The following is a 57,671-nucleotide window of genomic DNA, read 5'->3' on the forward strand; positions in this document are numbered from 1 at the left end:
ACCGCTAAATGCATCCCAGACTTTCACAGATTTGTCAAAGCTCCCAGTGACAATGCGTCTCCCATCTGAGCTGAAAGCTACGCTGCAAGCAGAACGGTGATGTCCACGGAGTATGATCAATTCCTCACCACTGACGGCGTTCCAGACTTTTATCGTGTCGTCTGGACTTGCGGAGACAATCCTTTGACCGTTTGGGCTGAACGCGACACTACTAACACGTTCGGTATGCCCAGCAAGCTTGAGTAACTCCTCACCGTGAGCAGAGTCCCAGACTTTCACGTTGTTGCTTCCGGATAGGATTCTTCTTCCGTCCGGGCTATAGTCCACGCTGCCAACACTTTCGGTGTGCCCACGAAGCACGCGTAATTCCTCTCCACTCGCAACGTCCCACACTCTCAAAGTCTCGTCGTGACTTCCCGTGACGACTTGTCTTCCGTTCGGGTGGAAAGCAACATCAATAATAGCGTGGGAGTGACCGTGGATTGTCTTTAACTCTTCGCCATTGAAGGCGTTCCAGATTTTCAAACTTCGATCTCCACTTCCCGAAACGATACGATTTCCATCTGGGCTGAACGCGACGCCGAAGATTTTATCGGAATGGCCGGACATCGTTAGCAATTCGTCACCACTAGCTACATCCCAGACTTTCACATTCGCATTCCGACTTCCGACGCCGGCAACCACTCGCTGGCCGTCCGGGCTAAAGGCAACGCTGGACACTTGATTGAAGTCCCCACGAAGTATGTGCAAGTTTTCTCCGGTCACGGCGTCCCAGATCCTTAGCGTCTGGTCGCTGCCACCATTTCCTGAAGCAATTCGCCGTCCATCTGGGCAAATAGCGACGCAAGAGACAACAAAGGTATGACCGCGGAGTGTGAGAAGCTCGTCCCCACTGCTTGAATCCCAGACTTTCACCGTCTGGTCATTACTTCCAGAAACGATCCTTCGACCATCGTTGCTAAAAGCAACACATGTCACGCCATCGTCATGCCCTTTAAGGTCGAGCAGTTTCTTCCCGCTACTTGCGTCCCAGACATTCACCTGCCCGTCTCCACTCCCGGAAATGAATCGCTGGCCAGCAGGGCCAAAGGCTACAGGGCCCTGATGCCCAATTAATGTTAGCGGTGTACCTTCGGCGCGGCTCATCAAGTATCGCGTCTCCCAATGTCTTTGTTCCGGCGGAATGACACTTAAGACTTCTTGCGCAATGTCGTAGCGATTGGCCTCAATTTCGCCACTAGCTCGGGCAAGGTTAGCTCGGTAGAGCTGAAACGTTGCTCGGTCCCGAGCCGCAACCGCCTGTTTCCGCTGAATCTCGCCTTGCAACGCGTCGAAGTAGGCGAGGATCTCAGCTCCGGACGCGCGTCGACGTTGAGCTGCTTCGTTTTCTCGAGCTTTGGACTCGTCTTGTTTCAGCTTGGCCTGGTAGGCCGCGGTGATCGGGCCACCAATGGCTAGAGCGAGCAGAACGAGCGTCAGGACCGAAGTAAGGGTAGCTATTCCCGGGTTCCGACGGCACCACCGCCGAGCGCGTTCGAACTTGCTGACCGGTCGAGCCTGAATCGGTCGCCCCCCCAGAAAACGTTGCAAGTCGTCCGCTAATGCTGCTGCCGATGGATATCTCTGATTCGGCTCCTTCTGTAAGCACTTCAGACAGATCGTGTCCAGGTCTTTCGAATACTCGGTATCGCGACCGGAATGCATCTGCGATGGCGGTGACGGTGCTTCCTCCTTGACCTTCCGTAAGACTTCAAACAGCTCGCCGGTAAACGGTGGCTGACCGGCCAGTAGGTGATACAGCGTCGCGCCCAAGGAATAGACATCACTGGCAACGGTGACCCCGGCGGCGTCCTCCGCCTGTTCGGGAGACATATACTGCGGAGTTCCGATTCCCACACCCGTCAGCGTCATGCCCCGTTCCTCGGCGAGTTTGGCCAAACCAAAATCCGCGACCAACGCCCGGCCGGTGTCGTCTTCGATCAGCACGTTGTCCGGCTTGAGATCACGATGCAAAACGCCGTGCTGATGAGCGGCATGCACACCGGTGGCCACGTCCCGAATAATGGCAGCCGCCCGTTGGCTCTCCTCCGGCCCCGATTGAACGAGTGACTTCAGGCTTCGGCCCTCGACATGCCGCATCGCATAATACGGTTGGCCCTCGACCTCACCCACATCGTACACGGTCACCAGATTGTCGTGATGCAGTCGGGCTGCCGCGTTCGCCTCGACCCGAAACCGCTCGACCGCTTCCTTTCGACCTGGGTCATCTTGAGCTCCAAAGCGGTCGGCCCGAATGACCTTCAGGGCCACGAGACGACCACCCGCGTTGAGTTGCTTGGCTTTGTAGACGACGCCCATTCCGCCGCGGCCTAACTCCTCCAGAACTTCGTAGTCGCCAAAACACTCCGACTGCAGCAGTTCACCGGCGCCCGGTTCGATCCCGGAATCCGGTGTGACAGTCGGTGCAAAAGCTGCGTTTGGGGAGACGAACGTGGAGTCCGCTTCAGACCGAGAGACATCGGGAGTTTCCAACGGTGTCGAGCGATTGACCGTCGACACCCGCTTCGCGGCAAACGTTTCTCGAACAACGTCCACGTACTCCGGATAGCGTTGTTCGTAGTCATCCACCGACACGGCTTCACCCACACGCTGTCGATGCTCGATCTCCACCGACAGCAGCAGAGCCAGCATTTCTCCTCGGAAAGGTGGTTCAACGCTGGCGAGTATTTCGTCGAGCGAACCGGCCGTCCCATTGGCCAACTTTTCGCCGAACTGAATACAGGCTTCCTCGAACAGCATCCGTCGATCCAGGGAACCATCACCGAAATCGGCATTTTCACGATTCGCAGGCAGCTCGGTCATGGGACTCCCAGAGATTGATCGCTGTCGGGTGGGTTGCAACTGGGAACGACCAACAACAACACGTCATGCAGTTTGCAAAAAGAACCCGAGGCAGAAATGGCCAATGAATGCCCTATTAAGGTCACCAGTACACACCAATTACAACCGATTAGCTCAAATTGCATTGCTAAATGCTTATTGGGGCTCGCGGTGATACATCTCAAATCGCTTGACCATCCTCTTCGAATAACGGCCGAATGATATCCTTCAGGATGCGTCCACCGAACTCGGACGCTTTTTCACCAATACCGAGTTCGTCGGCAATCTGTCGATACGTTTGTCCGCAAAGACGCAGGGCCAGGATCGCCTTGAGTCGGTCGGCTTGTTCCTCGCTCCGACTCCGTTCTTCGATTCTTGCGCAGATTTGTTGGCAGGTGTCTTGAAAAACGAAATGATCATGGGACTGGTTTGCGGTGTCGTCGCTGATGTCCGTCGGCAGGACTGCTGCAGATCGCTTCTTCAATCGATTCTTCGTCAGATTCTCCATGGTTCGCCAGAGGTAACCGGCAAAGTCGTCCCGGTTCATGTCTTCGAACCGCTGCGGCTGTCGACGCGCAAAGTCCTGAATCCGCAAGAACGCGGAATCATACACGCTTTCAGCCGACGCGACTGACTGGGGGACATCGCGTCGCTGAAGATGGGATTCAAACGCGCGAACCATCTGCCGTTGGAAATGTTCCCAGATGCGACCGACTGCGTCTGGATCGTCGGGAATCCGCTTCAAAATGGTTGTGAGACCGGCATCCAGCGGAGGCTCGTTCGACTGCATGGGCTGATCAGGGGCCATTCAAGTCTCCGTTTTCTACAAGTCTTCGGTCAATCCACAAATTCTTGGAGGGAAAACCTGCGGAACGTTGTGGAACCTTTCGAAGCCACATCGTTCGCACGAGTCATCCCATTTTCCAGCGTCTGTCACGTTTTCGCAATGAGTCCATCATCCAGTTCCGGGAGAGGGGCGAAGGCTCAGCATGAAATCGGACTCGAAAATTTTGTCGCGAATCCAGCAATTCCGTGATCTTCAACGTGAAGCCATCGAGGCTTTCCAGAACAAAAAGGACCAAATCATGCAAATCACCGACTGGTTAGCCGACCTCAGAGCAACGATACTCCGGCCAGGTTTTCGATGGCAAAGAAGCAGACCTTTGAAGCGACGTCGCCGAGCGCGTCACGTTTTCGTCGAGTCTGCTGAGGTACTCGAATGTCGGACGCTGTTATCCGGGGTGACGGCGTCAGCAGTAGAGAGCTTGAATCAACTCGAAATTGGCGAAGAAGTCGATGGGCGGATTTCTTCGTATGGCGAAGTTGACCGATACCGCGTCAACCTGACTGCGGGACAAACCTACGTGTTCCAGACTGAAGCCGGCGTGAATGTGGACTTGAAACTCCGTCTGTTCGAACCGGATGGATCACTGATCATCGAAGACCGCAACGGTGGACCGAATCTATCATCGCGAATCGAGTGGACGCCTGAAGAGTCCGGTGACTTCGAACTTGCTGTCACGGGAGCAGGTTACTTTAACACCGGAAGTTATGAGTTACTTGCCTCCGAAGTTGATCCGTCAACCTTGACTGGCATGGATCGTTTTCCCGATGCTCGATCATTAGCGATCGGAGCTATCGACTATGCGACGCTTGGCTTTGGTTCGGCGCAGCGTGTGTATCAGCTGGAAACGACTTCCGGCGACTCCTATTCAATTTCTGTGAAGCCACAGCCTTCCTACTTTGGTACTTCATTCTTGGGGGTTTCGCTAACTCTGTACGCGGCCAACGGAAAGTCTGTCTTGGCGATCGACGAAGGAAATGCTGTCGGAGAACTCGCGGAAATTGATTTTGTAGCGACAGCCTCGGAGCCAGTCTATCTGGTCGTGAGACCGACCCAGGGCTTCGGAGCGGCGACCGTGACGGTCAATGAACTCGAAATCGGCCGAGAGATCCAAGGACGAATTTCAGCTGGTGAAGTTGACCGATACCGTGTCAATCTGACATCCGGGAGAACCTATGTTTTCCAGACGGAAGCAAATGCAAATGTTGATTTGTCACTTCAGCTGTTCGATTCAGAAGGGTCGCTGGTTGTTGAGGACCACGACGGTGGACGAGGTCTTTCCCCGCGTATTGAATGGACCGCTCAAGAGTCAGGCGAATACGAGCTTGCTGTTAAAGGTGCAAGCTATTTTCACATTGGAGACTACGCGTTGCTTGCCTCCGATGTCGATCCGTTAACTCTTACGGGTAGAGATCGATTTCCCGATGCTCGATTACTGTCCGTCGATTCGACCGAACTTGCTTCGCTCAGTTTTGGTTCGGAGCTACTTGTGTATCAGCTGGATACAGCTTCTGGTGACTCCTACGCAATTTCTGTGAAGCCACAACCTTCCTTATTCGGGCCTTCGTCCTTGGGAGTTTCGCTGACTTTGTACACTGCCGATGGAAAGTCCGTCTTGGTAACTAACGAAGGAAATGCTATCGGGGAGACCGCGAGGATCGACTTCAAGGCGACGACATCTGAGCCCGTCTATTTAGCCGTAGCCCCGGCACAGGGTTACGGAAAAGTGACCATTAACGCTGAGTTACTGGATGTGGTTGTTGAAGACCAGAATTTGGCCGGAGCAGCAGCTGAACAACTTGTGGGTGGTCTCACGGCCATACGCGACGTCCTGACAAAATACATTGAGAATAAGCAAGACAGCTATTCCTCGGAAGCAGAATCCCTTCGAGTCTCCGCGTTGACGGCACTTAGTCGAGAAGCAGAAACGCTGATCGAGTCGATCAAACTTGAAAATGTTAATACTAGCGCCGACTTGCGAGCTGCTCTCGAAACTGCCGGTCTTTCAGTTGACTCGTTGGCGAATGACCAGCAACTCGCCAAAATCTTCCTTTCAGGCGAAGGAGTTTTGGTCGAGGTCGGCTACTCGAATGTCGTCGACATTGCGGAAGATGAAATGGGTTTTCGCAAAAACATTCTCCCAAGTATCGATAACCTGCCTGCGATCAACTTTCCGCAAGACATGTTGGGCACAGGCGAGTTCCGTGTCGATTTGCGTTTTGGACTTGATGCAGATGGTTGGTACATGCTTCCCGGAACCGTCCTGGACGGAATCATAGCTGCGTCATCCGCAACAAAAACTAGCCGGGACGATTCAGCCAGTAGTGCAGATTTCCAAATGCAGACCGAATCCAGACTCTCACTGACAACCGTCAGAGGCGACGGACGAGTCCGCCTAGAAGATCTCGGAACAACGATAGACGCTCTTACAATCGAGATTGAAGGTCATTCAGAAATTGATCTCACAACCGAGCTTAGATTGCCCGGTCTAGATCCCATCAATGCTCGTGGCAATTGGGTTTGGACGCTCGATGCCCACAACGGCTATGAACTAAAATCAGAGCATTCAGGGTTTGACGACGCTGGACTGCTCGACTCCCTTACTGTCGCGATTATGGACGGTATTCATCAGTTCGGCTCATCCGCTCAAGTGCTCGCGGATCGATTGAATGCACTTGACTTTATTGATGCAGACTCATCAAGCACGATAACCAATGGGCTCACAAGGCAATTCTCACTCGGCGATGCAGAGACTTCAATTGAGGTACTGCAGTCTATTGGATTTACCGTGCAGTCGGCAATTAGTTCGTTCGATCTCTTCGCTTACAGCTTCAACGGTGGTGTGCTTCCACAAGACTTGTTGGTCCTTCAACATCAAGGCAACCGGACTCAGCAGCTAACCTTTGAGGCAGACGACACGACATCCTTTGGTGTGAACAACTCATCAATCGAAGCTAGCATATCAGGAAATATCGAGGGAGATGCAGACACCACGACCGATCTCCGATTCGGGCTCGAAAGTTCTGGTCAGTTCTTCGTGCAGGAAGGTGGACGAGTGGGTGTCAATGTCGCTGCCAGCGGGAATCTGGATGGTCAAGCGAAATCCGGAAAATCGATTTCTGGATCTTTGGCCGCTGAAGGTGAACTGGCTGCTGATGTCGTCTGGATCTTGGACGACGGTGATGCCATTGAATCGGAGCGGCTTTATCTCGCATCAACTGAATTGATCGAGGCCTTGGCAAACGCAGACAGTGTGACAGTATCCGGTCAACTCAATCTGAACGAATTGCGACTGACGTTGAACGTCCCCGGCCTTCCGCAGAACGCAACTGCTGTTGAATTGGAAGGGACCGGCACTTGGAATCTGGCGGACGAATCAGGCGAATTCCAGCTGGATTCGAATGCCCTCATCAACTCGCTCGCCAGCGACGTTGTGCGTCGACTCGACGAGTTCGCCAATCGTGCGGATTCGTTCGCGGACAAGGCTTCCGGGTTACCGCTCGTCGGCCCTCAGATCACCACCTCGATACAGTCCCTGATTGACTCAACCCTTCGGTTCAATTTGCCGGAAGAAGGCATACTGCCGTTTCTCGAGTCTCGCGGGTTGACTGTTGCTACTGTCGTGTCGCCGGAAGAATTGTTGAGCGGGAATGTCACTGATCTTATCACGTTAGAATACTCTCATTCGGAGACACCGGAAGCTTGGATGCTTGGGAATTCGACGGCTCTTGATGCGGCCAATGGAATTGGGTTCGACCTACAGGGAGAACTCACGGCCCAGCCCAGTCTCGATCTTCAACTCGTGTTCGGCTTGGACACCGTTGGTGGTATCTACGTTCAAGAGGGTTCCTCAGCTGAACTATCTCTGACTGTTGACACCTCTGACACAGGACTTACGGCCGAAGTCGAAATTCCGGGACTGACCTCGGTGCATGGTACAGTCGTAGGCCTGTCAAACCAGCATGTCGCCGATGCTGGATTCAGCTTGGTCGTGAACGACTTTGACTCGACAGACGAAGAGCGACTTTACCTATATGACGAAACGGAAGGCGGCCTGATTTTAGCCCTCGAAAACGAACAGGCACTTAGCCTTCAGGCCCGTGCGGATCTTCTCGCCACACTCTCAATCGAGAATCCACTCAGCAACTTGCCACGGTTTGTCACCGATACTTTGCCGCTTGACACGATTACGGGCATCCCGCAAACGCTCGAGTGGATGGCCAGTCTTCACTACGACGCAGCAACCGACGAGTTTTCTTACACGCTTGATGGTAACGACTGGTCAGAAATCATTGGAGCTCTTCAAAATTCTGAGAGCCTTCAAGATGCGCTGTTTCAAGTGATGATCGATCAGTTCGCCGAGAATAACCCAATCCCCAAATCCGTGCAGGAATTCTTCGGCAAAAAACTCGGGTTCTTCCAACAAAACATTCTCGATCTGCTCGACGTGCCCGAGGCCGCACAATTCGTCTTGGCACCAGAAGCATTTCGTGGCCAAACACTCGCGCAGATTCAGTCCGAGAGTGGCAATAACGATCAATTGAGTCTGCAGTTCGAGCTTTTTTCGCCAAGCAACATTGAAAAGTTCCTGACAGGTCAGCCTTATGACATCTTCAGCCTGGACGTCGACCAAACGTTCGAATCGTCAATCGGTGAAATCACGGCACTTCCCGAAACGACGCTCTTTAGCTACTTCGGAATTGTTAACATCGAGCTGGGCGTCACACTCGAACCTTCGATCGAGTTCGGATTCGACTTTACGGTTGGATTGGACACGGAAGGGTTCTATCTTGAGGAAAACGACATTGATGGCGTTTCAAACCCACATATTACGTTTGGCGGTGGAATCACAGGAAACGTCGCAGCTACCGGCAATTTATTTGTCGTACTTGACCTTGTCGAAGTGACCGCGGACGTCGGTCTCGATGCATTTGGCGGATTCACGTTTAATGCTCCGGAGAGTTCCAACGATTCCAAAGTTCGTCCAAGCGACATTATCGAACCAGACAACATTGATGTCTCAGTCGGTCTCGATCTCGACCTCGGTCTGCAAGGCGAAGTTGGGATTGTTGACGCGAATATCGTCCTTCAAACCGAACGACTGTCTCGTGTTATTCCCCTTTACCGTAACGAAGCCGGTACGCTCTCGGACATCCAAGACCGTCTCCAAGAATTCAAGGATGAATTTGAATCAACTGGAAAGGAAGCAATCTTTCTAGCCGCGAAAACCGGAAAGCCCCAGATCGTTGCTGCGGCCGCCTACCTACTCTATCAAGAGACACAAAGTTATGTTGGGACGGCAGTACAGTTAGTTCGAGAATACGAAGTTGACTTGGTCGATGTCGCAAAGGCACTTTCGAGTGGACTCAATGCTAATCTGAAAGACGTTGCCGCCGCAGTTTACGCGGTCAATCAGGACCTGGCAGAAACAGCTAGCATCCTCTACCAACATGTGACGAGTGACCTTAGCGAAATCGCAAAGGCACTCTTTGAAGGCACTCAAGCGAATAACGTGCAGATTCTCGATGCGATCAAGGATGGAATCCTGCGAGAACTTGCCGAATCGATTGGTGAGAGCATCGGAAATTGGACTGGGACCGGGGGCCAGAGACTTTCACATCTGGATGAAGACTTGCGACAGCAAGTCCGCACCGCGGCGAATGACATCAAGGCGATTATCAAATCGATCGATGTTGAACTTGATGTGAATCTCAGTCAGTTAGACGATCAGGCAATTGACTTGCTCTTTGAGCTCCGCGCAAATCTCTTTGGAGAGGTCGATCAAGTTGTTAGTTCCGCGAATCAAACGATCAAGGATATCCACCAGAAGTATTCGCAACTAAAAGTTGAATCCTTTAGGTCGTTAGTCGACGCAGTAGGGCAAGCGATTGCTGGTGCACAGAAGCTTCGAGATGACTCGATCGAGACTGTGAAGCAAACAATTGCGTCCCTGAATGAAAAAATTGATGACCATTTGCAGGATATTAAAGATGCTATTGGCGACTTTGAAGACGAGAAAGCACGGATTGATGCAGAGATTGCTAAAAGAATCAATAGCCTGCCTTGGCCGCTGAATCGCATTGCTAGTGAATTGGATCGAATCCGGCGGGAGGGTGAGTCACTTATCAAGTCCGCCCGCGAAGCTCGGGACAAACTTGTAAAGGATGCAAGACAACAGATTGAGTGGGCTCAGGATCAGATCGATGATCGACGGGCCGAGATTACTGCCTTTGTTGATCAGTTCATCAATGATCGGCAAATGCAGATTGAACAAATTGCAAACTTCGACTGGGAAGTCGACGCGTCGGATTATAGTCTCGGTGATTGGATCACAAACGAAATCAACATTTGGGCACGCGACTTCTTTGAAATGCAGGTCCGTGACGCGATTCAGGAAAATCCAGCTCGTGACTGGCGGGCGTGGATCCAGGAAAAACTCGGAGAACTCTACGAGCAACAAGGAATCGCGCCGAGTCCATCTCAAATCCAATCTGATATCGAAATCTTGGACAATCTCGGTTGGATTTCCCCTCTCGAAAGTCATGTTTCCGTGTACGAAAGCATTTCGGACGGTTTAGATTATCTCACGGACGGACTGAATGCGATACGGGGCGATGAATCCTTTCACGATGCACTCGATACTGTCGAAGTGTTCCTGACTGATTTGGAGTCGGGAACAGTAAATGTGATTCCAGATCATGTGATCGAAGCTCTAGAGAAGATCAAATCGGCTGCAAACTTTTTGACTGACGCGCCGTTTGGCTCCGGGATCGGCGGTGGTGGTGGCATCGGATGGACGCCTGGCATCTCGCAATTGCCGAAAGCCATCGACGCAATCCAGTCGGCAATTGAAGACGTAATCAATATTCCGAAACTGTTATCGAATCCAGCCCCTTCGACAGAAATCATCCTTGAACAACTCGCTGACACACTCGTGTTTGAAGGGCCGGGCCAATTAGACGCAGCGGCTTTGTCAGTTTGGGGTCCTGGTCAAGCAATCATAGATGGGACGATCGGGCGAATCACTTCAATGTCGGAGCGATTCGCAAGGATTCACAATGAACTTCGACCCGAGAATCCGTTTTTCCCCGGCCAACGTTTGTCTCTAGGAACATTCACTGACCAGGTTGCATCAACGACACGCAGGCTGTCCGAGAGAATCTTGGAGATCGGCACTTCATGGGGTGAGCAGGTGCGTACACATCATGAAGATGGCTTGCGACCCCTCATCGAAGTGTTCCAGGCAGCTGCGCGGAATCGATTCGAATCGCTTGAGGAAACTCGAGACAGCATCCGGCGACGATTGAATTCATTTGAGGAGGCTTTCCACGAATTGAGTGACGACGAGCAAAACATGCTTCGGCAAGAGCTGTTCGGGCACGCGAGGCTCAACGAGTTCAACGAAAACGAAACGATCTCCGCCGGATTTCGTCAAAACGTAGAAGGCATTCTCGACAACTTTGTCAACTATATTCGGAAGACGCCCGAGACCTTGGGACGTGAATTACAGGATATCTTCTACCACCACTTCGGAACCGAACCAGACTTTTCTGATTCAGTCATCAAGAAGCTGCGAGCTGGAGATTCGGCCGGAGCAGCACGCGCGTTGATTGGTGGCGTGCTTTACGAAGTCCCCCGCGATCGTCTTCTCTACGGAATGGGATATGTCGTGGACTCAGTGATCGATACGGGCTCCGAATTTGTCGGGTTGTTCTATGGCCGCAAATTGACTGCTGCGGAGCAAGAAGCGGCAAAATCGATCTTTCATGATCAACTCCCACCACTTGACGAAATACGCGTGGTAGAAACCCCGTTTGAGGGGGCCGGAATGGTTGGCGGATTAGTCATCTTTATTGGGAGCGAAGACCCGCTCCAGGATCTGCCGTTGTTCGCCCACGAGTTGACCCACATCTACCAAGATCATCACCCCCAACTTTCGGGCACGTTGGGCGCCACCAAGGAACAGATTCATTCCCTCGCCGGTGGACCTGATCCTTACGAATATCAGCTCACACCAGACACTGACTGGTACGAACTTGGCATGGAACAGCAAGCAGAGATCGTCGAAACCTGGCAAAGTCATCTCGAAGCTGGTGGCACGAATTCGACAACGTCTATCGGAAGCATTCCGGACATCAACGATGTACATACTTATTGGTCGCTGCTGACGCAGGCAGGCCTTTTCTAAACGACAGCATGAATCGCAACCACCAGTATCTGTGACGTTTATGCGTACAATCGATTCACAGTATGTCGAGTGTATTCTCAAACGATTTCTGTCCCTCGAATACCAATTATGTTAATCCAGGTAAACCAACCGACTAGAACGGGAACAAAACAATGGTTATTGAATGGCTAAAATTACTGTTTCGAAACATGCAAACACAGACTTTGGGACGCGCAGCCGTAAGGCGTCGACGACATTATCGAAGTACTGCTCCGTGTGCGGCAGAAGTTCTCGAACCACGTGTACTACTGAGTGCCGCAAGCGTCAGTGGAACGGTGGTTTCGGAGTCGGCAGTTAACGATGGAAGCTACGAGAGTTTGGTGACCGGCGACTACAACGCCGACGGCATCGACGATTTCTTTTTCTGGAATCCGGAGACTGGTTTCAATCGCTTGGTCGACGGACAGAGTGGTGAGGTGATGACAAACATCGTCGCACCAGGTGCGATCGATGAGTATTCCGAAGCTGCTGCTGGTCAGTTTACGGACCGCGAAGGGCTCAATCCCGGCGAAGAGTTGTTCATTTGGGATCCAGCAACTGGACAGAACTGGGTCTTTACTCTCAGTGTCTCTCCAGAAACTGATGGCGAGGCGATCTACTACGCGTCTGCGCTGGGTTTCGAAAACTCGGTTGTGATGCAGGCGGTCAATGGAAATGATTTTTCCGACGTCGTTGCTGGTCGATTCCGCGGTGTTCAAGGTGAGGCAGAAGACGACCTCTTCTTCTGGAATCCACAAACCGGCCAGAACCGGATCGTCGGCTTCACACGATCGTTCAACAACGACCCAGACTTTGGTGGACCGGCCGGCATACTGATTTCTGATGATCCGCTTCCACGAGCTGCGATTAATGGAACGGACTACACCGAGTTGGCCGTCGGTGATGTGGATGGGAACACGCGGGAGATGGACGAACTGTTCTTCTGGAACCCAGGGACCGGGCGAAATCGGTTGGCTTCATTCATTGAAGGTGAAGTGAGTTCGATTGCCGACAACCCCATTGCGCCCGAGGTGGGCAACGGGAACGCCTATAACAGAGTCGTTATTGGTGATTTTGACGGCGACGGAGACGGAGATCTGTATTTCCAAGACTCAGTGACTGGCAACAATCGCTTTTTGACAAACGAGAGTGTCGATCCAGATTTGATGTTCTCGTTTGAAACAAATGTGGCTGCCCCGGGAGCGGTCAACGGTTTTCCTTTGATTCGTAGTGTGAACCGAGACACCATCGCCGACGATGTCTATCTCTGGGATCCAATTTCCGGCACCAATCGGCTACTGGACCTTATGCCTGTCGATCCACTCTGATGGGAGACCTCCAAATTCGTCGACTGAATCTTTTGCGATGAGATGGATGACCTCCACTCGGTCAAAAGGAAACATCCACAGAAAGGCCATTCCATCGGAACATGTGGGCAGGCTTATCATGCTCTTCAGCAATAGCCGGCGATTGCTTCAGGGACTTGTCGAAGACAGTGACCTTCACTCGGCGGAATTTTCGTAACGACTGGACCAGTTTTTGGGGACAAGCCACGATCATCACTCAGCAATGTGATGCAGCTGATCGATTCGTACGTATTCTCTCGTTCAAGGCGTGATTACTTCAGTTGTGGGTCCGAGTTCCACGAGGCTAATGTCATCGTACCAGACTTTGCCACGCGCCGTGCTACCGTGATGTCCTAGTCGAGGGCCAACCGCGATCTTCCAACGTTCGCGGGTGTCAATTTCTAGAGAAACATAGGTCCAATCGGTCGTTCCCTCGATCGACCGAGTTCTCTCTCTTGTACGCCAGACGGCAAGTCCGGCAGCCCAGTCCTTTCGTTCTCCAGGTTGGACATTTTCGGTTTTGACCCACCCAGCTAGCAAGTAACGCGTAAACGGTTTGACGTCAACTTCCTGGAACACTTGAATATCGTCTAAGATGGTTGAACGTACTTCAAGACTTCTCTGATCAGAGTGCCTGTGTGTTGATGTCGTCTTGCACGCGTGTTTCTGTCTTCGGTACGAGTGCACCCGCCAATGATTTCCGATACCGTCTTCGAAGGACCCTTTGCTAAGTCTATTCACAGGAGTCGCAAGCATCTCAGCTTTAAGTCTGTCTTCCGCGACCGCTGGTCGTGCCGGAACGGTCATCGGTCGCGACTTCGCTTGATCCAACAAATTTTGAAACGCCAAGCGGTGTCCGCGTTCAATCGAGTTGCGCCACTCGGCGTCACATTTCGTGAGCATAGTCCACCAGTGAAACTCGGCAGCAAACCAATCCTTCTCATCAGCAGCAATTTCGGCTTGATTGCGGTGATAATCCAAGGCCGTTTTTCTGCGAAGGTCTGCATCCGTCACCCAAGGATCGTAGTCGGGATTTCTGCGGACGAGCAAGACGCCTTCGACCGTATGGATAATTCTTAACAATCCACGGTTGATTATCGTTTGGGGATCAGGAAGTTCCGGAATGGGTTCACCAACTATTTGGTCGCCGGTTTGGACATTCCACATCAATCTCTTGAATTTATCCTCTGAAATAATCCGGCGCCCGTCCGGGCTGAACCCAACGCTGTGGACAGGGTGGGTATGCCCGCGGAGCGCAATGGTCTCGGTTCCTGTGGCCGCGTCCCAGATTCTGACGGTGTTGTCTAAACTACCGGAGACAATCTGGCGGCCGTCCGGGCTAAACCCGACGCTAGTGAGAGAATCAGTATGGCCGCGGAGTGTGTGGGTCTCGATCCCCGTCGTCGCGTCCCAGACTTTGACGGTGCGGTCCCAACTACCGGAGACAATCCGGCGGTGGCCTGGGTTGAACCCAACACAGGTAACAAAGCTTGTATGTCCGCGGAGCATGAGAAACTCCGTCCCTATGGCCCCGTCCCAGACTTTGACAGCTTTGTCTGCACTACCGGAGACAATCCGGCGGCCGTCTGGGCTGAAACCAACGCTTAAAACACGACTGGTATGTCCACGGAGCGTGAGGGTCTCGGTTCCCGTGGCCGCGTCCCAGACTTTGACGGTGTTGTCTGCACTCCCGGAGACAATCCGGCGGCCGTCCGGGCTGAAACCAACGCTTAAAACACGACTGGTATGTCCACGGAGCGTGAGGGTCTCGGTTCCCGTGGCCGCGTCCCAGGTCCTGACGGTGTCGTCTCCACTCCCGGAGACAATCCGGCGGCCGTCCGGGCTGAACCCAACGCTTTCAACGAAACTGGTATGCCCGCGGAGCGTAAGGGTCTCGGTCCCCGTGTCCACGTCCCAGATTCTGACGGTTCTGTCTGCACTCCCGGAGACAATCCGGCGTCCGTCCGGGCTGAATCCAACGCTATGGACCTCTCCGATATGCCCGCGGAGCGTGAGGGTCTCGTTCCCCGTGGCCGCGTCCCAGACTTTGACGGTATGGTCGTAACTCCCGGAGAGAATCCGGCGCCCGTTCGGGCTGAACGCAACGCTATTAACGAAATGTGTATGCCCGCGGAGCGTGAGCATCTCGGTCCCCGTGGCCGCGTCCCAGACTTTGACGGTGTTGTCGTCACCCCCGGAGACAATCCGGCGCCCGTCCGGGCTGAACCCGACGCTGGTGACATGATCATTATGTCCGCGGAGGGTGTGGTCCTCGTTCCCCGTGTCCGCGTCCCAGACTTTGACGGTGTTATCTTCACTCCCGGAGACAATCCGGCGCCCGTCCGGGCTGAACCCGACGCTGGTGACTGGCTTGGCATGCCCGTGGAGCGTAAGGGTCTCGGTCCCAGTGTCCGCGTCCCAGATTTTGACGATGTTGTCTTCACTCCCGGAGACAATCCAACGCCCGTCCGGGCTGAATACGACGCTGGTGACTGGCTTGGCATGCCCGTGGAGCGTAAGGGTCTCGGTCCCAGTGTCCGCGTCCCAGATTTTGACGGTGTTGTCTTCACTCCCAGAGACAATCCGCCGGCCATTCGGGCTGAACCCAACGCTATTGACAAAATGTACATGCCCGTGGAGCGTAAAGGTCTCGGTCCCCGTAGCCGCGTCCCAGACTTTGACGGTGCTGTCTTCACTCCCGGAGACAATTCGGCGCCCGTCCGGGCTGAACCTGACGCTGGTGACTGGCTTGGAATGCCCGCCGAGCGCGAGGATCTCGGTCCCCGTGGCCGCGTCCCAAACTTTGATCTCCCCCACGTGGTCGACCCTGTATATATCCCTACTACTTGAGACAATCCGGCGGCCGTCCGGGCTGAACTCAACGCTGGTGATTTGCTGGGTATGCCCGCGGAGCGTGAGGATCTCGGTCCCCGTATCCACGTCCCAGACCTTGACTGCGTTGTACTGACAGGAGACAACTCGGTGACCGCCCGGGCTGAATCCGACGCTAACAGCACTGGTATGCCCAGAAAGCGTGAGTGGAGTGCCTTCGGCTTGCCGGGACAGATAATGAGCCTCAAAATCACGCTGATCAAACGGAATGGAATTTAGCGCGACTGCAGCCTGACCGTGGCGATTGGATTCGAGGTGTGCGGTTGCCAAATAGATTTTGCTGTAGTAGAGATTCCGTTCGGCACGCTCACGTTCCTGCCGCTCCGCTTCAGCCAGTCGAACCGCCTGTTTCCGCTGAATCTCGCCTTGCAACGCGTCGAAGTAGGCGAGGATCTCAGCTCCAGACGCGCGTCGACGTTGAGCTGCTTCGTTTTCTCGAGCTTTGGACTCGTCTTGTTTCAGCTTGGCCTGGTAGGCCGCGGTGATCGGGCCACCAATGGCTAGAGCGAGCAGAACAAGGGTCAGGACCGACGTTAGGGTAGCGATTCCCGGATTCCGACGGCACCACCGTCTGGCACGTTCGAACTTGCTGACTGGTCGAGCCTGAATCGGTCGACCTTCCAGAAAACGCTGCAAGTCGTCTGCTAATGCCGCAGTCGATGGGTACCGCTGGTTCGGCTCTTTCTGCAGACATTTCAGACAGATCGTATCCAGGTCTTTCGATTGCTCGGTGTCGCCATTGGAATGCACCTGTGATGGCGGTGACGGTGTTTCTTCCTTGACCTTCCTCAGGACTTCAAACAGCTCGCCGGTAAACGGTGGCTGACCGGCCAGTAGGTGATACAGCGTCGCGCCCAAGGAATAGACATCACTGGCAACGGTGACCCCGGCGGCGTCCTCCGCCTGTTCGGGAGACATATACTGCGGAGTTCCGATACCCACACCGGTCAGCGTTACCCCCCGTTCCTCTGCGAGCTTGGCCAAACCAAAATCCGCGACCAACGCCCGACCAGTTTCGTCTTCGATCAGCACGTTGTCCGGCTTGAGATCACGATGCAAAACGCCGTGCTGATGAGCGGCATGCACACCGGTGGCCACGTCCCGAATAATGGCAGCCGCCCGTTGGCTCTCCTCCGGCCCCGATTGAACGAGTGACTTCAGGCTTCGGCCCTCGACATGCCGCATCGCATAATACGGTTGGCCCTCGACCTCACCCACATCGTACACGGTCACCAGATTGTCGTGATGCAGTCGGGCTGCCGCGTTCGCCTCGACCCGAAACCGCTCGACCGCTTCCTTTCGACCTGGGTCATCTTGAGCTCCAAAGCGGTCGGCCCGAATGACCTTCAGGGCCACGAGACGACCACCCGCGTTGAGTTGCTTGGCTTTGTAGACGACGCCCATTCCGCCGCGGCCTAACTCCTCCAGAACTTCGTAGTCGCCAAAACACTCCGACTGCAGCAGTTCACCGGCGCCCGGTTCGATCCCGGAATCCGGTGTGACAGTCGGTGCAAAAGCTGCGTTTGGGGAGACGAACGTGGAGTCCGCTTCAGACCGAGAGACATCGGGAGTTTCCAACGGTGTCGAGCGATTGACCGTCGACACCCGCTTCGCGGCAAACGTTTCTCGAACAACGTCCACGTACTCCGGATAGCGTTGTTCGTAGTCATCCACCGACACGGCTTCACCCACACGCTGTCGATGCTCGATCTCCACCGACAGCAGCAGAGCCAGCATTTCTCCTCGGAAAGGTGGTTCAACGCTGGCGAGTATTTCGTCGAGCGAACCGGCCGTCCCATTGGCCAACTTTTCGCCGAACTGAATACAGGCTTCCTCGAACAGCATCCGTCGATCCAGGGAACCATCACCGAAATCGGCGTCTTCACGATTCGCAGGCAGCTCGGTCATGGGACTCCCAGAGATTGATCGCTGTCGGGTGGGTTGCAACTGGGAACGACCAACAACAACACGTCATGCAGTTCGCAGAAAGAACCCGAGGCAGAAATGTGCCAGTGAATGCCCTATTAAGGTCACCATCACACACCAATTACAACCGTCTGCAGATAGAGAGAAGAGAAATGGCTAACAAGCCGCTCACCAAAGCTCGGGTAATGCTGGCAAGAAGTTCCCAACTGATGGAGGTTTCGCGAAGACTGCTCATGCAACCAAAATGGCTCGATTCGGCATGTTGGTAAGATAAATTTGAACCCAGTTCAAGACAGCTAATTGTCCTGCGTTTCGTCCACTCCACTGTGCCCGGTAGACTACCGGTAAGCGAGAATCCAGTTTCTCACGTGATTGCCTAAATCCCTGTCAGCTACTGCGTTGCAACACGACCAAAAAATAGGGAACGAAAGCGTTTGCAAACGCTTTTGAGTCGATGTAACGTGTTGTGACTGTTACGGTTTTCAGCTGCGAATTCAGTCGGACGACGATGCCTCTTAATCAGTAGGTTCAAGGTTCAAGTCCTTGCGAGGGCATTTTTAAGTGCTTTCTAGACAACGACTTATGGAGAACTGAGGGGAAGATTAGCGTATCCGATTTATTCTGTTCGGGAACTGTATCCGATTTGGTTACAAACTCCTCCCTCTCGTGATACCACTTCTCTACCTTCCGTCGTTTTCATGTGCTGACGACTGCGCAGCTCCCAGATCAGGGAGTCAATTTCTTCTACCAGCACCCTTGCGCCTTCTTGCGGCACGCTGACTTTCTTTCTGCGGCGTCGCCATCAAACTGATCTACGAATCTCTTCTGCGGAGTCTCCGCACCTGAGCCGGTAGGTTCTGCCGCAGCCTTGACCGAGAAGCTCTCTTATCTTCGTCGTGTTGTCGCAAGCCATGTGACAACTGAGGGATGCGTGTTCCATCGGAAGCTGGGCCCCCCTAAGAGGATCAGCAGCAATTCCGCTCGCCGAATACTTGGATTCGATGGCTGAACCTCTGCTGCAACACGAAATGAGGCAACTTCTGGGCACCCCCTAGTGCGGCGAATCGCACCCGAAACAAGAAAGGAGGTGGACTCAGCAAATTCACGCAGAACAAGTCGAAGTCGAACAGACTGGGCCGCAAGGTCACATGATCCGCACTTCGCAATCCAATTTTTGTAACCCTGACGAGCCTTGGTTCGCCGGGGTTTTTCTTTGACCTCACCTTGCCGAAGAGATCAGCCCGCTCGCACATGTGCTTGTCGAGCTTACTCAAAGGCCAAACAAAAAGGAGACCAGCATGAACGACCAAACTGAGCCATCCACACTCCACGAAGCACTCGATGCCTATGCACAGAGATTGATGTCCGAGCATAAAGCGGAACATTCCTCGTTGGCAACCTTCCAGACTCGCCAACTCATTGTTCGGCAATTGAAAGAGAACCACGATGATCTGCCACTCCACGAAATCACTTTGGATGTTTGCGTGGACATGATCGGTCATTGGCGAGATCGCCCCACCAGTGCCAAGACCGGAAAACCGATTGCTTCTTCGACTGCTCAACGAACGCTCTCCGAACTCATCCGGTTCTTCGGATGGTTGGAAACAACAGATCGATTTGAGTGGTCAGCGCCTTCACATTTCGGGCAGATTCCACGACGGGTGCGGAGGTTGGAGAGTGACCGCAGCGTAAGCCAGCGTGAGATGTTCACTCCCGAGCATCTCGCCATCTTGTATCGGCACGCTACCTCGACGCAGCGACTCATGCTATGCCTTGCCATGAATTGTGGGGTGGGTGCAGCGGAAATGGGCCGTCTAAAAACCAGTGACATCATCTTGGATGACGATGGCCACTTCGTCATCGACCTTCTACCGGGCGAGGGCCTGCTGCGTTTCATGCGACCACAAACTGACACCTACTGCGAGTGGCTGCTCTGGCCCGAGACTGTGGAATTGACACAGTGGGAGACTACTCGTGGGGAAGACTTCGATAGCGATTTGCTGTTCGTGTCCGACAGTGGAAATCCCATGTGGAGAGACTCGTCGAGTCAGCCGGGGGCGGGATTCCGTCATCAGTGGCAACGGCTGCTCAAGGCTGTCGAGGATCAAGGTGTTCCACGGTTGCCGCTGACTGCAATTCGCAAGGGCACGGCGGAAAGGATTCGACGAAAGCACGGAGACGTGATCGCAAGGATGTATCTTGGGCACTCCGCAACATGTCCATCGTTTTGTGATTATGTGAGAAAGCCCTTCTCTCTACTGCACGTTGCGTTGCGAGACCTTCGGGCTGAGTTGGCTTCAGTCTTTCGAGACGACAATGCCAGTTGACCAAATCAGACAACTTCTAAGCGAATCGAACCCGACACGACAGAAAGGAGGAGATAGAGAGACCAGCACTTGATGAGGCGATCCCCGACTAGGGGGTGCCTGAGCCAGTCTGCACGGTCGAGCGGGCCGACCATGTGCCTGTCGCCGCCCGCATTCCAATTCTTGTAACCCGACGTGCGTTGGCACGCCGGGTTTTGTTTTGCCGCAACCAAACTGCTGGAATAGACGCCAAGTCGTCAAAAGCTGGTGCCTTAGCCCTGTTCTCGGTATGTTTTCAATGAAGGAGACCAGACATGAACAGCACGACGAACATTTCCATCAGCGACATCCAGATCGGCGACCGCTTCCGAAAAGACCTCGGCGACATCGACGGACTCGCCCAGTCCATCACCGAAGATGGACTTCTTCAACCAATCGGTGTCACTCCTGATAACCGACTGGTGTTTGGCTACCGGCGTTTGCTGGCTTTCCGAGATGTGTTGAAAAGGGACGAGATTCCTGCTGTCGTCATCGACATCGACAATCTTGCTCGTGGCGAGTACGTCGAGAACACGTTCCGCAAGGATTTGACGGCTTCGGAGATGGTAGCGATCACCGACGCCCTGCGATCCTTTACCCGAGGGGGCGACCGCTGCTCTGAGCAATACCGCAATAACGTTGTAGCCGTCACCAAGAAGCGAGCTTGCGAGATCGTTGGTTGGAAGCTCGACAAGTACGACGACGCCAAGAAAGTTGTTCAGCTTGCGATACCTGAATTGGTGCAATTGATGGACGAAGAGAAGGTCTCACTTCACGCTGCCGCTCGACTGGCCGACGAACCCGAAGACATTCAAAAAGAAGCAGTAAAGAGAGTGGAAGCGGCGACGACCGCAGCCGAACGCCGAGGCATTCTCCGCACCGTGAATAGGATCAAACGAGCAAGACAACGAGCCGAACAACGTCGAGCCGAGTGCGAAGCGCCTGACACCTCCGAGTCGATCCGTTTGTACCACTGCTCATTTCAGAAGTTGACGGAAGTTGCCGGGCTAAAGCCTGCTTCCGTCCATTGCGTGTTGACCGACATTCCCTTCGGCAACGAGTTTCTGTCCCAGATCAATGATCTCGCCCAGTTCGTCGGAGAAGTGTTGGCCGAGGGTGGCGTATTCGTATGCTATGTGGGCCAGCACAAGCTGAACGAGAAGATACGAGCCTTCGACCAGCACCTCAACTACCAATGGATGGGCACGTCCCGCTGGGTCGGTAGATGCAACCAGATGCACTCGCTCAACGTAGTAAGTAACTCGATTCCGTTCGTCGTCTACACCAAAGGCGAACGTGCCCCGAGCAAATGGTCGAAGTGGATCGACACCCTTGAATGTGACAGTCGGGAAAAGGAGTTCCACGAATGGCAGAGACCACTCGCCGAGATGGAAACGCTGCTCCGCAGTTTCACCATGCCGGGAGACCTCGTGGTCGATCCGTGTGGAGGTGGATTCACAACCGCCGCTGCGTGCCAGAACCTCGGACGAAAGTGCATCTCGTGTGACAGCGACAAGGCGAACGTGGTGGTTGGACGACAGCGACTTCGCTCTGAGGCGAAGGAAGAAGTAGTTGAAGTAGAAGGTGAAAAGATCGGCCCGGCGTCCGTGGCACACCTCAGTCACGAAATGGTCTGATCCGAGGAGCATCAAACGCTTGGCATCCCCCAGCAACGAGATACTCCAAAACGCTCGAAGCCGCCGCAGCGATTTGCGTCCCGAACACATCCATCGCCGGGCTTTCTTTTTACTGACGGCCTCTTCAAACGGCGACCTGCCACATGGTCGAACCCGAAAACGGAGATTCGGGGCAGAGACATTTGGGGCACCCCTTAGTACACCGGGTCAAGAGCAACTCATGAGAATAGACGATCACAGCCTCGCTCTCACCGTTGGGGGCACCCTCAAGTACGTCAGGCCGACAGCAACTTTTTGAACGAAGGAGGAATGAACCCGAACACTCGGACTCCACAACACACCGTACCCCGACGACCTTCATCGCCGGGGTTTCTTTATGTCTGCTCAAAGCAGATGCCCTCATTTTAGGAGACCCAAAGACATGACCTCGAAACAATTCCCCCAAGACCTGACATTCGCAGGCGAGCAAATCTATTCGGCTTTTTGGTCTTGGCATGAAAACGGATACATCAACACGCTTGGCGATCTGCTGCGAAAGCTGCGATTGGTCGAATACGACATGGGCCGTTTCGACGGAGACGCACTCATCATCGATCACTGGCAATACCTTCGGGTTGGCATCGATTACGTCGAGTTGTTCGGCAACCCCAATGACCACGACGACGAGCTTCCGCTCACTTTCGAGTACCGTCTTGAAAATGTTGATGAGGACATCATGTACGTCGAGGAACTGATTGAAGGTCTCAGCGAGTCCTTCCTGTTTGACGACCTACCGAAGCCAAAGTGCATGACAGCACAGCAGACAGTCGCCTGACGATCAGGCTCGCATTTCAACTCTTGTGAACCCGGCGATTCCATGCCGGGTTTTTTAATGCCCATACCCAACCGTTGAGAGAAGCCCAATTCGCAATTGCGCATCGGGCGACGCTCCCGATATGTCCCAATCAAGGAGACCATGACATGAAAAGCCGAAAACCCGAGATCGCCCCCGCCGAATACTACGAGTTCATCATCGACCTGCTGTCGTGCAACGACGGCGTGCTGCCCATGACCGAGGTGTTCGACGCCATCAAGCGCCAGTACGGACGGAACTTCTCGACCGCTGATAAGCGGCTCATGAACCTGCCTAACGGCAGCCAGCAACCGAAGTGGAAGAACAACGTTGATTGGGCCAAAGCGACTGGTGCGAGACAGGGAGTGTTGGCCACAGTCACGCACAAAAAGCAAAAGTGGCTCGTCCTGCTTGAAGACGCTGACGACTTCTGGGTGGAGAAAGCTGCAAAAAAGAAGTCCGAGCGATCATTCAAGAAGAAGTGTCGCATGTGCGGACATTGGAATCCATTGAAGAACAAAGTGTGCCCCGAATGCGGTTACGAGTTTCCTCCAACGCCTGAGAAGCGGCGACTGATCTGATGGTTCACTCCGACTCTTGAATTCCCACCTTCCGCAAAGGAGATCACACATGAGTAAGAACACGAAAATCCAATGGTGCGACAGCACCATCAATCCGACGATGGGCTGTGACGGCTGCGAACTTTGGGACACAAACTGTAAGTCCTGTTACGCCGGTATTCTGCACAAGCGATTCGGTGGTGCGACCAAGGGATACGCTCCGAGCTTCGAGGACGTAACGCTCTTCCCCGGTCGCATGGCTGAGGCCGCTCGCTGGTCTGACCTACGGAGGAAGAACCGTCCAGACAAACCGTGGCTGAACGGTCTGCCTCGGCTGATCTTCGTCAGTGACATGTCGGATGCGCTCTCGAAGGTCGTGACGTTCGATTACCTGATGGACGAAGTGATCGCCAACGTCAGCAGTGAGCCGGGGCGACGACACCACTGGCTCTGGCTGACCAAACGCCCGAAGCGCATGGCCGAGTTCTCGGCGTGGCTCAGGGAGCGTGACATCGAGTGGCCGTCCAACGTGTGGGCAGACACAAGTATCACCAACCAGAAAACGACCAGCCGCATCAAGCACCTGCTCGGCGTTGGCGATGAGGGCACGATCCGTTTTCTTTCCGTCGAACCGCAGGTCGAGGAGATCGACCTCAAACAGTGGTTGCGGCAGGTGGACTGGCTCATCCACGGCGGCGAGTCTGGTCACGGCGCACGGCCATTCAACCTGCGATGGGCAACCGACCTGATCGAGCAATGTCGTCGCCACGATGTTGCCTACTTCCTAAAGCAGTTGGGCAGTCACGTCGTCGATGGGGCAAAGCGGCTCGGCTTCGAGGACAACCACGCAGGCGATTGGAAGCAATGGCCCAAGAGCGTGCGAGTGAGGGAGATGCCGAAGCTCTGACTATATCGTGCAACGACGCTCAGAACCGCCGAATTTCGCCATTACAAAATTAACAGTGTTTGTAATGGCAGTGCTTTTCGAAATCTTCAATCGCTTTTTCTTAATTCGCATCTTCTTAGATCACAGTCAGTTACGGCGACTCGTGTTTTGGTTTGCTTTACAAGCCCAAAAATGCCGCCGTACTAATACTCGTAATCAACGACACCTTCCCGAGTCCGATTTCCACATTCCAGTTTCCAGAAAAGTTGGAAATCGGAATTCAGTAAAAGGAATACAGCATGACAACTCACGTCCGCAGCGACCCTACTCCAATCGAATCGCTGAATGGCCGCATTCAACTCATTAGAGACCGAGTGAAGAGTGTCGCCCTTCGCTATCACACGGCCTGCTACCTCGTTGGTAGACCCGGCACTTCCAAAACGTTCACGGTCATGGAAGAACTCAAACATCTGGGCGAGCCATTCGCCTACCGCAACGCACGAATGACTCCCATGGGGTTGTTCGACTTCATCGCCGAGCGCCCTGAGCATGTACTCGTTCTCGACGACATTGGCTCGCTGTTCAAGAGCGACCAAGCGATGCAGATTTTGATGGCCGCAACCAGTGGCGATCCGAGCAAGCCACGGCGTGTCACCTACAAATCCAAGGACAAGCAGCACGACGTAGAGTTCTCAGGAGGCATCATCGCCATCAGCAACGTGGCCCTCCGTCACGATCCGCTGGCTCGTGCATTCGGTAGCCGAGTCGTCGTCTTGGAGCATGAACCGACCGACGAGGAGATCGGTGCGTTCATGCAGCATCTTGCCGCCGAAGGACATGGCGACCTGTCACCCGAAGAATGCCTCGAAGTCGCAGAGTTTGTGATCGAGGAGACAAGGGAGCATGACCGACGCCTCGATCTAAGGCATCTCACGAAGGCGTGGCAAGACTTTCGCCAACATCGGGACGGTTTCACGGGATGTTCGTGGCGAGAACTCGTGCGGACGAGCCTTCAGAAAACCGTGTGCTTGGAACAGGAGTGTCTTTCCAAGGCCGAGCGAATTGAATTGGATCGCCAGCGAGTTCAAGAAGCACTCAGCATGTTTCCAGATGACACTAAGCGTCAACTTGAATACTCCGGTCTTGGGAAGTCTACCTTTTACAAGCGTCGGACCGAAGTTCAGACCATCTGATTCTCAGTAGCCCTCTGCTGCTGATTTCAACTCTTGTACCCCGACTGCGCTAAAGGTGCGCACTCAGCGTAGTCGGCAACTCAAACTGTGCGCATTTTGGAGGAGAAACTCTTTATGACTACTTGGAAACTTCGTAACTACCAGCAGGCTGCCTACGACACCGCTAACGGCGAGCCACGAGTCATCGTGAACATGCCAACTGGTTGGGGCAAGAGCTTCCTACTCTGCGCACTTGCTGCATCGGACCTTCGTGATCCTTTGAGGAAAGTGGTGATCTGTGTTCCCCAGAGGATCATCGCCAAAGGCTTTGTGCGGAAAATGAAAATTGAGCTTCCTGACGGTGACATTGTTGATTGGTCTGTCCCAAGAAATCTCTGCGGGACTTCAACGGCAAAGGTGGATGAATTGACGGACTTTCTCCTCGCCGGTCCTGCGAAGTCTTCGGCAAGGCGAGTTGTTCTCACAACCCATTTGACGCTCTCCTATGCCCTCAACCGATTGAAAGACGAGGAAATGAGCGAGGTTGCAGATGACACCACCTATGTCATCGACGAATCACATCACGTCTCCGCTTCAGAACAGAACAGGAACGTCTTGGGGAATCAGATCATCCGGTTGCTCGATGCTAAAACAGGGGGTCTTAAGATGTGGTTGGCCACGGCCTTTTTCTTTCGTGGCGATCACCTCCCGATCATCAGCGAAGCTCACCTCGCCGAGTTCATTCGGGTTCACGTTCCCTTTGACGAATACTGGAGAATCCTCAAGTACATCAAGAGCTATTCCTACGACTTCGTGACATACAAGGGCACAGTCTTCAAGGAGCTACAGCACCTTCTTCAACAGTCGAATACGCCGACAATCATCTACTGTCCCCCCGAGGGACACAAAATGCTGCTTGGTAAAAGTAAGGCGACCTTCGTCGCTCGGCTGCAACAGATGGCGTGCGAGTGTCTCAAGGCAACGCCGTGGACTTCATTCGATGAAGCATTACTGGAGAAGGCGGTCGTCGTTGATTTGGTCGATCCCGAACAACGCTCAGAGAAAATCCGGTTCGTGGCTGAACACGGCGAACGAGTAGCTGCGATCCTCACGGTCGGTATGTTTCGTGAGGGAGCAGACTGGGTTGAGGCCGCTCGAATCATCGATCTTGTGCCTACCAACTCCGATCAAGACCGGCTTCAACGGTTTGGACGGCTCGTTCGAGACTGCCGTGGGAAACGGCACATCAGCTACTTCAATTTGTTCCCGTTAGTGGTCGACCAGAATGAAGAAGAACGTCGGCGTCAACTGACGAAACTTTACGCTCACTTCCACGCCTCTCTCGTGCTTGAGAACGCTATTGAACCAATTCGAGTTAGGCTTCGGCCTCGTCCCAAACACGGCCCGAAGGAGGCCGTTGGCGATCCCAAGACTTACTTCAATCTGCTCGGCGAGTTCTCAGAGGCTGAGCAAGAGCAGATTATTCGAGACACCTACGAACAGCTTCTCAAATTGCAGACGAAGAAGGATGATGCTGGCCAGACAGCAACCCCCGATGAAGTGCGTACAACCGTCATCAAAGCCCTGAAAGAGAATGGTGTACGGAAGAACCTTGAACCGCTCGCCAAGCAGGTTTTGCTCCTCATGCGGCGAAAAGCGAATGTCTCTGTTCGGACGGACGATCTCGTCGATGGCGGATTTGACAAGGTGTGGTCTACCGACATTTTCAATCCCATCACTGCCTATTCTGCGGGTCTGGGAGGACCGAAGACACTCGCCGAGATTCGAGATGTCGTCGAAGGTGTGTTCGAGCGTAAGTGGCAGGACAACTACAGTCGTATTTGCCATTTACCCGGTCCACCGGATTCGCAGAGTAGTGCCTACTGGTGGTGTACGCATAATCGGACATTGCATTCTCAAGGAAACCTGCCCGAAGCCAAAGTGAAACTGCTGGAGCAGATTTCTTGGTGGACGTGGACGATTAGCGTGTCGGATCGCTGGGAGACCAACTTCGAGATGATTCGTGCGATGGCCCAATGCCCAAAGGCCGGAACGCCAGAATACTCTTGGGTGCGTCAGCAACGGCGATTCCACGATCAGAAAAAGCTCGACGCTGAGAAGATACGCCTTCTCGACTCGATTCCGTGGTGGACGTGGGCAAGTTCGTCGAACAATTGGGATAAGAAGTTCTCTGATGTTGCGGACTTACCCGAGCGACCTGCTCGTGGCACGACATTGTATGACTGGGTCAGGACGCAGCGGAAGGAGTACAAGGCCGGAAGGCTTGCCCCGGAGCGGGCCAAAAAGCTTGAGTCGATCCTGTGGTGGGTTTGGGAAGAACGGCGATCCAGCAAAGACGACGGCCTTGCGAATCTCCGTATCTGCGTCCGAGAGGGCATCGAACTCGGCCACACGAAGCGACAGGTAGCCGAAAAGTGGGCAGAAATTATGGGAGTGGGACGAGATCAGGTCCACAAGTACCTGAGAAAGTCCGAGCCTGCGGTACGGGAGCAGTGGAAGTGTCTCGGGGACGAACGAGGACGACGTAAATCCAACCGTTCCAAGAAGGGAGCAAAATCATGACTACTTCCGATTACCAATTCCTTCCGCCCCTGCTTCCCGAAGAGTTCGAGGCTCTGAAGACATCCATCGCTGAGCGAGGCGTCGATGTGCCGATCATCGTCGATCAGGACGGCAATGTCATCGATGGCTACCATCGTGAGCGGGCCTGCGACGAATTGGGCATCTATTGTCCGAGGGAGATTCGCCACTTCGACAATGAAACAGACAAGCTGGAGTTAATCCTGAGCTTGAACTGCCGTCGTCGGCAACTGAATCGCAAGCAGAAACGCTCTGTGATCGAAGCATATCTGCTCCGTGATCCGCAAATCGCAGACAATTTTCTGGCCGAAATCATCGGCGGCATCTCGAAGAACACCGTCGCCGCCGTCCGAGGAGAGTTGGAAGGAACTTGTCAAATTGACAAGTTCGATGTGCTGCGTGGCCGGGACGGTAAGCAGCGTCCTGTCCAATACAAAAAGATCGTCGCTAACACACAGAAAGAAGTGGATGCCGCCAAGAAGGTCATCGGCGACTTGCCTGACTCATCTGCCGGTAAACTTTTGAATGTCGTCACGGCAAGGAGAGAAGTCGAAACGGAGAAGCGTCGGCAAGACCCATACGACTTCTACCCAACGCCAAGAGGAGCAACCGAAGCTCTTCTGAGAGTTGAACAGTTCTCGAAGGAAGTCTGGGAGCCGGCATGTGGCGAGGGTGCGATCTCTGACGTGTTGAAACAGGCCGGTTACGCCGTCGATTCCTCCGACATTGTGAACCGAGGCTACGGACAAGTTGAGAACTTCCTGACGACCGAGCGCAGAGCGACAGACATCATTACGAACCCACCGTACCGCCAAGGTGATGAGTTTGTCCGAAAAGCCCTTAACATTACGACTCGCAGAGTTGCGATGCTCTTTCAGCTATCGTTCCTGACAAGTGAGAAGAGGCGGGCGATCCTTTCGGAGTCATGCTTGAAGAAGATTTACGTCTTTGAGGACCGAGTGTCGTTGTACAAGGGCGGCAGCGAGTATCGTGGGAATGGTCAGTTAGGCTACGCATGGTTCATCTGGGAACACGGGTATTCCGGTGAGCCGACGATTTCGTGGATCAACTCTCGGTTGGCGGGGGCCATGCTTCGCCCAATTGAAGACACGCTCACCACGAACTCGTCAGCCGATAGAGGCCCCTCGCAAGATGAGTCAGTTGATAGCCACAGCAATGATCTTATTAGGGAACTGTGCATTCACATCTGGGACGCTGACGACATGGACGCATTGATGGACTCCAACAGAATTGTTTCTGAGTGGGCACAGTTGGAAGGTATCTCACTGTCGCTCGCTGAGCGGCTTGTGAAGGAATTGCCCGATGAAGTGCGTAGGCTTCTTGATAATGGTCTGCCGCCAGCAGCCTGAATGCTTTGAGTCCAAAAGGTGTGCAGCCTGCTGAATGTGAGAAGTACCTGAGAAGTCGGGGACTTCTCACTTCAGCGCAGGCACTTTGAGGTCAAAAAAACTGCGGGCCAACAAAGTTCATGCGCATGTGTGACATCTCACTTGAATGGCGATTTTTGCGCACAAATCAATCTTTCTGTTCCAAAACCAATACTTAGTCTCCCAAGCTGGTCGGCTCGCTGCTACTTCAAGACCATTGCCTATTTACCGCTTTGACGACGCTCTTGACGCATTTCGCCTCAATCCTACCATTCGATTGACAACTGAATTGATTCCCCTCGGCAACCGCCGACTAATAGCCATTCGAGTCGCACTCAACTGGCTGGGGAGCGAGTCGGATCAGACCACAGTGAGGGCAACCCGAGTTGCTTCGGCAACAAGCGGATAACCAAGTCGCTCTTGGGAAGCGTGCCCGGCCCGACTCGGCCTGACCCTGAATGCGCTGTAAGGGCAGGCTCATCGCATCACGACGCTACAAATGCGTCCGTGCGATGAGCCTGCCCTTTTTTCATTGGCGGTCTCGCATTTCGCAGGCAGCCTCAACACGTTTTGACTCGAAAGACAAGGAGAAGGAAATGATCTGGCCAAAATACTGGGACGAGAACGAGGCAGACCTACTTCTGGTTCACGCAAACAGAGGAACTGAGGCATGGCACGATGCCACGGATGAGTTCCCGATGAAGCCACCTTCGAGTGGTAAACGGTTGTGGCTGATTCACAGCAATGTTCCTGAGAACTCACCATCGCTCATGTGTTCCATGGAGTGGTACACGGTGGATGAAGTGAGAGAGTTCATTCGACCGCATATCGAACAGGACTACTGGGAAATAGAGAGAGATGAGCTTTCGAGATGTGTCCCACAGCAGGAGGAGGTCGAGTGATGGAGAATCACGATTCGACGCCCCCCAAGCAGTTCACGTTTCTGGACGAAAACCAACGACAGGTGATCTTCACCCCGAAGAAATACGACCCGAAGACCGGTCAACTGATCGGCGTCAACCAGCAAGGGAAGACGATTGCCGTGGCCGTCAAGGATTTCATCATGCCGTATAAGCCAGTTGAATTGGAATGGGACTAGCCCCAACAAACAAGGCTGTTCATGGTGAGCGGCCATTTGCACTGAAAGGATTCCAGAGATGACAAGTGATCAGTCACCCAAGAACGAACCAACACGCATGGACAAGATTAGAGAGTTGTTGGCAGGCTGTAATGCTGACGACGCCATAGAAATCTTGTTGGCGTTGGCGGCAGATTTCGCCAATCGACACTATAGGAACGGCGAAGCACGATGGGCCGACGAAATGCGTGCCATCGAAGAATGTATGGAAGTCATGCAGGAAGTCTTCATGGGCGACGACATTTGAAGGCACTTTTCCCATCGGCATCCTCGGTGCGACATTGCACTGGGGGTGCCGTCACACTTCTTTTAATCACCGTTTGTGACGACCGACATTATATACCTACAACTTTGTCATTGAACAAAAGGAATCAAGAAATGCCAACGCAAGACTCCTGCCCCGATTGTGGTGTGGCCGTGAGCCAATCGCATATCAACCAATGCGACATAGAACGCTGCTCGGTCTGCGGAGGCCAGCGGATCACCTGCGACTGCGAGGGCCACGATCCGATGGCGTCGGCATGGACTGGAGAGTGGCCCATCAACGCCAGCATCAAGAGCGCTGCACTGAGTGGAAGAAAGCGTTTAACGACAAATCTGAGTAACGAGGCACCCCCGAGTGTCGAAGACGCAACATTCACGTCAGCGAGGAAAACTGCCATGAGCAATGAACATCTCAAAGTCCAAATCCAACACGCCAGCGAGGTCGTTCGAGAGGCGCTTCATCAGCCGAAGCCGACGCTCGGCATCGACCTCGATGGCTGCGTGGATGAAGCTCCCGGCTTCTTCCATGTCCTCTCAACGGTCTGGCCGGGCGACGTTCTAGTCATCACATTCCGAAGCGACCGTGCGAAGGCCATCGCCGATCTTGAGAAGCATCGGATTCGCTTCACGGATGTCGTTCTCGTGAACACCTTCGACCAGAAAGCCGAGGTGATCGCCGAGCGGCAGGTGAGCTTCTACATCGACGACCAACCTGAGATGTTAAAGAACGTCTCTGCGAAGACCGCTGTGATGCTGTTTCGGAACGAAGGAAACTTCGACTTCGAGGACAAGAAGTGGATGTTTAGCGACAAGACTGGGAAGCTGATTTAGGATCAAAGGAAAGGATGCGAGTCAGTCGGTCGGCTTGCCGGGCACGGTGATCTCGGTCGGAGGTTCTTCGTGATTAGTTCTTCATGGCTTACCTGTAAACCACATCCGCAGGAAAGTGCTTGCCTTTATCGAATTGGGAATACTGTGGCAGGAAAAACACAACATCTCCGAGTTGAGGGAAGGCCGTCTTGAGCTTTGGGATCGCCTCCTCAATCCGTGCATCACCTTTCACTGCGATCACTTCTCCGTGTTTAGCGACGATTGCGACGTAGAGGTGGACTCTAAATCCTTCATCGTTTTTCCCCGCAAGGAGAATCGAAGGCCGCCTGCCACACTCGGACTCGGCAGTAGAGACTACCCAGCTTCTTTTTGCGGTTGCGGCCAATGCACCACAAAGTGCCTGCAACATCGCAGTAAATGGGTCGTGGTCATCCTGCGGACCTTTCATCTCGAATACCACTAGAGAGTTGTCTCGTCGGACTCCTAAACCATCTGGCTGGATTGAATTCTGCCTGCCGTCTTGGAAAGGGTTACTCTTGCTTGACAAGCCGAGGCACACCTCAGCAGCAAACAATCCAAAGTCTGTGTCCGGTTCACCAGTCGCAATGAAATCCAGTTGAGGCGTGGAGCGGCAGTATTCCAGCAGAGATGCTGTCCAGCTAAAACCATCTTCTATGTTTCGATGCTGAGTGGCGTCAGTGTTGTCCCAATGGTTGAATTGTTCTCGTTCGACAACGTGTGAAAACCCCTCGATCCACTCTACGACAAACTGAGTAAGTTCGTTGCTTTCGCCGGTCGTCAGGAGGGACTTTACTCGACTCGCAAAGAGAGACTGAAGCCTGTGGCCACCATCCCCCTCAGTAACGTCGTCAATAGGAGCTAAGGACATGCTGGCGTTCTTTAGGCTGATTTGCTCTCTCCAAAATTCAGTGTCCTTGTAAGATATGTGCGGAGCCATTTCCCAGAAGTGTTCCGGCTTCGTGAGCATCGTCTCAATGTCGCTTGTGGAAAGCTCTCGTTCTTCTTTCGTTGGAGAAAATCGATAGTCTCGCAAACACGAGCCTTCACCACTTACGGTCCACAATTGCCACGAATCAGGACAGACATCCTGCAGATATACGAGTCTCGCCATTATTGCACCTCCCACCACTCGTGATCGTTTCTAATTTCCACTCGATCTGACAACTCTGCGAACCCGTCTCGATCTTCCAAGTGAATCGGGAAGACTCGTCTGGCTGGGACCGCCTCGACGAACTGTCGAAGCTCGTCCACTGTTGCATGACCGGATGTATGAATTTGTTTTCGTTGAATTCCCAAGGCAGCCATCTCATCAAGCTCTTTGCGGTTACGATGAACGTAACCAGACCAAACTGAGCTTATCAAACTGGCACTATTCAAGCACTTCGCCCGCTGAAGGTCTCTCAGCATACTCGGGCGGAAGACCATCACGGAGCCAGAAGCCGCTTCCGCCAACGCATCCGGGTAGATGCGATGTGGATAATACGGGTTCGAGATGTGGAACGCCTTCTCTCGTTTGATCTTCTGCTTTTGACTGAAGGGCAGATAAACCGTTACCCCTTCCTTGCCGGGCTTTGGGAGAGCGTCATCCCGAGCGGCTCGAATGATCTCAGCGGTGTACATGTCGAGGATCAACTGTCGCCTTGATCGCTGGCAGGCATCCCAGACTGAGACAAGCCGGTCAATGTTCTGACTGGAACACCAGACTAAGCACATGCCGTCCGTCTCGTTGAACACTTCGGCCATCGCATCCGCTACGGAATGCTCGGTCGGGAAGGCGAAATCTGGATCACGACCAATCTGAGTTCCTTCGCAAATGAAGTCGTCAATGTCTCGTGGTGGATTTCGAATCAGATCATCAAACAGGTGGGCATTGCGTCCATGCCCTCGGATGTCCCCCGAGTAGAACAACCGCTTGCTATCGGCTTCGACCAGTAGGCAATAGCTGTCGTAGGCTGAGTGATCGATTCGATATGGCGTGATGCTGAATGGCCCGAGGGTAATAGTCTGCTGGTCGCTCAGGACATGCGGCTCAAGGTTTCCCAGCGTAGGTAGGCGAGTGAAGAAGGCGCTTACATCGATAATCCGTCGAGATGCTTCTCCCATGTAAATCGGCACGGGTTCCGTGATCTCCTCCAGCAGGCCGTAGTGGTCAGGGTGAGGATGCGAGATGAGTACACCCAGAAGGCTGTCGTCTTTCGAAGTCAGGCCCCCGATGTCGGGAACGGAGACTTCGCCTTCATCTTTGAGCGGCAAACCGATGTCCAAGACGATTCGCTTTCCGTGCGACTCGACTTCGACGCAGTTTCCGCCAATCTCGTGACATCCTCTGTGAATTCTGCATCTCATCGCATCTGCCTCCAGTCCGGCAGTCCTCGTCGCATCGCCTTCGTAGTCTCACCAGCATCAAACTCTTCGGGATCAAACTCACCTGCCCACTCCACGAAGTCGTCGTGCTGCTCGTGCTTTGGATCGGCGATGGCTTCAAGGAACTCGGCGTAGCCCCAAACGCCACCAACGTCTTCCGGTGGGCAATTCCTTTCGCCTTCGACACAAAGCGGGTATCGGCCACCTTTCTCGGCCTTCAGGCAGCCTTCGAACAGAATCTCATGTTCCCACCCGTCGCCGAAGTCGTACTCGTACAGAAAGCGGAATCTTTTGCCGTCCTTTGGGGCGATCTTGCTGATCTTGGTGACGGTAGAATCGACGCACTCGAAGTCCTCAAAGCCATCGTCCAGAAGTTCGGGATCACCGAAGCGCTCCCCGTCGATTTCGAACTGGTGGAGGTGTGAGTTCGTCCATCCCATTGCGGTCTGGATGTGTTCGTGGAGCTTGTCGAGCGTGCCGTTCTTGACCTGAATTCGCCTCCAGATCGGAGGCTGCGATTCGAGAAGAGTGATCTTGAACTGATAGAGACGCTCGGAAGCTGGAATCGAGCCGATGCCTTCGGATTCTTTGAGAGCCTTGCTAACGACATCGACCACATGCCGTAGCGAGTTCCGCTTCATGCCGTTGTCGGCATGGGGACGTGCGACTTCAGCCTTGCCTCGGATTGTTTCAAGTTCTTTGGCCGTGAAAGAGATCGTGCGAGGATTCTTCTGGTCGAGCTTGAGACGGTCGGCGAGTTTGAGGAGAAGATCGGCGACGACGTTGCGTTGGGCGGCAGTCAGGAGGACGTTTAGCGAACCGGGCATTACACCGCCCTCCCATCTTCAAATGGGCCGAAGTTAATTGGACTCAGATCGATCATCAGCCTGTCACGAATCTCGGTGATCCGAGTCTCTGAGATGTTGGTGAGGAGATGTTCGACGAGTTCCGCCTGCCGTGGCTGACCAAAAGCGAGTCGGTATAGAGCCAGCGTCTTGAGCAAAGTCGAGAGTCTCGCCCGGTCTCGGCTGAACGGGTAGAAGGGAATGATGCGCTCGATCTGAAAACGGTCGGCCTCGACATGCCAAAACGGGATCAACTCACACTTTCCGGTCCCAAGCCGTTCGTGTTGTTCTGCCACCTCGAACAGTGCTTCCCATACGCCGTCATCGCCGAGAGACTCTTCGCTAAGGTGCCTCCCGTATTTCGCCGCTATTTGCTGGCGAATAACCAGACCTTTGAACCGATTGATCCGCCCTTCACGCTGTTCAAGATCGATTGGATTCGATGGCAGGTTCCAGTGGACGATCTTTCGGCAATAGGTGTGGAAGTCGAGTCCCTCTTGCCCAATGGACGTGGTGGCCAAAACAAACGGACGAAATGGAGAGTTGAAGTTCAGCCGGATTCCCTTGACCCGCTTTTTGCCGTCGTCCGTTTCGATTCTCTGGTTGCCAAGCTCGACAGCGAAGTGACACCGCATGTTTCGAGTCTTGTGATTGAGAAAGCTGTTCAGGTCATCGACCTTGACGGGAACCGTTCTCAGGTTCATTGAATCAATGAGCCGTTCATACATCTCCCAGATCGACGGGCAATCGGCTTTCAAGACGTGAAAGAACTCGTCCATCACCGACTGGAGGCATCCATCGACACAGTATTGCAGCACACGTCGCCAGTAGGCGGCTCGCCTCGTACTCAACCGGATGGATGCAATCGATTCCGGCTTGTTGAACAACGTGAGAAACTCGTGGGCGAGTTCGAATGCAAAGTGGCTTCGGTCCTGAAATGATGGTTCAAAGTGGTTGTTCACAGTCCGAAGGGCTATGACGGCGGGACTGGCAATCGCCATATCTGCGAGAACTTCAGCGAGATCGCTGGGGAGTGGACCAAGCTTGGCATCCATCGGCTCTCGAAAACACTGGGCGAATTCTTCAAAGTGCTTGGCCTTAGAACTTCCGTCCTTGTTCTCATCGTCGAAGTAGCCCGAGTCATACGGTAGGTCATCGCTGAACAACCAGTCGGCCAAGCCTACGAATTCAATGTGGCGATCCAGAAGCAGAGGTGCTGCCCAGTACCAGCGATCCGGCTCACCGTTGGACGTTTCAAACTGATGGAGTTCGGCTTCGTCGATCAGCTTGTTTATGCGAGCCACCAACTCTTCACGAACATCCGTCAGCGAGCGCTGGTGAATCAACGCATCCACGGGATCAAACGCCTGAGCCAATGTCTGCGATGGGTAGAGCAATGCGAAGTTCGACATGTTGTTTGCCGATTCACCATCGTCAGTCTTCTTCTGCTTGAAGACCAGCTGCGGGATCGGGTGCCGTCGTTCGTTTTTGGCGTGAAAGTATTTGCGGTTCTCCTTCTCCTGCGGATCGACGGAAGCAATGTTGCCAACGGTCCTGCGTTCCACCTCGTAGGAAATCAGCGACGACAACATTCGAGGAACCATCAACCATGCCGAGAAGATCAACGTCTTGGAGAATCCATCGGTCCCCTCGAATGCTCCTGAAGGCGGATAGCAGGGCAGACTCGGAGGAATCCAGAGCAGATTCTCGCCATTGTCAGCCAGCACTTCGTTTAGCACCTGATTCAGCTTGGCATTTGCCGAAGCACTGTCACCGTTCAAAATCACGTCGTACTGCTTCACTCGGCGATGGTTGATCCACGCCGACGAATTGGACTTTAACTGCCGTCGCACATCGGACTCATCCTTCCTTTCACGAAGCCGATCTTTGATCTTGTAGCCATCCAAGAAAGACAGCGGGAACGGAGCGGACTTGCAGAACTCGACAGGGGCATGGAGCTGTTGATGGGACTTTCCGTTCGTCTCGTTCAGGTAACGGACCACATTATCGGTGGCAACGAAGTTGTTGATGTCGCCTGCCGAGATGTGCAGCGGGTCCGACTGCCATTTATCCACCGTCATGGCGTTAAAGTCTTCGGACACGCTCAGTCGTTCGGTACGGCACATGACCCGGCGCAGAATGCCCTGAACCGCATCCCGGTGGGACGAGTCGATCTCTCCAGTCTTCACGTTGAGTTCAAGTAGTTGCTTGAAGAGTGCTTGGCGATGATCTTCGTAATCCGCCAGAGCATCACCGTCTTCGTCGAAGAGAAACCCGAGAATCGTGCGAAACTCCTTGTAATGCTCCTCACCGCTCTCGCAAGGCGAGTCGCCGGTGTACGCCTTGAACGGTGTCGCAGACAGCAGAAGGATCCTGGCGTCTTGCCTCCCGAAGATGCGTCGTGCGATCTCGGATGCTTCCGACTCGCCATCTTGACTGACAAGTTCTTTGAACCTCTGGAACTCGTCGAGAATGTAGATGTCGGCGTCGATGTACTCGACGCAAACTTCCGAAAGCACATCCTTTAGTTCACAAACAAGATGGTTCGAGGCGTCTCGGTACTGGCCGAAGTTCTTTAACGTCAGCAGTTGAGCGAGTCCGTAAACGGCATCGTAGAGCGAGATCGACTTGTAGATGTCGAGGCACTCAAACAACGGGCAGTCCGTGTATTTGATGCGTTTCTTCTTGATGGCCTTGAGGAATCGGCCTGCGCAGTCAGATCGCAATGGATATCCGCACGGCTCGTCACGCTGCTTGTAAAGTGCCTTGTACCAATCGCTGGCAGCCCTCTGGACCGACGCCCGGAGCATCACCGCCAGAGCTTTCGGATAGTAGCTCAAATTCTCGTCTTGCATCAGCAACGAATACAGAATCTTCCGTTCATCCTGTTGGCCCGTGTTGCTGCCCTTGTTGAAGGATGTCGCTGGGGTGAGCGTATTGAGACGCAGCACGCCTTCGTCGCTGCCCTCGGGTTCCCACGCAAGATAGGTGAGACGGCTCGCAAAGCGGTCGTAGGAACGCTGGTCCGGGTAGATATCGAGTTTACCGACGTTCTCGTGCGCAATAACCTGATTCGAACAGATGTATGTCACCTTGAGCGGCGTCGTATCGCCCGACTCAATCTTTTCCTTGATCCGCTGAGCGATCACTCCACGGGCGACAATCGTTTTGCCCAGCCCAACCTCGTCAGCGACGAGCATTCGCTGTTGGCCCTTGTTGTACAGATTGTCGTAGACGACCTTAACCGTCGCCCGTTGAAAGTCTTTGAGGGCGGCGAGACTGCGCTCGACATGCTCGTCAACGTGGTGCTTGTTCATTTCTGTTCCCTCGCTATCTGCATGGGAACGTCCTGCTTGAATGCCTCCCAGAACTCCACGAACTCTTGCGGGACAATCTTCGTTTCTGCGTCCTCGCCTTCCTCTTTCCGAAGCTGCTGGATCACGTCGTCGATGGCTTTTAGGCGGCGAGGTGATCGGGATGCCGCCAATAACAACTGCTCAAAAATGGGTGTGGACAAATCCCAGATGCTTGTCCCATCCCCATTGCTGTTCCTCCCGTTATCATCTGGTCCGGTGCCGACTTGTTCCTTGTCCATGTCGTCCGCTAGGAGGAAGCGGAGGTACTCAAAGAACCGATCTCGGCTGTTGATGATGCTGCGCAGAATGCGACTCACTCGTGTCTCGGGAAGCCCGTCGATTTCCACTTTCATCAGGAAAGATCGAAGCTGCTCTTTTTCCTGCCAAATCTCAAATCGTAGGAACCGGCTCAGATTGCTTTCGTTGATGTTCTCAAACACAAGCTGACTCACTCGTCCGGGGGCCAACTCTCTTGGCTCAATTCCGTCCGAGTTAAATGGCGAGACACGAACGCTGAAGTCTTTCCACTTGCGGGAGCCGGGATCAAGAATGAGATGCAGGTCGAAGTTCGCCTCATTTTCGGACGGCGTGACTACCGCCTGCTTGATGTCCAAGTATCGGAGCAGGTCAAACTCCAGCAGACGGAGCTTTTCCTCCAGCTTCTTGCGCTCACTGTCGTCAATCGGCTCATCAGGCGGCTCGTAGGGCTGGAAAATCCCGCCCAGTTCATTCTTGCCGAGCAGTTCCTCTTTCAGCCGGTCAAGCTGTACGACACCGCTGCGTCCTCGCAGTTCCAAGATGAACTCGATATTTCGCTCGAACGCAGCTTTCGTGGCGTTGGCCGAACCGAGGAACCAGAGTGTTCGAGTCGAATCCCCTTGATAGACATACAACTTGGCGTGAAGGTTTTGCTCCAACTGCTCGCCCTCGCCATCCTCGCCCGTTTCAAGGCTTTCGCCGTCAACGATCAAGTCCGAGATACAGAAGGCCCGAACATCTTCGAGCGTCTCTGGCTGGAGTCGTTTCAGTTCTTCCCGACAGCCGAACAGCAGCAACTCGTCCGAGACGTTCTCCCAAAGAGTGTGGACGGCTTCGTCATGAAGAAACGGGCTGACGCAGATGGCTCGACTGCCTTCTTGAGTCACGATGGGATTCTCGTGGCCGTCAATGCCGACAGGATGAAAGACGAAGTTGTTGTTGAATCCGGTGGGCGTCTGAAACTCAACTTTTCGCAGATCGGAAACGAACTTACGGTCCCCGTCGAAGCCTTCATGTGATACGAGATGATTCACGAAGGACACGAGCGGCTGGTTCTTCCGCTGTCGTGTATCCGTGACTTCGCCGTCAAGATGTGCGGCAATGTCCCAGCTTCGGTCGTAGGTCAGATTCCGACTGAGGACGATGACTCGGTACATCGTCGGTTCCTCGTCATGCTCGTAGCGAAGAACCCAGACCTTCGGATGAAATGCGGTGTAGGCGTCCTCGGGCAGAATCCCGACGACGCATGGTTCGAGCAGCCCATAGAGCCGGTTGTGCTTGCGAGGAACATGAATCTTGCCCTTCTGATGGTAAATCCGCAGCACGTCAGGGCAACGCTGGATGGCTTCGAGTAACTGGACCCGCTCGGTCTCAAAGTTACCTTCCAAGGTTTGTGAAAAGAACAACGCCACCGGAATCGAAAGCAGCGTGTTCAAGTCCAGCGTGTAGGTGGCGGCGACCGCCTTGGAGAGTCGATATCCAGAGGGCGGAATTAGCATGGCTCCGTAGTCGAGCCGGTGCTTCTTAATATCCAGCATCGTCGCCCTCCGATGCTGCGAGTCCTCGGTCGATGTCACGGATGATGGTCCGTGCCTGCGTCAGCCGGTAATTCAGATCAGCAATCCCAATCCACTTGCCGACACTCTCGTCCGCCGTGGGCTGGAGCCGGGCACGGCCTTTCTTGTTGAACCGCTCTTGCTTCGTGACCAGTTTGTCGAGGTGGTCAGTGTCAGCTTTTTCGCACACGCCATCGATCCACGACTGCACAAAGTCAATCGTGTATTCCTTGACCCGCCGATGATGGAGCTTCGTCTGTTCCCAAAGACGGCCCGTGTCCCATCGCTGCCACGGGAAGGACTGCAACTCGGCCAGCCATTCCGCCCACTCACCTTCGAACTCGTCACGCAAACCGCTCGTCCCGTGCTTCTCTTGAAGGAGGCAGTTGTAGCGGATATGCGCACCGTACATGAGTTGCCAGAAGTCTCGTGCGGTGGCAATTGTCCGCTGAAGTTTTTCAGGAAACTGATCGAGGAACTTGGCTTCATCGGCCAGCGTCGTAAAGTTCCAATCGCTTGGCAGATCGAGAAACTTCCGCCGCACATCGCTGTCGAGAAGAATCTGTCCCAGCAAACTCAACGGGACACGAGCCTCGATCTGCCGAGAGAGAAATGACGCCTCCTCATGCGACAAGTGGATCGTCAGGTCTTCGATCCAGTCGTCCTCATAATCCGGCCCATTGATGGTCTCGTTCGCTTGCTCCGACGCATCAGGGTCATCGCCCTTCAATTTGTCGTTCCCTTCAACCAAGTCCCGTAATGGTTGATCCGGGTTGGCGAATCTTCGGCAGAAGACTTGAAGAGACAGATTGGTGCGAATCAAGCCGAACTGCCGAATGCCGGTCCAGTAGGCAGAAGATGGCTTTCGCTGCACCTCGCCTTGCTTATTGGCGAAGGACTCGCCGATGATCCCATCCTGCGGGTCTTCGTAGTGATTCTCGACCATCCACTCCATGCACTGGTTTTCATGATCGTTCAGGTAGTCCGCCAGCTTTCGTCGTCGCCGCTTATGGGCAGGCAGCTTTTCGTAGTCCTTGAAAATGCGTGGAACGGTCAAGAAGTATTTGGCTCGTGTCTGGATCGTGGAGATGCCCGGAAAGAGCGAGTCCGAAAAGGAATCACGGATGACGCCAATTCCAAGCTCATCAACCACACCGGGAGTGGAGAGCAAGTCGATGACGGACTTGACCTTCTCACGATGCTCTGACGAAAAATCGACCCATCCGATTGCTGACAATTCTCGACACTCCCTTCTTGCTAGTCGTACATTCGGGACACTTCGTGTTTCGGGAGCCGTTGTAGTGCTTGCAACTGCTCTACTTGAACAGACTGGCCTGAGTTAAGAGCCTTGATGAGTGGATCAATCATTTTATCTGCCGCCTGAACTAGCACCGAATTGTATTTGGTTGCTACGAAGAAGTAGGTCGGTAGTAGATACCTACGCCGCAGTTGTGACCGACCTGCCAATTCAACAACATCACCGTCGATGCTTGCGAAGCCGTCGTCATGCTGACGGTAGTCGATGTAGCGGCCATCAAATAGCCCGGCCACTTCGTCTTCACCGTCATGGTCGCCGTAGATTCCAAAAGGTGGCATAGCATCGGACCGAATCAACACTGAACAGCGGTCAAGTCCTGAATCTCGGGTCACCCAACAGTCTGTGATTTTGTATTCCGTCCAGCCGAATAACCAATGCTGATCGTCGCTTCTCTCCATGACCCTAATGGCGGCATTTGCATCTCCTTTAGTCCACCACAATTCGTGCGAATCACTGATTACAGAAAGAGACTCAATTAAGTCATCGATTTCCTTCTTTTCGGTGAGATGGACAATTCCCCTCTGGCCGGGAGTATGTCGCCGCAGTAGGCGCTCGAACCTCTCCAAACAATCGATCACATGTGCGTGCCATTTCTGCGTTTTTCGATGCTGGTCCTGTTCACTGAGTGTGTCAATTACAACTTTTGCAGATTGAAGTCGTTCCGCTGGCTCTTGCCTCGACATTAGAGGTACGACTTCATCGAACTGGGCGTAATCTTCGTCGATCAGTGCCATCGTCGGAGGTGAAGCGCCTCGAAACGTCTTCTGTGTCACACACCAATATAAAACTTGCCCTAAAGCAAAAATGTCCGCAGCAGGGGTAAGTTTTGCTTCCTTCTCAAACTGTTCGGGGGCGGAAAACTGGAAGTTCGCTATCCGGTCACCTTTCTTTGTCAGTTCGGTCCCTGCAAACATTTCAGGGTCGAACCATGCGATGCCAAAGTCGGCGAGGACAAAGGTTCCATCTTCTCGAAGCAAAATGTTCTCGGGCTTGATATCACGATGAATTATTCCTTGGTTGTGGATATGACTGAGTGCCCGGCACATGTCGTCACACAGCCGGTGAAGTTCAGACCTTGGAAGCACTCCAATAGATTGCACATGGGCTTTCAGCGAAGCCTGACAACGCTCCATGATGATGGCCGGGACAGCCAAATCATCCAGTGTTACTACATCGTAATGGAAGAGCCTAATGAGGTTGTCGTGTTGCGGTATGCGGATCAGGCGACGATATTCCCTTTGGAACCGTTTCAGCTTAGTAGAAGGCTTTCCGCTCAAGTCTTCGGCGAAAAGTTTGACTACAGCAGAGCCTTCGAAATCGACAGGATATACGAGGCCATTTCCACCCTGACCCAGCAGCGATCCTGTAACGGAGATGTCCCCAAAACTCGTCGGAATGATGCCAGCCTTCTTGATATGGCTGGTGATTCGGGATTTGATATCGTCGCTCATTATCCAAGGACACCTTGTTTCAGTTCGGATGACTCAAAACTACGACTCGCCGCCTTTCCTCAATGGCTTGTGCCACCGCCATTCGGTCATCGAATCGAGAAGTAAACACCTCAGCGGCAATCTCCGGGGAGAGACATTCGGAGAACTTCAGGTTCTCCATCGCATCAATGCTCGGGATCGGCTGGACGGCCTCGGGTTGAACGCCCTCGATGTATTCGGACACGTTTTCGAGTGACGAAGCCGTGGGAAAACTCAGGCAGAGATTGTCGGCTTTCACGTCGCAGTGAGATTTCAGGTGGTCCGCCAGAAGTGCGTTGGCGACTCCCCCAGCGAAGGTCCACCAACAAATTTCTCCATTCGGTTGCTGAACAAGGCTGGTGGCATCTGATGAGACCCACGGGTGGTCGTCTCGAATCTCGTTAAACTGTTGCATGGCTCGTCGGGACCAAGCTGGGTCATCATCGTCTGAGGCAAGGATGCGGCGGATACTCTGGCAGACTGCATGGCTGAGCATCTGACCCTCACCAAGCCAGCGTGATCGCCCTTTTTCGTCGGTTGGCTCGACGTGGGCAATCCGGCGCTTCCAGTCCAAGTGTTTCGTTTTCCAGCTTCGGCCTGCCAACACCAAGATCGCCGGACCTTCTTCTCGCTTGTAGAACGTGGACTCGTGGACATTGCCGAGTTCCTTCTGACCGGACATCACCTTGAACAACGGCGGCGAAGTAAACACGGAGAGGATGTCCATAAAGTTTCGCCGACCAAAGGTGTTCTCGCCTTCCGGGGCAAAAGCCAAGATGCCGTTGTCACTCCACAAGATGCCTTTGGCCACCATGAACTCGACGAGTTCCGTGATCCTCTCCTTTGACATCTCCGAGAAGCCAGAGACGTTTTCTAACCACGGAAGCCATTGCGACTGCCCGATGCCCCGTTCCTGAAGGATCAGAGCCATCAACTGCTGAGCGAGGATGTGATAAGGACACGGCGGCGCTTGGACCGGCTCAACATAGCCACGCTGCCAAAGCTCGATCAGGGCCGCTGCTCGTAGAAGTCCTTCGTCATTGGTCGCAAGGAACAAGCAATTCCGGCTTGTGCCCAAACGACGCCCCGTGCGCCCCATGCGTTGCAGAAACGACGACACCGTACCGGGAGCATCTATCTGAATCACCCGGTCGAGATCACCGACATCAAGGCCAAGTTCGAGCGAACTGGTGGCGACAATGACACAGTTCTGGCGCTGGGCGAACGCTTCTTCGGCCTGCCGTCGCTCATCGATGCCGAGCGAACTGTGCGAGACAAACGTGTCGATGCCATGCTGCCGCAGCGAGACCGCCAACTGCTCCACTCGTGAGCGGCTATCACAAAAGACCAGTCGCTTCTCACCTTGATGAAGCAGGCTGATGACCTTGGCGGCATTGGCGAGCGAACCCACGAAGTCGAGTTGTACGTCAGGCGTTTTAGTATCACTCCCTTTCGGCCAGACGACTTCCTGTGGCCGCTCGGAACCTGATGAGAGCCATTCCAGCATCTCTTGGGGATTGCCGACCGTGGCGGACAGCCCGATCCGCTGAATGTCTCGCTTGGCGATCTTGCCGATGCGGGAGAATACCGAGAGCAAGTGCCAGCCACGATCATCACCCGCAAAGGCGTGAAGTTCATCGATCACGACAACTTTCACGTTGCTGAAGAACTGGTGATGATCCACCTTCTGTGAAACCAACAGGACTTCCAAAGACTCTGGTGTCGTCAGCAGGCAGTCTGGCTGCTCGGCAAGTATCTGCTTGCGCTCCCCCTGCGGCGTGTCACCGTGCCAAAGTGCGGCTCGCCGACCGACCAACCGCATGTATTTGTCGAGCCGCTGTTCCTGATTGTTGAGCAGGGCCTTGATCGGGCTGACGTAGAGAATCGAAACGCCGGACCACGACTCATCGAGCATCTGGGAAATGACTGGAAAGAACGCCGATTCAGTTTTCCCGCCAGCGGTCGGCGCAAGAATGACCAGATTCGCTCCGGTAAGGTACGCCTCAATCGACAACGACTGCACTTCTCGCAAGTCTCGCCATCCGAGCGAGTTCACGATGTGATGTTGGAGTGCAGGATGTAGTCGGTCAAAGGCATTCACAAATCTAACTCAATGTCATCCACATTCTGGGCCTGAGCTTCTCGCTCCACGGGGGTCATCTCGTTGCTGCTCAGCGTCAATTCGTAGTCTTTTCGAGGGTCAAACGAGTCATGCAAATCGATTGTGTCCAGCACATTGACGACGAGCTTCTTGAGAAACAGCCGGGGCGTGATTCCAACCTTGCCGCCAAGCTTGCCGGTCATTGATCGGGCGAGCGTGTCGATGTACTCGGTGTTGGCCAGCGAACGCACCCGTTCGGGAGCCTTGCAGTCAGCCGCAAACAAATCTCGGACCTTGGTGCCGACTTCCACCAATCGATCATGGTCGAAGGTCGTCAATCGCAACTGCACCGCCCGTGGATTGTCGAACTGCGCATTGCTCGGAAAATCCACATGCAGGCGTTGAGCCAAAGGTTCAAGGCGCTGAATCCCCTGTGGTCCGTCGTAAAAGGCAGGCGTGCCAGTGATGACCAAGTACAGGCCGGGAAACCGACCACCATCGATGTCGTCAAGCAACTGGCGCAGTGCGTTTAGACCCTTCTCACGCACGTCCGAACGAACACGTTGGATCGTTTCGATCTCGTCCAGCACCAGCACCAGCCCAGAGAACCCGGAATCCTTTAGGATCAGCAACAGTCCTCGCAGGAAACTCAGCGCTGCAAAGTGGTCCACGTCTCCCTTGATCCCCGCTTCTCGTTTGATCGAGGCGGCGACATGTGGTTGCCCGGCCAACCAACCGGCAAGACCTTCTGCGGTGGCGTGGTCTCCATTTCGCTGTGAGGTGCGATAGGACCGGAGTGCGGCAGCAAACTGTGGTGTTGCCCGAGTGATCTCGACGAGTCGTTGCTCCAATAGTTCATCCGCTCGATCCGCCAGAGCTTTCTCATCACTTGGATCGATGGTTCCTTCGGCCAACACATCTTCTTCGAGGCCGTAGAACCATCCGTCGAGGATCGAACGAAACGCCCCAAGGAAGCAGTCAGGCGTTGAAAGCTGCTCCATCGCTCGGCGATAGACGGTTTCCAATCGGTGCAGCGGAGTTTCTGTCTCGGAAATCTGAACTTCAGCGGTCGCAAATCCCTGCTGCTTGGCAAACTCCTGCACCCAGCGAGCGAAGAACGTCTTGCCGCATCCATACTCACCACGAACGGCCTTGAAGATCGCACTCCCTTGAGCCACGTCTGTCAGTTCTTCGGCAATCACGCTGTCAAATCGTTGAAGGCCGACAGCGAGGAAATCGAGTCCACGTTGTGGCACCGTGCCTTTGCGCAAGGCAGCGATAATCTCTCGGCGTCGTTCGGGGCTGATTTCCATGATGCACTCAATCCAAATCGAATTGGCGTTTCAATTTGCCAACATTCAGTTCCACACGGTTCTCGTTCCGATCCAAAGTGAGAATCTCGTATCCATCAACGTTGAGGACACGCTGCATCTTCACGACCAATCCGTCCAGTCGAGCCATCGACACCTCCGCAGCCTTGGCAAAGGCAGTCGGAGTCATGATCCCGCCGCTCGCAGCCAATGCCGACAGACATGCCTGCATGACATCGTTCTCGACCGGGTGTCGGCGGATCATCGCTTTCTGGTCTTTGTAAGCCTGTGACTTCAGCAGCGCCACGATCCATTCGGCTCCGTCCGCCGTAGGCTTCGCTTCCGTTTCGGGCTTCGAAGCCGGTTTCTGTTCCGGCTCCATATCGAAGAGGGTCGGAGGACCAACTTTTTGAGGCACGGTGATCGTGACCTGTGGCTCTTCGACTTTGGACGTAGCGACTGGGGCTGCCGACCACCAGTCGGGCTTGGGGTATTCGCAGCGTACCAGTCCCGTGTAGGCGCTGGTCTTGTCGGTCAACAAGATCAACGGACAGACCATTTCCTGCGGGGTCGCCCCTCCGTGATAACCGTTATGCTGGACCTTGTAGTAAACACCTTCCGACCACGGCACGATGATCGACTTCTCACCGGCGACAACTCGCTCGCCTTCGATGACGATTTCATCTTCCATGCACTTGCCATCGTTCATGCGCCAACGGCTGCTGTCGTCATGGCGACGATTGGTGCCGTCAGGCCGATGCCAAACGTGTCCGTGATCGCTGGCAAGGATGACGACCCGTCCTGAATCTCGTGCCAGTCGCAGCAAAGCCCGTAGAGGATTGATGCGACTCAGCGACCAGTGATCGATCACCTGCTGGGCATTGGCGAGACGATCATCGATGGCATTGATGACAACCCCGACCACCTTGTGGACCTGTGAAAGCACTTTCTTGGAAAGCTCTTCGGAGACTGCTCCTCGGTTGCCTTCCGTGATGTCCTTCTTGTGGAACAGCACGGGCGGATACCGTTTGTCGCAAGCCTCTACGAGTGCTTTGTGTTCCCTAAAGTTCCGGTCTTCAACGTTCTGTGCCCCATGCGTGAGTTTGCCAGACAACAACGTTGCTCGGGAATAATTGGTCACGCTGGGGATGGTTGCGATCACTGGCGCAGGCGGTGCGCCGGACTCGTCCAACGTCGATTCAAACCAATGGTCTTGCCGGATATCTTCCAGCAATTCATGGCAGACAGCCCAACTCATTCCATCCAGCACGACCAGCAGAACTTTGTTTCCAGCATCGACCGCTTTACTGACAACGCTGTCCAGCACATCCTCGACGCCCAACACGCCAGCCTGCTTCGAACCTACCGCCGTCCAGTCGGCCAACGACTTGGCGAAGGTGTGGCTTCTCTCTTCACGAATCTTGAGGACCGTTTGGTCGAGAAGCTGATAGGCCGCTGACAGATCGGCCACGTCTTCGCCACGGCACAGCGGCTCCCGTGCCCAGTCCACGAACGACATCTCTTTAATGTGGTAATTGGCTTGATCGGCGAACGAAGTGTGCTTGCCGGGTTTCTGCTTCAGCCAACGGACCAGCCGCACCGCCATCTCTGCTTTCGAGACCTGATCCTTGTTGCGTCCAAGTTTCGCCATGCGGTGTTCGGCGATCTTTTCCAGTCGCACTTCGCAGGCGGTGATTGTGTCCTCGGTCGTCTCTTCGACCGCCGTTTTAATGGCGTGGCCGAGGCGTCCCAGTCGTTGTTCAAACGACAATCGGGAAAGCGTGTTGCGATAGGCGTGGTCTTCGCAGAGAAACTGTTTGATGAGTTCATCCGCTCGCTGCAAATGCTGCTGGGCGATTCGGGGATCATCATGCCGGTCGAGATCGGCAATCGCATCCACGGCGATCTTGCCCAATGTGCGGCCCACGGTCTTGGGAATGGGTTTGTTCCCGTGGTACTGCTCCATCCGAGCGGCAGCAGCGTCGAGTGTGGAATCATCACCGGAACCGAACACGACCTGACACACGACCGCCAGCGCCAAAGCATCCGGCCCGGATTTGCTCTCGATGAATTTCAGGATGGAATCCGCAGCATCGCCGAGATTGTGGACCAGCCGACGACGGAGACTGGCACCGATCTCGTCACCCGCCTTCTCGTACCGCTTCGTGCCTTTCTCCGATGACGCCCACAACAATAACGACACGAGATCGGGTTCCCGCTCGCCCATGTCAAAGACGTGACGGCAGATCGCTCGCCAGACCGTTCCGCCATCCAGCAGCCCAGCCGACACGGGCGGATAGCCGTCAGGCGGGGCGTATTCCATCAACGCCTGTGCGATAGCCGGTTCGCAAATCGAACGATCCAGTTCCTTCGCCTTGAACAGTGAACACAGACTGGCCCAGTGATCGACAGGGAACAATCGGCTGCGAGCCAATCGCCCAACCACATCGTGCCCAAGATCATTCTGCTGAAGCCCGGTTAGAACGACGATCCGAGTGTTGTCTTTCTCGGCACCCAGAAGTGCTTCACGGACTTCGAACACGGTGTCCGCACGAACGACCTTGGCATTTCCGAACTCAAATTCGACTTCGCCCGGTCCCTGCATCGAGGATGCAACGTGCAGACCCACAGCCACGGCGTCGATGTCACGCTGCCACTTGTCTTCCACGAGGGACCGCACTTGCTGTGAACTCAACATGCCGACGCTCATTCAGACTCCTCGTCCAACGTCCAGTGGATCGTGAGCCTGAGCTTGTCGTTCTCTTCCAACTTTTGGACTAGACCTTGGGCTTCCTCCAGAGATTCGCCGTGACTCAAGCGGGAGCGGCTGCCGGTCCCAACTTGCTTCCAACCCTTCTTCGGCGGCGGTGGTGGTGGCGGTGGCGGATCATCGGGCTTGGGCTTGGGCGGCGTCAGCAGTTTGACCGCTCGACTTTCAGCCTCAGACAATTTCGAGGCCAACCCACCGGCCAATGCCAACTCATCGGTACACAACGCCGATTGCACGTCCTGAATCAACATGTCGGCTTGCGTCTTTCGTTCGTCGGCCAGATGGGAAACGCCTTCGAACAAATCCCACTTGGTGTTCCGCAGGCAGTCGAGAGTGGAAGTTGCCGACTTGAAGCTTCGGCCCATTGCCGTTCCCGATGTTTCCACCGTGGCTGAAGCAATCGCACCCACGAGAGCCGTCGCCTCTTTCCCTTCACAGTCGGCCAGCAGCTTGCGGACTGCCTTCGCCGTGCGTACTCGGTCGGTCTTCCCGATTTCACTTTCGGCAACGCCCAAGTTCTTCAGGATCAATTGCAGACGATCCGGCAGCATGTCGCAGTCGGACTTCAGATCGCCGACGCTCTCTTCCACCTTGGACGCCAGCATCGTCAGGTTCGACGCATTCAGCAGCCGTGAAATTGCCAGACCGAAAACTTCCGAGACTCGTTGAACAGCGGTCTCCCAATCCTTCACGTCAGGAAGCTGCTGCTCGACAAGCTCCAGTTCGCTCGGCATGTCGTCCATCGTGGGCGAGTAGTTACCGCCGTATCGCACAAAGGACCGATTCGTCTGGTCTGCGTAGACCAGCACCAGCAAGTTCTGAATCTCCCGAGGCAGGCCACGCTCGTCGGGCTGGTCCATCCAGCGTCTCAGATCGGCCACCGTGGGGTGGGGTTGGCCGGACTGAGCCAGCATTCGGTTGAAGTGCGTCTTCCAGAATGTGCCCAAGACGAACGGCGTCTCGTGCATCTGGCCGAGATCGAGCGGGTTGCAGATGTTCCGCAGTTTCGGACGAACTGACTTGTCATCGACGATGATGCGGCCATCCTGTGTGCGTGCCGCCTCTTGGCAGACCGCAAGCACCTGCTTCAAGTCCTTGCCGAGTTTGATCTCCTGACCGAACTTCGGATGCTTTGGATACTGGTGCGACAACGCCTGATCGAGCAGATGCTCCAGCGCCTCGCCAAGATTGGCTCCCACTGGCCGTTGCAGCATCAGCGAGGGAAACAACGACTGGAAGTGCGACTCCGACATGTCATACGCACTATCGAGCGATCCCGGCGTCGGTTCGCTCCGAATGGCATACGCTGCTTCGACGACTTGAGTGATCCGAGACTGAAGAGCGCTCTGCTGGTTCTTCAGCAATAGCCTCGCAGTCTCCCGGTCCTGCATCGAAAGGTGCTTAGCGTATTGGTCGAGGTTACTGCCACGAAGCAGATGATCGATGATGACCAGCTTACCCAGTTCACCTTGCGTGCGTGTCGAGAAGAAGGACGGAAGCCAGACGATGGTGCGATGGGCTTCGTTCTTGTCACGGAACTGATTCAGACGGTCCAAGTCTTCGATGGGCGTATGCCCTTCGGAATCGAAGGGGAAGTCGAGGATCAGCTTCCACTCGTCCGATGACCGCAATGACTCATCCGGCAACGCACGGACGTTCGTGAACAGCACGTCGCAGGATCGGCGACTGCCACGCCACACGAAGTTGTGGCCAATGAACATCTCGTCCTGATCGGGAATGCCGAGCGACTGAAACAGCATTCCCCGGATGCGTGACTGCCGGTTGCCGGGATTGTCGAACACTCGGGCCGCTTCGATCAGGCTCTCGGTATCAACACCTTCCAGTTCGAGCGACACCGTGGGATTGGCCGGATCGCCTTCGACTCGCAGTTCACCACAGATGCCTGCCCATGTGCGGAGCTTCTGAGCGACGACCTGATGTTCCCGGCCCGGAATGCGAGAACGGATCGTGCCGTGGTTGAGTGCCGCCAGCCGAGTGCAGGTCATGTTCTTGAGCGCATCTACGCCCTGCACGAGCGACGACAGCAACATGCTCTTCACGAGCCGGTCGTCGTTCTCGAATCGAGCCAGCCGGTCGGCGATCTCCTCGTTCTCCTTGGCTCGCTGCTTATCGACTTCAAAATCGATCTCGTGTTGCTGCTCCAACATGGGCCGCAGTTTGTTCTGGTAGAGCTTCTTGGCGTTCTCGAAGCGGACCCGCATCACATCGGTAAATGCTTCGTCGCCGTGCGCCACCACGTCCCAAAGATCACCAAGTGGAATCACGTCACCCAGCCGCAACGTGTCACGTCGGTTGACCAGCAGTTGCAGCATGATCTTCAGGGCTGTCCGTTCCCGCTGAAGGGCGCTGGAAACGGCAACCAGTGCTTGGATCAACGCCGGGCTGAATGGGTAGACCTGCTTGAACATCGCACGGTCGGCTTCCCGAGTGAGCAAGACTTCCATGATCTCCTGCCGGACCTTGGCCGTCTGTTCGAACGCCTGCTCAAGCTCGGCCTTGCACGCATCGTTCTTGGGCTTCAGCACACGTTTCTGAGCGATCACCGGCAGGTTGCGGTCTTCGAGCGTGATCGTGTGGAATCGGCCTTCCCAGTGGGACAATACGTCTGAGAAATTCAGGCTCTCCACGCCGGTCACGTTCTCACCGATCAGATCACGCAAGTCTCGCTGACGAGCCACGAAGCTGATGATCGGCACCGGGCGTTCGGCCTTGCGGGACTCGACCAGCTTGGCCAGCTTGTTGCCTTCGGTCTGGACGAAGTTCAGGTCCGCCGAGTGCGTGGCCAGCCAGAGGATCAGTTCGTCGAGGAACAAGATCAGGCCGTCGTAGCCGAGCGTCTTGGCGTGTTCGCTGATGATCGCCAATCCTTCGTCCAGATCGACGTAGGCTTCGTCTTTCCCTTGAGCGATCCCACGGAACGCCGGGAAGATGTTCTCGACCAACTTGCCGACCAGTTGGCTGCGTTCCTTGCTCTTGGGGGGCGCTTCGATGGCGGCGTCGAAACGCTCGGCATTCCAGCCTTCGAGTTTTCCCCAGCCGCCGCCTCCCCCGGACCCGCCTTTATTCAGGTCTTCGAAGAACTTCTCATCGCCGAGCCGCTCCCGAAGCTGCTTGGCGTTCTCGAAGATTTCGTCGGCCAGATAGACGCCGGGCAGCGGCGCACCGGCATGTTGATCCTGAACGTAATCGACGTAGCCGCCGAGGATCGCCGACTCCATGCTACGGGAGCCGATCATGTGGTACGGGACCAGCAGAAACTTCTTGTCCTCAACCCATTGGTTTTTGTCGCAGACTGACGCAAGTTCGGGAATCGACCGCACCTCGGAATTGTGCTGGAGCAACAGGTGCAGCACAGCCATGAAGTGCGACTTACCAGAACCGAAGCTGCCGTGCAGGTAGCACGCCTTGCTGTTGGACGCATCGACGGCAGAGCGGATGAAGCCCAGCGCATCATCGAAGCTGGCGACCAGTTGCGGCGTGACGACATACTGTTCCAGCGTCTTTCCCGGCTCGTTGACCCCTTTCGACAGGTTGAGGACGAAATCGCCCTTGCGCACCTTGTCGGGGAGTTCGAGGATGTCGCTGATGAGCTTGTCCATTATTTCGTCTTCCTCTTGCGACGGGTCTTTGTTTTCTTCGGTGGCTCCCACGCTCGGATGTCGTCGAGCGTCAGGCCGAGTTCGTGGGCGTCCGCTTTGAGCATCGTCTCAAACGACTGGCCTGCGGTTTCGCCGAACTCGGGATCGACTTCGGGATGCCATTGGTGAATCCATGGCAACAGTTGATCGAGACCAGCCAGCAGCGGTGTCAGACGTTTGGCGTCCCAGCCTTCACGCTTGCGAGCGTCGTAATAGGATATGATGGCCGTTGCCTGTTGCAGATGGTTCCAGCCTGCCCAACCGACGACGAGAGATGGATCGCTCTCGGTTTCGCAGTGGGGAAAGCTGATCCAGCGTTCTTTGGGAACGTCCAGCTTGCCTCGCAAACGCCAGTTGTCAGAAGATTGAAAGTCTGAAGACTTGTACTTGGGGGGAACCTTAATCTCGCTGACTTCCTCGCCAGCATCTTCCCTCCGCTGGAGTTCCCACATCTTTTCCCAGACTTCACGCTTACGAAGACCAGCAGGCTTGTAGCAAAGGATTGGCAGAAACGGGACCGATTCAGACTTGACGAGTTCAGCGACGAGTGCCGATACGTCGAAGTCATTACGGCCACGATAGACAGCCGCAACCTGCAAAAACTCTTGATCTCCGCTGGCTCTGTCTGACAACTCGGCAACGGAGTTCAATCGAGGTTCGTGCGACGATGGATCAGGCCAATAGGGCTGGGCTCCGAGGCGGTCAATGAGCCAATTACGGAGGGCACGCTCCGTCTGCTTTTCCCATGGTTCGACCTGCCAACGTCGCTTGAAATCTAGTTGCTCAATCAATCGAATACTAGAGTTAGCATCCGCAATTCTCATTCGGTGTTCAATCATGTCTTTGTACTTGGGTGCGAGATCATTTAGTTGACCTGCCCCTCGATAAGAATGAACATCGTAGAAGATTGATTTATTTCCCGATTGAAGTGACCGCAACAAATACTTTTCAACAGGCCGATGTTCTGGGTGCAGTCCCTCTTCTATAACGGCTGGCGAAAGCGACGTTGGTTCACACAAATCGAAAAGTGCGTAAACATGCCAGTCCAACTCCTCTTGGTAGCTGACGAGTTTAAGATGTGTGGATTCGAATTTTCGTCGCCCAACATCTAAGCGAGATTGCAGTTGCTGAACTCCTTCTTTAACAATCGATTCCGGTAGCTGGTGTTGAATGTCGCAAGCCAGATTATCCATAATGCGTGCGAGAGGAGTGAGCGAGCGATACGCAGCAGGAACAGGGCACTTCTTCATCATCGTACCTGCGAATTCGTATTGACGAGACCAATGTTCTGGCTTGATTCCACCACCTTGGCCGCCCAGCCCCTTGCAAGTCATTACTTGTTTCATCCAGAAGCATGCCAAGGAACTGTTGAGCAAGCCCAGCAGAGCAAGGTGGTCATCCTCAGTTGCAGTATCTTCGAGCTTGATTATCGGTGCGGACTGCTTGTAGATCGTGCCCCCCCGATCAAGGGCGAAATGATTGTGCGTGGCAACAAATGCGAAGACAATAGATAATGGGGTGCACATACGATCCCGTGGTATTTGACCGTATTCATACCAAGGCTTTCCTGCCTCTTGATATGTCTTCCCTCCGAAGACCTTTCGATTCTTCAAGACGGTTCGGTATGGCCACATGAATTGAAGCGTTTTTGGGAGTTCATCTGGCGGTAGAGTGTTTGTTTGTTCGTCATACGGAAATATCACGGAGTCACCTTCCGTGTGACGCCAATTTCTTACATCTTCACCTATCCCGAATGGACGCACTTGCGACTGTTCGCAACCCGCTTCTTTTAAGATGCGTTGTGGCTGGCCGAAAACATCGTCCTGCTTCGTGATGCACATAAACCCTATCGACTCGATGTGGTCCGCAAGAGTAGTGTCGCAGTGTTGCTCAAGACGGTCTCTGAGTTCGCTAACACCACCTCCACCTAGATTCCAAGGATGTTCCATAAAACCTGATCGTGGCATGTCTGCAACAGATGTGAATGCGCTTTCGCAATCCACATCATCGATCTGGCGAACGATGGACTTCCAGACTTTCCCCTGAGCGGCGTCATCAGGTGTGCCTGATTCGCCTTTGATCCCTAATATCGCTCTCAAACTGTCGGAAAGCGGGGGTCGATTCCTTCCAAACAGAATGACGGTAGATGTCGTGTGTCCGGGGATGAATGCCCCCGACGTGTCTATGATGTGCGTTAGATCAACTGTGGGAAAGAAGGACTCAATCAGCTTCTTCCCAAACTCCCTCTTCATAAAGGAGTGGGCAGTAATCATGCCAGCAAATCCAGCTATCGCATCGCTGCCTGACAATGAAAGATCGAAAAACCTCTCTGCGAACGGCACTGCGAGCGAATACTGTCGATGACAGGTTGAGTATCTATCTCGATATGCCTGATTCAAAGCGTTGTCTTTTGGCGTAATATAGGGCGGATTTCCCACAACGACGTGATACTGCTGTCCCAGCACCTCTGAGACGGCTGATTTGTCTTCGCAAGCGTAAATGTGAGGTGCCCAGCTTTCTTCTGCTGTACCGAGGAACTGCTGTTCTCCCTTCTTATTTCCTTCTCTATCCCAACGGCTTCCGAACAGCAGGCTGTCCCCTGTGGCCAAATGGATGTTCCATGCTGGAGCATCTTTCAACCGTTTGATCCCACAGGCTCTTAGTGCAGCGACGATCAACCGGAACCGGGCAATGGCGACTGCGAAAGGGTTGATGTCGCACCCCCAGACCCCATCGAGCGCCTTCTGCGCCGCTACGACTTCGTTGTCTTCCCGCTTGATCCACAGTTCGAACAGTCGGGCAAACCCACCGAGCAGAAAGTGCCCCGAACCGCAGGTCGGATCGATCATCCGCACTTCATCGAGGCCGAACTCGTCGATGGCCGGATCGAGCGTGCGATCCAGAATGAACTCTTCCACAAAGACCGGCGTTTGCAGCAGGGCGTACTTCTTCCGGGCACGCTCGGATAGGTCTTGATACAAGTCACCCAGAAAGCGGGTGTCACCGTCTTCGACTTCAAACGACCGCTGGAGTTCACCTGTCTCGGGAACCACATCTCGCCAGAACGCCAGCAGCTTCATCGCCATGTCACCACTCGGACCCACGGCCCACAGCGGCGTCTTCCCTTCGGCGAACAGATCACGGCAGGCGGGAATCTTGCCGACTTCCCGAAACACATGCTCGAAATATTCCCGGTCGGATTCGTGTGGATGCTCTCGAAAGTAAAGCTCGTGTGTGTCCTCGGCCAGTGTGCGACGGTCGCCATTCCCGGCCAGCCAGCACTCATCAATCAGATGGTTGTCTTCCATAAACCGCACGAAGACGCAGCCCAGCACCCATGCCACGGCGACCTGATCGAGATAATCCTCTCGCCAGACTTCAAACGCATCCGCTGTGCGGCCACCTTTCTCGATCTGCTGGTACGCTTCCCTCAGACCGGCATCGACTTCAGCACTGTGTGGGTCGTCCTTGGCCGTACTGCGAGCGAGCAAGTCTTCGGACAGGTCCGTGACCAGCTTCTTTAGTTCGGGGAGTAAAGTCTTGATGTCCAGCATGTATTATTTCCCACCCGCTTCCATTGATTCCGTTGTTGCCAGTTTGGGAGACCGCCCTCGATGCAGATTGTCGATCCATGGCTCGGAGACCTTGGCTCGTTGTCCTGGTGAGATCAGCGGAATCTCCGCATCATCAAGGAACGGCATGTCGCTCTGTTCGTCCGTCGCCACCAGTACCCAGACACCGGGGCACGGCACATCGTGGCCGGTGCGGTCCCGCAATGTTTCCAACAACGACATCATGTCGTAACGGGCAATCAGCCCCGGATGCACGAGCAGCAGATGCTCGTCCCGGTTGAGCAGGGCCTCTTCGATCTTGGGCTGAGCCATGCTCACCAGATGGAGCAGATTCTTCCAATCCTGACTGCCCGGATCACTGCCATCGGCTTGCTCGACCACGTTCCAATTCACATCGAGTTCCTGCGCTTCGGCACGCAGAGAGTCAAACAGCAGATCGTCAAACGAAACCCGCTGGATCGTGCGACCGTCCTCGTTGAACCGTTTCAGCAGATTGGCTTCGCACGCACGCATCCGACTGGGCCGAACCGTCAGCACGAGGAAGCCGCCTTCATCGTGGGCGTGCTGAAGCCGTTCCTCAAATTGCCGAGCATCCGCCATGTCGGGCGTGACTTCGACCTGACGAGTGCTGGTCGCCGTGGTCCGACGCCGGGGCATGGATGATCCCGACGTGTACATGATCGACGACTCCCGCCGATGGTACGTCGTGGTCTCCGGGTTCCAACGCACATCGAGACCGACACGCTCCAACAGAGCATCCAGTTCCGGGCGATCCGGCAAACTTTCCGCTTCGGGGTAACGGCTCTCGACTCGGGACCGAATCTGATCGATGGAGAAGCCGCCTTCGTTGTCACCCAGCCCCAATCCCGTGAGTGCGCCGATGCCCAACCGAAGCGCTCGCTCGGCAGCCATCCCGCAAGGGTAAAGCTCCTGCTTGGCCGACACCGCCGCCGAGCTACTCATCGCCGCCGCCAGCCGCAGAAGCCGTTCGTTGTTGAATGGCTGACAGCCTTCCGGTAGCGACGGCTGACTCACATCGAACAACTCTTGGAAGACCCGCAGCGGAGGCAACAGTGGATCAGCCTGAGCCAGTTCGTCCGCCACCTGACCGAGCTTCTCTGCATACGTCGCCACCTCCTGCGTGCAGGCAACCACGGCTTTGCCACCCACACGTCGAAGCTGGAAGCGAGGTTCGGCCAGTGAGGTTTCCGTTTCGACAATCGCCCGTGCAATGGCCGACGCCATGCGTTGTTGCTTGTCGGTGTCGAGAGTGTCCGCAGCAGGTCGAATGAGATTGGTCACTTCGATCAACTCGCCAATCGTG

General features: G+C 54.5%; 30 protein-coding genes (2 of these 30 running past the window's edge). 14 read left to right on the forward strand and 16 right to left on the reverse strand.

Translation table 11 applies throughout. From position 1 onward, the window contains the following. Positions 1-2,862, reverse strand: partial view of a protein kinase domain-containing protein gene (locus G6R38_RS25065; protein ID WP_166831543.1) — the 5' portion only. Its footprint begins 876 nt before the window's first position; the window shows 2,862 of its 3,738 coding nt (coding positions 1-2,862); it begins with the start codon at positions 2,860-2,862; the stop codon falls past the left edge of the window. A gap of 199 nt (positions 2,863-3,061) precedes the next feature. Beyond that, complete coding sequence (locus G6R38_RS25070; protein ID WP_166831544.1) at positions 3,062-3,688, reverse strand: RNA polymerase sigma factor; 627 nt, start codon at positions 3,686-3,688, stop codon at positions 3,062-3,064. A 457-nt stretch (positions 3,689-4,145) separates the two neighbouring features. Here G6R38_RS25070 and G6R38_RS25075 point away from each other — a divergent pair, with 457 nt between their 5' ends. Continuing rightward, positions 4,146-11,912 (forward strand): PPC domain-containing protein, encoded by a 7,767-nt coding sequence (locus G6R38_RS25075; protein ID WP_166831545.1) that lies wholly within the window; start codon positions 4,146-4,148, stop codon positions 11,910-11,912. 188 nt (positions 11,913-12,100) lie between these two features. After that, a complete protein-coding gene (locus G6R38_RS25080; protein WP_166831546.1) occupies positions 12,101-13,258 on the forward strand; it encodes an LEPR-XLL domain-containing protein in 1,158 nt (385 codons plus the stop codon). Between the two features lie 279 nt (positions 13,259-13,537). Here G6R38_RS25080 and G6R38_RS25085 read toward each other — a convergent pair whose 3' ends face one another. Continuing rightward, a complete protein-coding gene (locus G6R38_RS25085) occupies positions 13,538-18,076 on the reverse strand; it encodes a serine/threonine-protein kinase (RefSeq protein ID WP_166831547.1) in 4,539 nt (1,512 codons plus the stop codon). A gap of 1,316 nt (positions 18,077-19,392) precedes the next feature. Between G6R38_RS25085 and G6R38_RS25090 the strand changes: the two genes are divergently transcribed. The 12 genes from G6R38_RS25090 (at position 19,393) to G6R38_RS25145 (ending at position 31,748) form a co-directional block, all read left to right on the forward strand. Next, complete coding sequence (locus G6R38_RS25090; RefSeq protein WP_166831548.1) at positions 19,393-20,421, forward strand: phage integrase family protein; 1,029 nt, start codon at positions 19,393-19,395, stop codon at positions 20,419-20,421. 293 nt (positions 20,422-20,714) lie between these two features. Continuing rightward, positions 20,715-22,076: a DNA methyltransferase gene (locus G6R38_RS25095; RefSeq protein WP_166831549.1), complete on the forward strand. Its 1,362-nt coding sequence runs from the start codon at positions 20,715-20,717 to the stop codon at positions 22,074-22,076. Between the two features lie 421 nt (positions 22,077-22,497). Next, positions 22,498-22,890: a hypothetical protein gene (locus tag G6R38_RS25100; RefSeq protein WP_166831550.1), complete on the forward strand. Its 393-nt coding sequence runs from the start codon at positions 22,498-22,500 to the stop codon at positions 22,888-22,890. Positions 22,891-23,036: 146 nt separating this feature from the next. Further along, positions 23,037-23,489 carry a hypothetical protein gene (locus G6R38_RS25105; protein ID WP_166831551.1) on the forward strand — a complete coding sequence of 151 codons (453 nt, stop codon included), beginning with the start codon at positions 23,037-23,039 and terminating at the stop codon, positions 23,487-23,489. A 49-nt stretch (positions 23,490-23,538) separates the two neighbouring features. Then, on the forward strand, positions 23,539-24,375 hold the full coding sequence (locus tag G6R38_RS25110) for a DUF5131 family protein (protein ID WP_166831552.1): 837 nt from the start codon (positions 23,539-23,541) through the stop codon (positions 24,373-24,375). A gap of 278 nt (positions 24,376-24,653) precedes the next feature. Then, positions 24,654-25,547: an ATP-binding protein gene (locus tag G6R38_RS25115; RefSeq protein ID WP_166831553.1), complete on the forward strand. Its 894-nt coding sequence runs from the start codon at positions 24,654-24,656 to the stop codon at positions 25,545-25,547. Between the two features lie 114 nt (positions 25,548-25,661). After that, complete coding sequence (locus tag G6R38_RS25120) at positions 25,662-28,109, forward strand: DEAD/DEAH box helicase family protein (RefSeq protein WP_166831554.1); 2,448 nt, start codon at positions 25,662-25,664, stop codon at positions 28,107-28,109. Next, a complete protein-coding gene (locus G6R38_RS25125; protein ID WP_166831555.1) occupies positions 28,106-29,497 on the forward strand; it encodes a ParB N-terminal domain-containing protein in 1,392 nt (463 codons plus the stop codon). The genes G6R38_RS25120 and G6R38_RS25125 overlap by 4 nt, the downstream gene beginning before the upstream one ends. Before the next feature lie 614 nt (positions 29,498-30,111). Then, entirely contained in the window at positions 30,112-30,417 is a 306-nt protein-coding gene (locus G6R38_RS25130; protein ID WP_166831556.1) for a hypothetical protein, read from the forward strand. Further along, positions 30,417-30,614: a hypothetical protein gene (locus G6R38_RS25135; protein ID WP_166831557.1), complete on the forward strand. Its 198-nt coding sequence runs from the start codon at positions 30,417-30,419 to the stop codon at positions 30,612-30,614. The genes G6R38_RS25130 and G6R38_RS25135 overlap by 1 nt, the downstream gene beginning before the upstream one ends. A 58-nt stretch (positions 30,615-30,672) precedes the next feature. Further along, a complete protein-coding gene (locus tag G6R38_RS25140; RefSeq protein WP_206028719.1) occupies positions 30,673-30,900 on the forward strand; it encodes a hypothetical protein in 228 nt (75 codons plus the stop codon). A 413-nt stretch (positions 30,901-31,313) separates the two neighbouring features. Continuing rightward, complete coding sequence (locus G6R38_RS25145; protein WP_166831559.1) at positions 31,314-31,748, forward strand: hypothetical protein; 435 nt, start codon at positions 31,314-31,316, stop codon at positions 31,746-31,748. An 88-nt stretch (positions 31,749-31,836) separates the two neighbouring features. Here the strand turns inward: G6R38_RS25145 and G6R38_RS25150 are convergent, their stop codons facing one another. The 13 genes in view from G6R38_RS25150 to pglW are tightly spaced (at most 20 nt apart) and all read right to left on the reverse strand, a layout consistent with a single transcriptional unit that may run on beyond the window. After that, the gene (locus G6R38_RS25150) at positions 31,837-32,880 is read right to left on the reverse strand and encodes a hypothetical protein (protein WP_166831560.1); all 1,044 of its coding nucleotides are present in this window, start codon (positions 32,878-32,880) and stop codon (positions 31,837-31,839) included. Further along, positions 32,880-34,115: an MBL fold metallo-hydrolase gene (locus G6R38_RS25155; RefSeq protein WP_166831561.1), complete on the reverse strand. Its 1,236-nt coding sequence runs from the start codon at positions 34,113-34,115 to the stop codon at positions 32,880-32,882. The genes G6R38_RS25150 and G6R38_RS25155 overlap by 1 nt, the downstream gene beginning before the upstream one ends. Further along, on the reverse strand, positions 34,112-34,960 hold the full coding sequence (locus G6R38_RS25160) for a plasmid pRiA4b ORF-3 family protein (protein WP_166831562.1): 849 nt from the start codon (positions 34,958-34,960) through the stop codon (positions 34,112-34,114). The genes G6R38_RS25155 and G6R38_RS25160 overlap by 4 nt, the downstream gene beginning before the upstream one ends. Then, positions 34,960-38,295 carry a helicase-related protein gene (locus G6R38_RS25165; RefSeq protein ID WP_166831563.1) on the reverse strand — a complete coding sequence of 1,112 codons (3,336 nt, stop codon included), beginning with the start codon at positions 38,293-38,295 and terminating at the stop codon, positions 34,960-34,962. The genes G6R38_RS25160 and G6R38_RS25165 overlap by 1 nt, the downstream gene beginning before the upstream one ends. Further along, positions 38,292-40,130 (reverse strand): phospholipase D family protein, encoded by a 1,839-nt coding sequence (locus G6R38_RS25170; RefSeq protein ID WP_166831564.1) that lies wholly within the window; start codon positions 40,128-40,130, stop codon positions 38,292-38,294. The genes G6R38_RS25165 and G6R38_RS25170 overlap by 4 nt, the downstream gene beginning before the upstream one ends. Then, positions 40,117-41,385: a DUF6361 family protein gene (locus tag G6R38_RS25175; protein ID WP_166831565.1), complete on the reverse strand. Its 1,269-nt coding sequence runs from the start codon at positions 41,383-41,385 to the stop codon at positions 40,117-40,119. Before G6R38_RS25175 ends, G6R38_RS25170 begins: the two co-directional genes overlap by 14 nt. Before the next feature lie 20 nt (positions 41,386-41,405). Beyond that, positions 41,406-42,917 (reverse strand): serine/threonine protein kinase, encoded by a 1,512-nt coding sequence (locus tag G6R38_RS25180; protein WP_166831566.1) that lies wholly within the window; start codon positions 42,915-42,917, stop codon positions 41,406-41,408. A gap of 19 nt (positions 42,918-42,936) precedes the next feature. After that, entirely contained in the window at positions 42,937-45,036 is a 2,100-nt protein-coding gene (locus tag G6R38_RS25185) for a DEAD/DEAH box helicase (RefSeq protein ID WP_166831567.1), read from the reverse strand. Next, complete coding sequence (brxD, locus tag G6R38_RS25190) at positions 45,033-46,349, reverse strand: BREX system ATP-binding protein BrxD (protein WP_166831568.1); 1,317 nt, start codon at positions 46,347-46,349, stop codon at positions 45,033-45,035. Before brxD ends, G6R38_RS25185 begins: the two co-directional genes overlap by 4 nt. A gap of 7 nt (positions 46,350-46,356) precedes the next feature. Then, positions 46,357-49,044 (reverse strand): BREX-2 system phosphatase PglZ, encoded by a 2,688-nt coding sequence (gene pglZ / locus G6R38_RS25195; RefSeq protein ID WP_206028720.1) that lies wholly within the window; start codon positions 49,042-49,044, stop codon positions 46,357-46,359. Between the two features lie 8 nt (positions 49,045-49,052). Beyond that, the gene (locus tag G6R38_RS25200) at positions 49,053-52,736 is read right to left on the reverse strand and encodes a phage resistance protein (RefSeq protein WP_206028721.1); all 3,684 of its coding nucleotides are present in this window, start codon (positions 52,734-52,736) and stop codon (positions 49,053-49,055) included. Beyond that, entirely contained in the window at positions 52,736-56,329 is a 3,594-nt protein-coding gene (gene pglX, locus G6R38_RS25205; RefSeq protein WP_166831570.1) for a BREX-2 system adenine-specific DNA-methyltransferase PglX, read from the reverse strand. The genes G6R38_RS25200 and pglX overlap by 1 nt, the downstream gene beginning before the upstream one ends. 3 nt (positions 56,330-56,332) lie before the next feature. Next, on the reverse strand, positions 56,333-57,671 hold the final stretch of the coding sequence (gene pglW, locus G6R38_RS25210; protein ID WP_166831571.1) for a BREX system serine/threonine kinase PglW. The gene runs 2,915 nt beyond the window's last position; 1,339 of the gene's 4,254 nt are visible here — the last part of the coding sequence; its start codon lies off the right edge, out of view; the stop codon is at positions 56,333-56,335.

This window comes from Thalassoroseus pseudoceratinae (assembly GCF_011634775.1).
Classification (GTDB): Bacteria; Planctomycetota; Planctomycetia; order Planctomycetales; family Planctomycetaceae; genus Thalassoroseus; species Thalassoroseus pseudoceratinae.

Coding starts and splice junctions, on each gene's coding strand:
- G6R38_RS25070 (WP_166831544.1), bottom strand. CDS start 3,688: ATGGCCCCTGATCAGCCCATGCAGTCGAACGAGCCTCCGCTGGATGCC.
- G6R38_RS25080 (WP_166831546.1), top strand. CDS start 12,101: ATGCAAACACAGACTTTGGGACGCGCAGCCGTAAGGCGTCGACGACAT.
- G6R38_RS25085 (WP_166831547.1), bottom strand. CDS start 18,076: ATGACCGAGCTGCCTGCGAATCGTGAAGACGCCGATTTCGGTGATGGT.
- G6R38_RS25090 (WP_166831548.1), top strand. CDS start 19,393: ATGAACGACCAAACTGAGCCATCCACACTCCACGAAGCACTCGATGCC.
- G6R38_RS25095 (WP_166831549.1), top strand. CDS start 20,715: ATGAACAGCACGACGAACATTTCCATCAGCGACATCCAGATCGGCGAC.
- G6R38_RS25100 (WP_166831550.1), top strand. CDS start 22,498: ATGACCTCGAAACAATTCCCCCAAGACCTGACATTCGCAGGCGAGCAA.
- G6R38_RS25105 (WP_166831551.1), top strand. CDS start 23,037: ATGAAAAGCCGAAAACCCGAGATCGCCCCCGCCGAATACTACGAGTTC.
- G6R38_RS25110 (WP_166831552.1), top strand. CDS start 23,539: ATGAGTAAGAACACGAAAATCCAATGGTGCGACAGCACCATCAATCCG.
- G6R38_RS25115 (WP_166831553.1), top strand. CDS start 24,654: ATGACAACTCACGTCCGCAGCGACCCTACTCCAATCGAATCGCTGAAT.
- G6R38_RS25120 (WP_166831554.1), top strand. CDS start 25,662: ATGACTACTTGGAAACTTCGTAACTACCAGCAGGCTGCCTACGACACC.
- G6R38_RS25125 (WP_166831555.1), top strand. CDS start 28,106: ATGACTACTTCCGATTACCAATTCCTTCCGCCCCTGCTTCCCGAAGAG.
- G6R38_RS25130 (WP_166831556.1), top strand. CDS start 30,112: ATGATCTGGCCAAAATACTGGGACGAGAACGAGGCAGACCTACTTCTG.
- G6R38_RS25135 (WP_166831557.1), top strand. CDS start 30,417: ATGGAGAATCACGATTCGACGCCCCCCAAGCAGTTCACGTTTCTGGAC.
- G6R38_RS25140 (WP_206028719.1), top strand. CDS start 30,673: ATGACAAGTGATCAGTCACCCAAGAACGAACCAACACGCATGGACAAG.
- G6R38_RS25145 (WP_166831559.1), top strand. CDS start 31,314: ATGAGCAATGAACATCTCAAAGTCCAAATCCAACACGCCAGCGAGGTC.
- G6R38_RS25150 (WP_166831560.1), bottom strand. CDS start 32,880: ATGGCGAGACTCGTATATCTGCAGGATGTCTGTCCTGATTCGTGGCAA.
- G6R38_RS25155 (WP_166831561.1), bottom strand. CDS start 34,115: ATGAGATGCAGAATTCACAGAGGATGTCACGAGATTGGCGGAAACTGC.
- G6R38_RS25160 (WP_166831562.1), bottom strand. CDS start 34,960: ATGCCCGGTTCGCTAAACGTCCTCCTGACTGCCGCCCAACGCAACGTC.
- G6R38_RS25165 (WP_166831563.1), bottom strand. CDS start 38,295: ATGAACAAGCACCACGTTGACGAGCATGTCGAGCGCAGTCTCGCCGCC.
- G6R38_RS25170 (WP_166831564.1), bottom strand. CDS start 40,130: ATGCTGGATATTAAGAAGCACCGGCTCGACTACGGAGCCATGCTAATT.
- G6R38_RS25180 (WP_166831566.1), bottom strand. CDS start 42,917: ATGAGCGACGATATCAAATCCCGAATCACCAGCCATATCAAGAAGGCT.
- brxD (WP_166831568.1), bottom strand. CDS start 46,349: ATGGAAATCAGCCCCGAACGACGCCGAGAGATTATCGCTGCCTTGCGC.
- pglZ (WP_206028720.1), bottom strand. CDS start 49,044: ATGTTGAGTTCACAGCAAGTGCGGTCCCTCGTGGAAGACAAGTGGCAG.
- G6R38_RS25200 (WP_206028721.1), bottom strand. CDS start 52,736: ATGGACAAGCTCATCAGCGACATCCTCGAACTCCCCGACAAGGTGCGC.
- pglX (WP_166831570.1), bottom strand. CDS start 56,329: ATGCTGGACATCAAGACTTTACTCCCCGAACTAAAGAAGCTGGTCACG.